Source organism: Stenotrophomonas sp. FR024, assembly GCF_047500745.2.
Classification (GTDB): Bacteria; Pseudomonadota; Gammaproteobacteria; order Xanthomonadales; family Xanthomonadaceae; genus Stenotrophomonas; species Stenotrophomonas maltophilia_A.
Window position 1 is genome coordinate 105805 of record NZ_JAXAXM020000011.1, and the last position, 57287, is coordinate 163091.

At 67.0% G+C, this 57287-nt stretch carries 48 protein-coding genes (1 of these 48 running past the window's edge); 26 read left to right on the forward strand and 22 right to left on the reverse strand.

Going from position 1 to position 57287, the window contains the following annotated elements; genetic code table 11:
- Positions 1-901 (forward strand): Nramp family divalent metal transporter (locus ACMZ91_RS13515; RefSeq protein ID WP_495497666.1); only part of this gene is annotated, 901 nt, incomplete at its 5' end.
- Between the two features lie 124 nt (positions 902-1025).
- On the opposite strand, the gene ACMZ91_RS13520 is transcribed toward ACMZ91_RS13515, so the two are convergent.
- The 4 genes from ACMZ91_RS13520 to ACMZ91_RS13535 form a co-directional block, all read right to left on the reverse strand.
- Positions 1026-1352 carry a thioredoxin family protein gene (locus ACMZ91_RS13520; RefSeq protein WP_049461515.1) on the reverse strand — a complete coding sequence of 109 codons (327 nt, stop codon included), beginning with the start codon at positions 1350-1352 and terminating at the stop codon, positions 1026-1028.
- The gene (locus ACMZ91_RS13525) at positions 1324-1791 is read right to left on the reverse strand and encodes a flavodoxin (RefSeq protein ID WP_080356501.1); all 468 of its coding nucleotides are present in this window, start codon (positions 1789-1791) and stop codon (positions 1324-1326) included. The genes ACMZ91_RS13520 and ACMZ91_RS13525 overlap by 29 nt, the downstream gene beginning before the upstream one ends.
- A gap of 25 nt (positions 1792-1816) precedes the next feature.
- The gene (locus ACMZ91_RS13530) at positions 1817-2857 is read right to left on the reverse strand and encodes a ribonucleotide-diphosphate reductase subunit beta (RefSeq protein ID WP_049461514.1); all 1041 of its coding nucleotides are present in this window, start codon (positions 2855-2857) and stop codon (positions 1817-1819) included.
- A gap of 109 nt (positions 2858-2966) precedes the next feature.
- The gene (locus tag ACMZ91_RS13535) at positions 2967-5330 is read right to left on the reverse strand and encodes a ribonucleoside-diphosphate reductase subunit alpha (RefSeq protein ID WP_049461513.1); all 2364 of its coding nucleotides are present in this window, start codon (positions 5328-5330) and stop codon (positions 2967-2969) included.
- A gap of 433 nt (positions 5331-5763) precedes the next feature.
- On the opposite strand from ACMZ91_RS13535, the gene ACMZ91_RS13540 reads away from it, so the two are divergent.
- Positions 5764-6741 (forward strand): zinc-binding dehydrogenase, encoded by a 978-nt coding sequence (locus ACMZ91_RS13540; RefSeq protein WP_049461512.1) that lies wholly within the window; start codon positions 5764-5766, stop codon positions 6739-6741.
- A 227-nt stretch (positions 6742-6968) separates the two neighbouring features.
- The gene (locus ACMZ91_RS13545; protein ID WP_414577126.1) at positions 6969-9593 is read left to right on the forward strand and encodes a TonB-dependent receptor; all 2625 of its coding nucleotides are present in this window, start codon (positions 6969-6971) and stop codon (positions 9591-9593) included.
- A gap of 98 nt (positions 9594-9691) precedes the next feature.
- Here ACMZ91_RS13545 and betT read toward each other — a convergent pair whose 3' ends face one another.
- Complete coding sequence (gene betT, locus ACMZ91_RS13550; RefSeq protein ID WP_049400600.1) at positions 9692-11671, reverse strand: choline BCCT transporter BetT; 1980 nt, start codon at positions 11669-11671, stop codon at positions 9692-9694.
- Positions 11672-11866: 195 nt separating this feature from the next.
- On the reverse strand, positions 11867-12247 hold the full coding sequence (locus ACMZ91_RS13555; protein ID WP_049461510.1) for a VOC family protein: 381 nt from the start codon (positions 12245-12247) through the stop codon (positions 11867-11869).
- 151 nt (positions 12248-12398) lie between these two features.
- Here ACMZ91_RS13555 and ACMZ91_RS13560 point away from each other — a divergent pair, with 151 nt between their 5' ends.
- From ACMZ91_RS13560 to ACMZ91_RS13570, 3 genes are all read left to right on the forward strand, one after another.
- Complete coding sequence (locus ACMZ91_RS13560) at positions 12399-12917, forward strand: sigma-70 family RNA polymerase sigma factor (protein ID WP_005409975.1); 519 nt, start codon at positions 12399-12401, stop codon at positions 12915-12917.
- Positions 12914-13858, forward strand: coding sequence for a FecR family protein (locus ACMZ91_RS13565; RefSeq protein ID WP_414577128.1), 945 nt, complete (start codon positions 12914-12916; stop codon positions 13856-13858). The genes ACMZ91_RS13560 and ACMZ91_RS13565 overlap by 4 nt, the downstream gene beginning before the upstream one ends.
- A 69-nt stretch (positions 13859-13927) precedes the next feature.
- Positions 13928-16873 carry a TonB-dependent receptor gene (locus ACMZ91_RS13570; protein ID WP_414577130.1) on the forward strand — a complete coding sequence of 982 codons (2946 nt, stop codon included), beginning with the start codon at positions 13928-13930 and terminating at the stop codon, positions 16871-16873.
- A gap of 125 nt (positions 16874-16998) precedes the next feature.
- Here ACMZ91_RS13570 and ACMZ91_RS13575 read toward each other — a convergent pair whose 3' ends face one another.
- Positions 16999-17322, reverse strand: a complete 324-nt coding sequence (locus tag ACMZ91_RS13575) for a DMT family transporter (protein WP_121503503.1) — start codon at positions 17320-17322, stop codon at positions 16999-17001.
- Complete coding sequence (locus ACMZ91_RS13580; protein WP_010485170.1) at positions 17322-17675, reverse strand: SMR family transporter; 354 nt, start codon at positions 17673-17675, stop codon at positions 17322-17324. The genes ACMZ91_RS13575 and ACMZ91_RS13580 overlap by 1 nt, the downstream gene beginning before the upstream one ends.
- Before the next feature lie 160 nt (positions 17676-17835).
- Here ACMZ91_RS13580 and ACMZ91_RS13585 point away from each other — a divergent pair, with 160 nt between their 5' ends.
- Positions 17836-18687, forward strand: a complete 852-nt coding sequence (locus ACMZ91_RS13585) for a LysR family transcriptional regulator (RefSeq protein WP_414577131.1) — start codon at positions 17836-17838, stop codon at positions 18685-18687.
- Between the two features lie 101 nt (positions 18688-18788).
- On the opposite strand, the gene ACMZ91_RS13590 is transcribed toward ACMZ91_RS13585, so the two are convergent.
- Positions 18789-19709, reverse strand: coding sequence for a M14 family metallopeptidase (locus ACMZ91_RS13590; protein ID WP_257471779.1), 921 nt, complete (start codon positions 19707-19709; stop codon positions 18789-18791).
- 131 nt (positions 19710-19840) lie between these two features.
- On the opposite strand from ACMZ91_RS13590, the gene ACMZ91_RS13595 reads away from it, so the two are divergent.
- The 3 genes from ACMZ91_RS13595 to ACMZ91_RS13605 all read left to right on the forward strand — a co-directional run bounded on the left by ACMZ91_RS13595 (position 19841) and on the right by ACMZ91_RS13605 (position 24575).
- A complete protein-coding gene (locus tag ACMZ91_RS13595) occupies positions 19841-21922 on the forward strand; it encodes a TonB-dependent receptor family protein (RefSeq protein ID WP_414577969.1) in 2082 nt (693 codons plus the stop codon).
- Positions 21923-21984: 62 nt separating this feature from the next.
- On the forward strand, positions 21985-23757 hold the full coding sequence (locus ACMZ91_RS13600; RefSeq protein ID WP_049460970.1) for a chloride channel protein: 1773 nt from the start codon (positions 21985-21987) through the stop codon (positions 23755-23757).
- Between the two features lie 101 nt (positions 23758-23858).
- Positions 23859-24575, forward strand: a complete 717-nt coding sequence (locus ACMZ91_RS13605) for an MgtC/SapB family protein (RefSeq protein WP_024957423.1) — start codon at positions 23859-23861, stop codon at positions 24573-24575.
- Positions 24576-24648: 73 nt separating this feature from the next.
- On the opposite strand, the gene ACMZ91_RS13610 is transcribed toward ACMZ91_RS13605, so the two are convergent.
- Positions 24649-25053 (reverse strand): MerR family transcriptional regulator, encoded by a 405-nt coding sequence (locus ACMZ91_RS13610; RefSeq protein ID WP_414577967.1) that lies wholly within the window; start codon positions 25051-25053, stop codon positions 24649-24651.
- 63 nt (positions 25054-25116) lie between these two features.
- Here ACMZ91_RS13610 and ACMZ91_RS13615 point away from each other — a divergent pair, with 63 nt between their 5' ends.
- Positions 25117-25944 (forward strand): class I SAM-dependent methyltransferase, encoded by an 828-nt coding sequence (locus ACMZ91_RS13615; protein ID WP_277778500.1) that lies wholly within the window; start codon positions 25117-25119, stop codon positions 25942-25944.
- Between the two features lie 85 nt (positions 25945-26029).
- On the opposite strand, the gene ACMZ91_RS13620 is transcribed toward ACMZ91_RS13615, so the two are convergent.
- From ACMZ91_RS13620 to ACMZ91_RS13635, 4 genes are all read right to left on the reverse strand, one after another.
- On the reverse strand, positions 26030-26293 hold the full coding sequence (locus tag ACMZ91_RS13620; RefSeq protein WP_006450485.1) for a DUF6959 family protein: 264 nt from the start codon (positions 26291-26293) through the stop codon (positions 26030-26032).
- 148 nt (positions 26294-26441) lie between these two features.
- Entirely contained in the window at positions 26442-27278 is an 837-nt protein-coding gene (locus tag ACMZ91_RS13625) for an OmpA family protein (protein WP_012511335.1), read from the reverse strand.
- A gap of 61 nt (positions 27279-27339) precedes the next feature.
- A complete protein-coding gene (locus ACMZ91_RS13630; protein ID WP_149908550.1) occupies positions 27340-32367 on the reverse strand; it encodes a YadA-like family protein in 5028 nt (1675 codons plus the stop codon).
- A 235-nt stretch (positions 32368-32602) separates the two neighbouring features.
- Entirely contained in the window at positions 32603-33583 is a 981-nt protein-coding gene (locus ACMZ91_RS13635; protein WP_032128070.1) for an AraC family transcriptional regulator, read from the reverse strand.
- Between the two features lie 686 nt (positions 33584-34269).
- Between ACMZ91_RS13635 and ACMZ91_RS13640 the strand changes: the two genes are divergently transcribed.
- The 13 genes from ACMZ91_RS13640 to ACMZ91_RS13700 all read left to right on the forward strand — a co-directional run bounded on the left by ACMZ91_RS13640 (position 34270) and on the right by ACMZ91_RS13700 (position 46863).
- On the forward strand, positions 34270-34461 hold the full coding sequence (locus ACMZ91_RS13640) for a Flp family type IVb pilin (protein ID WP_019337868.1): 192 nt from the start codon (positions 34270-34272) through the stop codon (positions 34459-34461).
- Between the two features lie 66 nt (positions 34462-34527).
- A complete protein-coding gene (locus ACMZ91_RS13645; protein WP_032128071.1) occupies positions 34528-35073 on the forward strand; it encodes an A24 family peptidase in 546 nt (181 codons plus the stop codon).
- The gene (locus ACMZ91_RS13650) at positions 35070-35546 is read left to right on the forward strand and encodes a TadE/TadG family type IV pilus assembly protein (RefSeq protein ID WP_049398481.1); all 477 of its coding nucleotides are present in this window, start codon (positions 35070-35072) and stop codon (positions 35544-35546) included. The genes ACMZ91_RS13645 and ACMZ91_RS13650 overlap by 4 nt, the downstream gene beginning before the upstream one ends.
- Positions 35547-35569: 23 nt before the next feature.
- Positions 35570-36607 carry a Flp pilus assembly protein CpaB gene (gene cpaB, locus ACMZ91_RS13655; protein ID WP_049460959.1) on the forward strand — a complete coding sequence of 346 codons (1038 nt, stop codon included), beginning with the start codon at positions 35570-35572 and terminating at the stop codon, positions 36605-36607.
- A gap of 18 nt (positions 36608-36625) precedes the next feature.
- Positions 36626-37984, forward strand: a complete 1359-nt coding sequence (locus ACMZ91_RS13660; RefSeq protein ID WP_049423074.1) for a type II and III secretion system protein family protein — start codon at positions 36626-36628, stop codon at positions 37982-37984.
- Positions 37985-38011: 27 nt separating this feature from the next.
- On the forward strand, positions 38012-39268 hold the full coding sequence (locus ACMZ91_RS13665) for a CpaE/TadZ family protein (protein WP_032128075.1): 1257 nt from the start codon (positions 38012-38014) through the stop codon (positions 39266-39268).
- Entirely contained in the window at positions 39253-40602 is a 1350-nt protein-coding gene (locus ACMZ91_RS13670; RefSeq protein WP_032128076.1) for a TadA family conjugal transfer-associated ATPase, read from the forward strand. The genes ACMZ91_RS13665 and ACMZ91_RS13670 overlap by 16 nt, the downstream gene beginning before the upstream one ends.
- Positions 40603-40604: 2 nt before the next feature.
- A complete protein-coding gene (locus ACMZ91_RS13675; RefSeq protein WP_032128077.1) occupies positions 40605-41561 on the forward strand; it encodes a type II secretion system F family protein in 957 nt (318 codons plus the stop codon).
- Between the two features lie 28 nt (positions 41562-41589).
- Positions 41590-42525, forward strand: a complete 936-nt coding sequence (locus tag ACMZ91_RS13680) for a type II secretion system F family protein (RefSeq protein ID WP_032128078.1) — start codon at positions 41590-41592, stop codon at positions 42523-42525.
- Entirely contained in the window at positions 42525-43421 is an 897-nt protein-coding gene (locus tag ACMZ91_RS13685) for a tetratricopeptide repeat protein (RefSeq protein WP_049460957.1), read from the forward strand. The genes ACMZ91_RS13680 and ACMZ91_RS13685 overlap by 1 nt, the downstream gene beginning before the upstream one ends.
- Positions 43418-43876: a DUF3613 domain-containing protein gene (locus ACMZ91_RS13690; protein WP_049460955.1), complete on the forward strand. Its 459-nt coding sequence runs from the start codon at positions 43418-43420 to the stop codon at positions 43874-43876. Before ACMZ91_RS13685 ends, ACMZ91_RS13690 begins: the two co-directional genes overlap by 4 nt.
- Before the next feature lie 8 nt (positions 43877-43884).
- Entirely contained in the window at positions 43885-46050 is a 2166-nt protein-coding gene (locus ACMZ91_RS13695; RefSeq protein WP_279912934.1) for a TadG family pilus assembly protein, read from the forward strand.
- Positions 46051-46149: 99 nt separating this feature from the next.
- Positions 46150-46863: a DUF2968 domain-containing protein gene (locus ACMZ91_RS13700; protein ID WP_043402505.1), complete on the forward strand. Its 714-nt coding sequence runs from the start codon at positions 46150-46152 to the stop codon at positions 46861-46863.
- Positions 46864-46932: 69 nt separating this feature from the next.
- Here the strand turns inward: ACMZ91_RS13700 and ACMZ91_RS13705 are convergent, their stop codons facing one another.
- Positions 46933-47319, reverse strand: a complete 387-nt coding sequence (locus ACMZ91_RS13705) for a hypothetical protein (RefSeq protein ID WP_414577964.1) — start codon at positions 47317-47319, stop codon at positions 46933-46935.
- A 186-nt stretch (positions 47320-47505) separates the two neighbouring features.
- Here ACMZ91_RS13705 and ACMZ91_RS13710 point away from each other — a divergent pair, with 186 nt between their 5' ends.
- Positions 47506-48330, forward strand: a complete 825-nt coding sequence (locus ACMZ91_RS13710; protein ID WP_049398471.1) for an alpha/beta fold hydrolase — start codon at positions 47506-47508, stop codon at positions 48328-48330.
- A 123-nt stretch (positions 48331-48453) separates the two neighbouring features.
- On the opposite strand, the gene ACMZ91_RS13715 is transcribed toward ACMZ91_RS13710, so the two are convergent.
- From ACMZ91_RS13715 to ACMZ91_RS13745, 7 genes are all read right to left on the reverse strand, one after another.
- Entirely contained in the window at positions 48454-50103 is a 1650-nt protein-coding gene (locus ACMZ91_RS13715) for an MFS transporter (RefSeq protein WP_277778507.1), read from the reverse strand.
- On the reverse strand, positions 50097-51380 hold the full coding sequence (locus tag ACMZ91_RS13720; RefSeq protein WP_414577962.1) for an alginate export family protein: 1284 nt from the start codon (positions 51378-51380) through the stop codon (positions 50097-50099). The genes ACMZ91_RS13715 and ACMZ91_RS13720 overlap by 7 nt, the downstream gene beginning before the upstream one ends.
- Complete coding sequence (locus ACMZ91_RS13725; protein WP_180837664.1) at positions 51359-53206, reverse strand: amidohydrolase; 1848 nt, start codon at positions 53204-53206, stop codon at positions 51359-51361. Before ACMZ91_RS13725 ends, ACMZ91_RS13720 begins: the two co-directional genes overlap by 22 nt.
- 119 nt (positions 53207-53325) lie before the next feature.
- Positions 53326-53751 carry a DoxX family protein gene (locus tag ACMZ91_RS13730; protein WP_277778509.1) on the reverse strand — a complete coding sequence of 142 codons (426 nt, stop codon included), beginning with the start codon at positions 53749-53751 and terminating at the stop codon, positions 53326-53328.
- Positions 53752-53753: 2 nt separating this feature from the next.
- Positions 53754-54410, reverse strand: a complete 657-nt coding sequence (locus ACMZ91_RS13735; protein WP_049422794.1) for a hydrolase — start codon at positions 54408-54410, stop codon at positions 53754-53756.
- On the reverse strand, positions 54407-54850 hold the full coding sequence (locus ACMZ91_RS13740) for a helix-turn-helix transcriptional regulator (RefSeq protein WP_345782073.1): 444 nt from the start codon (positions 54848-54850) through the stop codon (positions 54407-54409). Before ACMZ91_RS13740 ends, ACMZ91_RS13735 begins: the two co-directional genes overlap by 4 nt.
- A 50-nt stretch (positions 54851-54900) precedes the next feature.
- Positions 54901-55233, reverse strand: a complete 333-nt coding sequence (locus tag ACMZ91_RS13745; protein WP_414577960.1) for a hypothetical protein — start codon at positions 55231-55233, stop codon at positions 54901-54903.
- A gap of 96 nt (positions 55234-55329) precedes the next feature.
- Here ACMZ91_RS13745 and ACMZ91_RS13750 point away from each other — a divergent pair, with 96 nt between their 5' ends.
- Positions 55330-57287, forward strand: partial view of a sensor histidine kinase gene (locus ACMZ91_RS13750; RefSeq protein ID WP_414577958.1) — the 5' portion only. The gene runs 1072 nt beyond the window's last position; 1958 of the gene's 3030 nt are visible here — the first part of the coding sequence; the start codon lies at positions 55330-55332; its stop codon lies beyond the right edge, outside the window.

The following is a 57287-nucleotide window of genomic DNA, read 5'->3' on the forward strand; positions in this document are numbered from 1 at the left end:
GCGGTGGCTGGGGGGCGCGGTGAACCCCGCGCTGGACACGCTGCTGGTGCTGCTGCTGATGAACCGCGGTTTCCGTGCGCTGGAAGCCTTCGTGATCGCATTGCTGATGGTGATCTTCGGCTGCTTCGTGGTGCAGATCGCGCTGGCTGCACCGCCGGTGATGGAAGTGCTGGGCGGCTTCATCCCGCGCGCGCAGGTGGTAACTGATCCGCACGCGCTGTACATCGCCATCGGCATCATTGGTGCCACGGTGATGCCGCACAATCTCTATCTGCACTCGTCCATCGTGCAGACCCGTGCCTACCCGCGCACCGATGAGGGCCGACGCAGCGCGCTGCGCTGGGCGGTGACCGACAGCACCCTTGCACTGACCCTGGCACTGTTCATCAACGCCAGCATCCTGATCCTGGCGGCGGCGGTGTTCCATGCCAATGGCCGATTTGATGTGGAAGACATCGAGCAGGCGCACCAGCTGCTGGCGCCGATGCTCGGCGTAGGCGCGGCGGCGACACTGTTTGCGATTGCCCTGTTGGCCTCGGGCCTGAATTCAACGGTGACCGCCACGCTGGCCGGCCAGATCGTGATGGAAGGCTTCCTGCACCTGCGTCTGCCGCCGTGGCTGCGTCGGCTGATCACGCGGGCGCTGGCGATCATTCCGGTGGTGGTGGTGATCATGCTGTTTGGCGACCAGGGCGCGGTAAAGCTGCTGGTGCTGAGCCAGGTGGTGCTGTCGATGCAGCTGCCGTTCGCGATCATTCCGCTGGTGCGGATCGTGACCGACAAAGTGACGATGGGCGCGCTGGTGGCCCCGCGCTGGCTGGGCGGCATCGCCTGGGTGATCGCGCTGGTGATCGTGGTGCTGAACGTGAAGCTGCTGGTGGATACCTTCAGCGGCGGGTAATGCCAAACGCCGGGCTCGGTCCTGCCCCAAGTAGATCCACGCCATGCGTGGATGCCTTTGTAGAGTCGAGCCATGCTCGACTCATTCCATCACCGCGCGAACAGCAGTCGAGCATCGCTCGACTCTACAGATACAGCGCAATGGCGGCTTCAATCTGCTGCGGCGACTGGAACCCGGCCAGGCGGGTGCGTTCGTCGCCGTCACGGAACAGGGACAGCGTCGGCGTCTGCCGCAACCCCAGTCCCCTGAAGAACGCTTCACCCAGCACTTCCAGCTGCACGCGCAGCAGGGTGATGCCCTGCCCTGCACTGCTGGTCGCCACGCGGTGCAGCGACATCTCCAGCATCCGGCACCCTGGGCACTGGTCCTTGTGGAAATCCACCAGCACCCGCGGATGTTCGGCCAGCAGCTGCTGGAACTGCTCAGGCGTGGTGGCGTCGATGATCTGCATCGGTGTTGCTCCAGTAATGGGCCAGGACCGCGTCGGTCCAGGCCTCGATGGCCGCGGCATGGCGAACGCCATGCGGCATCTGTTCGATCTCCAGCGGCGGGTAGTCGCTGCGGAAGTAGCGGATCAGCCGGTGCACGGCACCGCAGTAGTACTCCTGCCCCCACTGCGTTTCGCCGGTGCCGAACACCGCCAGCTGCCGTGGCCGCTCGCCGCGCTCGGCAATGCCGGCCACCCACGCCTTCATCTCCGCCGGCGTGCGGCCGGCGTTGTCGGTCCAGCAGCCCAGCAGGACCAGATCGGCCTCGCCGGCGGCCAGCGGCGGCGCCTGCCGCAGGTCGTCGGCCTCGTGCCAGTGCACGGCGTGACCTGCAGCGCGGCAGCGCTCGGCGATCTGCCGGCCGAGCTCTCGGGTGTTGCCGCTCAAGGAGGCGACCACCAGCAGAATGCTCAGCGCTTCGCTGGGCTCAGAGGTCGTCGAAGCCGTTGTCGACGTTGGTCTTCTTGTAACTTGCATTGCGCATCTCGAAGAAGTCGGTCTTGGTTTCGGTGAAGTTGTCGGCGTAGGCCTTGATCCACGGCATCACATTGTCGGTGGTGTCGCTGTACAGGCGTTCGATGCCGAGCATGCCGGCCATCTTGTTGGCGCGGTACTTCACGTAGCGCACCATCTCGTCCACGTCGATGCCGTCAATACCGTCCAGCACCTCCGACGACCATTGCGTCTCCAGCTCGATGGCGTGCTCGAACGATTGGTGCACGTAGGCGGTCAGCTCGTTGGTCTGAAGCTCCGGGTTCTCGCCGATGATGGCGCGGATCAACTCGCTGATGAACTTGGTATGCGCCAGCTCGTCGCGGTTGATGAAGCTGATGATCTTGCCGGTGCCGTTCATGCGGTTCTGCCGCACCATGTTGTAGAAGTAGGCGAAACCGGAATAGAAGTTGATGCCTTCCAGGATCGAGGACTGGATCAGCGACTTCAGCAGGGTCTCGGCGGTCTTCTCGCGCATGAAGTCGTCATACGCGCCCATGATAGGTGCGTTGCGCTTGATGATGGTCGGGTGGGTGCGGGCGATCTCGAAGATGCGGTTCTGGTTCGGCAGGTCGGTGATCGAGGCCAGCACGTAGCTGTAGCTCTCGTTGTGGATCACTTCCTGCTGGCCGATGATCGCTGCATTGGCATGCGCGGCGGGATCGGTGATGTACTCGGCCACGTTGTAGATGAAGCGGGTCTGCGGTGAGTCGAGCGTGGCCAGCAGGCCGATGATGGAGTCGTAGGCGTTCTTCTCACGCGCGTTGAGCTCGCCGTACTGGCGGGCATCGAGCTTCATGTCGACCTCGTCGGGAATCCAGAAGTTGGTCGACAGCTCCTTGTAGGCCCGATAGAACGACGGGTAAGGAATGTCGTTCCAGTTGAGGATGCCGCTGGTGCAGCCGTTGATGATGCCGGTGCTGCGGTTGGGATGGCGCGGTTCGAGGATCTTGATGCGGTCGAGGGGGGTTGCCATGGGTTTCTGCCTTCGTTCTCGTTCTATCGTGTTGCCGGCCAGCGGCCGGCACTACCGTGGATCGCGGGGTTGCCGGCCAGCGGCCGGCACTACCGTGGGTCGCCGGCGGTCAGCTGGAGCACCACTCGCATTCGCTGATGTCGATGTCGTTGGAACGCACGTAGTAGGTGGTCTTCAGGCCTTCGCGCCATGCGCTCAGGTGCAGCTCCAGCAGCGTGCTGGCGCGGATCGTGCTAGGCACGTACATGTTGAAGCTGATCGACTGGTCGACGTGGCGCTGGCGGCGCGCGTTCTGGCGCACGCTGGCGAACTGGTCGACCTTGTAGGCACCCTTCTCGTAGTACGGCCAGGTCTCCAGCGACAAACCCGGAGCGGCCACCGGACGCCGGAAATCCTTCTTTTCCTCGTAGTAGAACGCGCTGTAGATCGGGTCGATGGAGGCGGTGGAACCGGCAATCTGCGCGGTGCTCATGTTCGGTGCCACCGCCAGCAGCCAGCCGTTGCGCAGGCCGTGCGTGGCGACCTCGCGGGCCAGGCTGTCCCAGGCCGCGCCGCTGTAGTCGCGGTCACTGAAGTAGCGGCCGTTGTGCCAGTCGCTGCCGGTGAACATCGGGTAGCTGCCTTTCTCCTTCGCCAGCTGCGCGCTGGCCTGGATGGTCAGGAAGTTGATGCGCTCGTAGAGGCGGTCGGCCAGCGCTTCGGCATCCGGCGATTCCCATTGGATCGCCTGCTGCGCCAGCAGATGGTGCCAGCCGAAGGTGCCCAGGCCGATGGCGCGGTATTTGCGGTTGGTGATGGTGGCCTGCGGCACCGGCAGCGCATTGAGGTCGATCACGTTGTCGAGCATGCGCACCTGGATCGGGATCAGGCGCTCCAGCACGTCGGTGGCCAGCAGGTCATCCGGCGCACTGATCGCACGTCCGAGGTTGATCGAGGACAGGTTGCAGACCACGAAGTCACCGGCGCGGCGCGTAGTCACGATCTGGTCGCCGCTGACGATCTCCTGGATCATCCGCGTCGGGCTCATGTTCTGCAGGATCTCGGTGCACAGGTTGCTGGAATAGATCATGCCCGCGTGCTTGTTCGGGTTCCGGCGGTTGACCTCGTCGCGGTAGAACAGGAACGGGTTGCCGGTCTCCAGCTGGCTGAGCATGATCCGCTTGAACAGATCGATGGCCTTCACCGTGCGGCGGCTGATGCGCTCATCGGCCACCAGCTCGGCGTAGCGGTCACGGAAGCTGCCAGAACCACGCTTCTCGTCGTAGAAGTCCTGCAGGTACCAGCCCTTGGCCTGCTTCACCTCGTGCGGGTCGAACAGGTACCAGTCGGCGCGACGTTCGACCGCTTCCATGAACAGGTCGGGCACGCACACCGAGGTGAACACATCGTGCGCGCGCAGGCGCTGGTCGCCGTTGTTGAGGCGCAGGTCCATGAAGGCTTCGATATCGCGGTGCCAGATGTCCAGGTACACCGCCACTGCACCCTTGCGCTGGCCGAGCTGATCAACCGACACCGCCGTGTTGTTGAGCTGCTTGATCCACGGCACCACGCCACCGGAGGAATTGGCCACGCCACGGATCGGCGCGCCGCTGCTGCGCACATAGCCCAGATAGGCACCAACGCCGCCGCCGTGTTTCGAAACACGGGCGATATCGGTGTTGGAGTCATAGATGCCCTGCAGGCTGTCGTCCACCGTGTCGATGAAGCAGCTCGACAACTGCCCGCCCACCTTGCCGGCATTGGCCAGGGTCGGTGTGGCCACCGTCATGTACAGGTTCGACAGCGCCCAGTACGCCTCACCGACCAGCTGCATGCGCCGCTCGCGCGGCTTTTCCTCCTGCATCAGGTACAGCGCGATGGTCAGCCAGCGCTCCTGCGGCAGTTCATAGACCTCGCGGCTGCGGTCGCTGGCCAGGTAGCGCGTGGCCAGCAGGTACAGGCCGTTGTAGGCGAACAGGCGGTCCCGTTCCGGGTCGATCATCTCGCCGGCCTGCTGCAGCTCTTCCTTGGAATAGCAGCGCAGGATGTCGTTGCTGTAGATGCCGCGGTCGGCCAGGCTTTCCTGCAGGCCCACGTAGGAACCGTACTTCAGTCCAACGTCGTAGAAGCGGTTGCGGCTGGCGCGCTTGTACAGGCGGCGCAGGTAGATGCGCGCGGCAAACTGTTCCCACTCCGGCGCGACCAGGTCCACCCGCGACTCGGCCTCGCGGATCAGCAGATCGACCAGGTCATCGGCGCTGATGCTCGGTTTGCGTTCGACCATCGCCTGCACCACGCGGCGGTAGTCGCTCACATCCAGCTGCGGGAACTCGGCATGCACGGCATCGATGCTGCGCTGCAGGCGCTCGGCCTCGAACGGCAGGCGACGGTTGCCGGCCTCCTTGGTGATCCAGGTCGGCACGCGCTCGCCACCGGCGCGCAAGGCGTCGCCGGCGCCGGCCAGATCGGCCACGCGGAAGGTACTGTCGGTCATGGTGGTGAAACTCCAGGCTCGCACGCGCGTTGGCGGTCGATGCCATGGCGGCCCTGCACGCGATACCGGCGCACGGGGCGGTCGGGGTGGGATGCCAAAGCGCGGGAACACCAGATCGTCGGCAACAGCCTGCGCCTGCGGCCGGTATCCGGGCCGTGGGGGCGATCTGGGTCCGCTCGATGGCGGCCGCGTCGACACGGCAAGCCTTCAGGGGCGGGCCGCGGGACGTTTGCTGCATGTCCGGCGGCGGCGGCTGACCGGGAGTGACGGACACAACATAGTGGGGATATTCCAGCCCGTCAACACAAGATGCGGTAATCAACACATGTCGCGACGATCAGTCGCAGGATGCCGTGTTGCACCTGCGGCGCCTTGTCGACAACGCCTGCGTCCCCAGTTCGGTACAACATCAACTTTCCCCGGAACACCGCCCATGCGCGCTGCCCAGTACCCCTCCTTCGGCGACCCGGCCGACGTCCTTGCCATTGCCGATGCCGCCTTGCCCGAGCCCGGCCCCGGCGAGGTGCGCATCCGCACCGTGCTGGCCTCGATCCACAACCACGACCTGCTGACCGTGCGCGGCCTGTATGGCTACAAGCCAACGCTGCCGGCGATCGGTGGCAGTGAAGCACTGGGCGTGGTCGATGCACTCGGCGACGGCGTCGACGGCCTGCAGATCGGCCAGCGGGTGGCCGCCGCATCGGTGCACGGCACCTGGGCCGAGGCCTTCATCGCACCGGAACGCATGGTGATTCCGATGCCGGAGGCGATCCCCGACGAAATGGCCGCACAGTTGATCGCGATGCCGCTGAGCGCGCTGATGCTGCTGGAGTTCCTGCACGTCGAGGCGGGCCAGTGGGTCGTGCAGAACACTGCCAACGGCGCGGTGGGCAAATCGCTGGCGATGCTGGCGCGGGCGCGTGGCGTGCATGTGGCCAACCTGGTGCGCAATGCCGATGCGGTCGCACAGTTGCAGGCGCTGGGCATCGATCATGTGTTCGACACCTCGGTGGACGGCTGGAAGGATCGCGTGCGTGAGGCGACCGGCGAAGCACAGGCCGCGGCCGCGGTGGATTCCATTGGCGGCGACGCCAGCGGCGATCTGGTCGACCTGCTTGGCCACCACGGCACCCTGGTGTCGTTCGGTGTGATGAGCGGCGAACCCATGCGCATTCCCGCCGGCGGCCTGATCTACAAGGAAGCCACGGTGAAGGGTTTCTGGGGCAGCAAGGTCAGCCAGGCGATGGCGGTGGAGGACAAGCGCCGGCTGGTTGGCGAACTGCTGAAGCGCGCGGCGAGCGGCGAACTGACCCTGCCGGTGGAGCAGATCTTCGCACTGGACGACATCGCCCAGGCGGCAAAGGCCGGTGCGGGTTCGGGACGCAACGGCAAGGTGCTGCTGCGGCCTTGATGGCCGGACAACCGGGGTCGGATCCCTTTCCGTTGGAAAGGGATCTGACCCGCAGCAGGAGTGCGGACCAACGGTCCGCACCCACCGAAGCACAGACCGCCCCACCGAGGCCACAGACTTTCGTTAAGAACCTGTGATGTATAACTGAATGCGCTTTCGTCATTGGAAGGCGCACGTGGCTGCGTGCGGTACTGACGGCTCCTCCCCCGTTCGGCGTTGTCGCTTCCATGTACCGCACCACCCTGAACCTGCTTGCCGGCGCGATCGCGCTGGGACTCACCGCCGGCACTGCCGGCGCCGCTGAAACCGCCGACACCGGCAAGGACAGCACCACCCTCGGCACCGTGCTGGTGACCGGCTCCAACATCAAGCGCAGCGATACCGCCGGGCCCAACCCGGTGCAGATCGTGAGCCGCGAACAGATCGAACAGACCGGTCGTTCCACCCTCACCGACGTGCTGCGCAACCTGTCGGCCAATGCCGGCAACAGCTTCGACGAGCAGTACACCGGCAGCTTCGCCGCCGGTTCTGCATCAATCGGCCTGCGCGGCCTGTCACCGAAGAACACGCTGGTGCTGGTCAACGGCTACCGCGTCTCCAACTTCGGCTTCGCGCTCAACACCCAGGACACCTTCGTCGACCTCAATGCGCTGCCGATCAGTGCGGTCGAGCGCATCGAAGTGCTGAAGGACGGTGCCTCGGCGGTGTACGGCTCCGACGCCATCGCCGGCGTCATCAACATCATCCTGCGCAAGAACTTCCAGGGCGTGGAAGTCGGCGGCGGCTTCGGCACCGCCACCCAGGGCGGCCTGAACGAACGCAAGGCCAACCTGCTGGCCGGCTTCGGTGATCTGGAACAGCAGGGCTGGAACGTGCTGTTCGGGCTTGACCTGCTCAAGCGCGACCGCCTTGATGGCGATGACCGCGCCTATACCCGCAGTGGTGACTTCCGCGACAAGCCCGGTGGCCGCCTGGCCGGCTGGTCCACTGCCGGTGGCAACTGGCTGAGCAACCCCCGTGCACCGCAGCCGTTCGCCAACTGCCCCGACGGCAGCCAGCTGCGCCCGTACAGCGACTTCGGCAGCACCCTGCCCGGCCAGGCCTGCGCCTTCAATGCGCAGCCGTTCAAGACCCTGCAGCCCGGCGCCGAGCGCCTGCAGGCGTCGCTGAGTGCGACCTACCGCTTCAATGACAGCGTCGAAGCGTTTGCCGATGTGCTGTACAGCCACAACAAGGCCGACCAGATCTTCAGCGCGCCACTGACCGTCGGGCCGGGCCTGCGTGCCTACAACCCGGCCACCGGCACCCTGATCGATGTGCCGCCGGTGCTGCCGGTCGGCCACCCGAACAACCCGGGCAGCACGCCGCTGCCGTTCGAGTACACCTTCTACGATCTCGGCCCGCGCCTGAAGGACAACACCCAGGTGTTCTACCGTGCCCTGGCCGGGGTGCGTGGCAGTGGCGAGCGCTGGGACTGGGAAGTGGCAGCGCTGACCTCGCAGAGTGCACAGCGCGAGTACGTCGACAACTTCGTCAACCGCTACGCCTTCGAGCAGATCCTGCGCGATGGCAGCTACAACTTCCTCAACCCGTCCAGCACGCCGGGGGCGCTGGATGCACTGCGCCTGCAGACCAAGCGTCCGGGCTGGTACAAGCTGCACTCGTTGAACGTAAAGGCGTCGACCACGCTGTGGGAGCTGCCGGCCGGTGCAGTCGGCTTCGCCTGGGGCGCCGAGTTCCGCAAGGAATCATTGGATGCGCGCACCAGCGCACAGGTGCTGTCGGGTACCGAGCTGCGCCCGGCCATCAACGTGGTCAACGGCGAGCGCCAGGTCAGTGCCGCCTACGCCGAACTGAGCGTCCCGCTGCACCGCACGCTGGAACTGCAGCTGGCCGGTCGCGGCGACCGCTACGATGACTTCGGCAAGGCGTTCTCGCCGAAGGTGGCATTGCGCTGGCAGCCGCTGGACAGCCTGCTGCTGCGCGGCTCGTTCTCGCGTGGCTTCCGTGCGCCGTCGCTGCCGGAGATCGCGCCGGGCCAGACCGTCAGCTACGGCTCGGTGATCGATCCGTTCGACCCACTGCAACCGGGTGGCAGCCGCGGCGTGACCAACATCCGCACCGGCAACCCGGACCTGAAGGCCGAGCGCTCGCGTAACTTCAACGTGGGTGCGGTGTGGTCGCCGGATGGCGATACCAGCATCGGCCTGGACTGGTACCGCATCGAACAGGACAACCTGGTCAAGCCGGACAGTGCGCAGTTCATCGTCGACAACCCGACCCTGTTCCCGGGCCGCGTACAACGCGAGAACGGACGCATCCAATTCATCACCAACCAGTACGCCAACCAGGGCGAACTGACCACCTCGGGGCTGGACCTGGACGCCAGCCGTACCTTCCGCACCGACGGTTGGGGCAACTTCACCGTCGCCGGCAGCTGGACCCACCTGCTCAGCTTCAAGCAGCCGCTGGTGGCCGGCCAGGCGCCCTATGACGGGGCCGGCAACAACCGCCACGGCGCACTGCCGCGCACCCGCGGCACCACCTCGCTGAACTGGGCGGTGGGCGACTGGAGCAGCACGCTGAGCCTGCAGTACGTGAGTGGCTACGACCAGCGCGTGGCGACGGCCACCAGCAACCCGGGGCTGCGTGACCGCATCAAGCCGTATCACCAGCTGGACCTGTACGTGGCGTACGAAGGTATTCCCCACACCACGTTGTCGCTGTCGGTGCTGAACCTGACCGACAAGGACCCGCCGTTCGACCCGGCCGGTGGCTCCAACGGTTTCGACATCAGCCAGTACAACCTGCGCGGGCAGTTCGTCTCGCTGGGGGCGCGCTACCGGTTCTGATGCGATATCGGGGCGGCGGTGATGCGCCGCCCCAATTGTGCTGCCGGCCAGCGGCCGGCACTACCACTGACCGCCGGGGCCAGCCCGGCGGTCGTGCATCAGCGGCTCAGGTGCAGGAACTGCAGGTGCCGTTCGTACTGGCTGATGATGTCGTTGATGATCTGCTTGCGGCTGTAGCCGACCAGGTCGTAGTCCTGGCTGCCTTCGAACAGGTGCACTTCAGCGCGGTAGTAGCGCTGGTTGCGCAGCTGCTGCGCGGCGAACGACGGGGTCAGGTAGCCGCTCAGGATCACCCGGTACAGGAAGTCCTGCTGCTCGCCGTGATTCACCGTCAACTCCATGTCGCCAGCCTCGAAGCGCGTCGCCACGTCCCAGCCCTGCCCGCGCAGCTGTTCGGCCACCGCCTCCATCGCTGGCTTCACGGTGTCGTCCATGAAGCGGTAGACCTGGTCGCGCACCGGGAAGTGCATGGCCTGGCTCAGGCGCTGGCGCCAGCCCTGGTGGTGGCGGTCGTCACCGATCAGCGGCGAGGGACGGTACTGCAGCGCGCGCTTGCGATGCGATTCGTCACTGAAGGCGCGGGTCAGGCCCCACATCATCAGCAACAACACCGCCGAAAACGGCAGCGACGCCAGCACCACCGCCGATTTCAGCGCATCGATGCTGCCGGCCAGCAGCAACCCGGCGGTCAGCACCGCGATCACCGTGCCCCAGAACACACGCAGCCAACGCGGGCCATCATCCTCCGGCGCCCCGCCATGCGAGGACAACGTGGACAGCACCACCGCGCCGGAGTCAGCCGATGTCACGAAGAAAATGAAACTGACGAACACCGTCACCGCGATCACCGCCTTGCTCCACGGATACCCATCCAGCAGGGCATACAGCACGGTGGGTGGATCATCTACCGCCAGTTGCGCCAGTTGCTGCTGGCCATGGTGCAGCACCTGGTCCAGTGCACTGTTGCCGAAGATCGACAGCCACGCCAAGGTGAAGCCGAGCGGGATCAGCAGCACGCCGAACACGAATTCGCGGATGGTGCGGCCACGCGAGATGCGGGCGATGAACAGGCCGACGAACGGCGCCCAGCCGATCCACCAGGCCCAGTAGAACACCGTCCAGCCGCCCAGCCATTCCGGTCGGCCGCCATAGGCGTACACGTCGAAACTCTTGCCGACCACGCTGCCGAGGTAGTCGCCCAGGTTCTGCATCAGCGTGCTGAGCAGATACTGGGTAGGGCCGGCGCACAGCATGAACAGCACCAGCGCGATCGCCAGCAGCATGTTGATGTTGGCCATCCAGCGCACGCCCTTCTCCACGCCTGAAACGGCCACGGCCACCGCCGCGCCCATCATGCTGACCACCAGGATGATCTGCACCAGGTTGGAGTGCGGGATGTTGAACAGGTGCGACAGGCCAGCGTTGAGGTGCAGCACGCCGAAGCCCATGTCGGCGCCGATGCCGAACACGGTGGCGACAATGCCCAGCGCATCCACGGTATAGCCGATCGGGCCATTGATGCGCTTGCCGATCAGCGGGTACAGCGCCGAACGCAGGGCCAGCGGCAGGTTGTGGCGGTAGGCGAAGTAGGCCATCGCCATCGCCGCGAGTGCGAACACGCCCCAGCCATGCAGGCCCCAGTGCAGGAACAGCAGCTGCATGGCCTGGCGCGCGCCGGCCTCGCCGGCCGCCGGATCGCCCTGCGGCGGCTGCAGGTAGTGGGTCAGCGGTTCGGAAACGCAGAAGAAGAACAGGGTGATGCTGATGCCGGCGGCGAACAGCATGCCGGCCCAGGAAAGGTAGCTGAACTCCGGCTCGTCATGGTCGGCGCCGAGCTTGATGCCACCGTACTTGGACAGCGCCACGCCGACCACGAACACCAGGTACAGGGTCATCGCCAGCAGGTAGTACCAGCCGACATTGAGTGCGGCCCAGTCCTGCGCCTTGACCAGAAGGCGGCCCGCACCGAGCGGGAACAGGCTGACAAACAGCGCGAACGCCACGACAACGATCGCCGCGAAGGCGAACACAGGTCGGAGGGTGCGCACCGGGGATTGTTGCGGCTCCAGTACTTCCATGGGGCGGCGTTCTCCGGTAGATCAAAGGGTTAGCCGACCGATTCTGGCTGAACCGCAGTGGACAGAGCATGAAGTTGCGGCCTGCGGTCACAGGCCCGGCCCACCATTCCGTGCTATCACGCGCGCGCCGAAGCGTGCCTGCGAGCGCAGCCGCGCGCGGACCGCGTGCATCGCGGCCACGCGCGTACTGTCCAATCACGACATCACATGCACCGCGCACAGCTTGTTGCCATCCGGGTCGCGCAGGTAGGCCAGGAACAGCTGCCGCCCGGCCATGTTGCGGATGCCGGCCGGGTCTTCGATGGCGGTGCCACCGTGGCTTACGCCCGCATCCTGCCAGCCACGCACCGCCTCGGCGCTGTCGAGGGTGAAACCAATCGTGCCGCCGTTGGCATGGCACGCCGGCTGCCCATCGATCGGTGCGGTGACGATGAACATGCGGCCGTCCTTGAAGTACACCAGCCGCCCCTTGTCATCGAAGACACCCGGACGGGCGCCCAATGCGGTGAACACGGCATCGTAGAAGCGATGCGCGACGTCCATATCGTTCGTTCCGACGGTGATGTGACTGAACATGCGGGCACTCCTTGTGGAAAGACCGCAGTGTCGGCGAGCGCGGCGGGCATCGCAAATGCACGCCTCCGGCCTGCTGCCAAGTGCGCAGGGTTTGTCGTACACCGCTCGATCACCCTATAATGGGAATCATTCTCATTAATGATCGATGCCGATGGCCGTGCCCGCCGCCTCCAGCACCGCGCTGGCGGGGTTCTACCGCGAACACCATGGCTGGCTGCTGGGCTGGCTGCGCCGCCGCACCCACAACGCCGACTGCGCTGCCGACCTGACCCAGGACACCTTCCTGCGCCTGCTCAGCCGTCGCGTCGATCCGTCCGAACTGCGCCTGCCGCGCGCTTACCTCAGCACCATCGCGCACGCCCTGCTGGTCAACCACTGGCAGCGCGCGGATCTGGAGCGCGCCTACCTGACGGCCTTGGCCGCGCAGCCGGAGCCGGTGCATCCATCGGCGGAAGAACGCACGCAGGCGTTGCAGCTGCTGCATGCCATCGCCGACATGCTGTCCGGCCTGGCCGAGCGGCCACGCCGTGCGTTCCTGCTGGCACGACTATCTGGCCTGGGCTATGCGGAGATCGGCCAACAACTGGGCGTGTCCGAGCGCATGGTCAAGAAGTACATGGCGCAGGCGATGCTGCATTGCCTGCGCCTGTCCGGCGACGCGGCGGCATGAGTGCGGCATTGGCTGGCCCGGCCCTGGAGCAGGCGGCAGAGTGGTTCGCGCTGCGCGAGCAGGGCTGGACTGATGACGAGCAGTACCGCTGGCGCGCATGGCTGCAGGCTGATGCCGGCCACGCCGATGCGTGGCGTCGGGTCGAGTCGGTCTGGCAGTCCTTTGCGCCCCTGTCGGCGCCGGCCGCCGCCACCGCGCTGGATGCCGCAGGCCGTCGTCGCCGGCAGGCTCTGCGCAGCCTCGGTGGTGCACTTGGCATCGGCGCGGTTTCACTGCTGGGCCTGCATGGCCTGCAGGCGCAACGCGGCCTGCAGACGCAGCGCACCGTTGCCGGGCGCACCGGGCACTGGAGGCTGATTGATGGCAGCCAGTTGTGGCTCAACGCGGACAGCGAAGTCACCATCGACATCGGCAGCGGCCGCCGCGCCCTGCATCTGCTGCGTGGCGAGCTGCTGCTGCAGACCGGCCATCACCCTGCGTTCGCCGGCCAGCCGTTGACCGTGCATGTGCCGGGCGCACGCCTGCAGCCGATCGGCACCCGCTTCGCGGTCGGTCGTGAGGCGCAGGGCAGCCGGCTGGATGTGTTCGAGGGCGTGGTGCGCTGCCTGCCGATGTTCGGTGCGGCGCTGGATGTGGCTGCCGGAGGCGCGGTGCGGATCGGCCCGATGGGCGGGCTCACAACGGTCGCTGCCGATCCTCTGCGCGGTGACTGGCAGGACGGACGACTGCAGGTACAGGACACGCCTTTGATCCGCGTCATCGATGAGCTGGCCCGCCACCATCAGGGCCATCTTGGCTGTGATCCGGCGCTCGCCGCATTGAAAGTCACGGCAGTACTGCCACGCCTGGACAGCACCCAGGCGCTGCATCTGCTGGCCCGCGCCCTGCCGATCCGTGTCGAGCAGCGCTGGCCGTGGTGGACCGTCGTGCGTCCGCTTTGAAATCGCGGTTCCCTTTCTGCGCGCTCACCGGGCACTACAAGGGAACCCATTGCGGATGTTGCCGCCCCCATGAAACTGCCCTGCCCCTCCCCTCGCCCCCTGGCCATCGCGCTGTGCCTGGTCATGGCCTCCCCGTGCCTGCTGCCGGCCTCGGTCCATGCACAGGAGACCGCCGCGGTCCGCTGGCAGATTGCGCCCGGCCCGCTCGACCAGGCCCTGACCGCGTTCGGCCAGCAATCGGGCCTGTCCATCGCCGCCGACGCACGCCTGACCCGCGGCCGCCACAGCAGCGGCGTGCAGGCCACGCTCGGTACTGACGCCGCATTGGCGCAGCTGCTGGCCGGCACCGGCCTGGCCTTCCAGCGTGATGCCAGCGGTGTGGTGCTGCAGGCGGCACCCACCGCTGAAGCCGGGGTACGCCAGATCGGCACCCTGCGCGTGGCTGGCCAGGCCGGCGAAGGCGCTTCACCGTGGGGGCTGGCCGATGCGGACGCGGTCTACCGTGACAGCGGCTCCCGCGTGCACCTGGACCATCAGCAACTGGAACGCTTCCGCGGCCAGTCGATCGGCGACGTGCTGGCCGGTGCGGTGGGCGTGCACACCGCTGACGTTCGCAACGGCGGTGCGCTGGACGTCAACATCCGCGGCCTGCAGGGCCAGAACCGGGTGCCGGTGATCATCGACGGCGGCCAGCAGGCCATCGACGTGTACCGCGGCTATGCCGGCGTGCAGCAGCGCAGTTATCTCGACCCGGACCTGATCAGCGCGATCAGCATCGAGAAGGGGCCGAGCCTGGCCGCCAACGCCGCCAGCGCGATCGGCGGCGTGGTCTACATGGAGACGCTGAAGGTCGATGACATCCTCGACGATGGCCAGACCTGGGGCCTGCGCGTGCGCGGCGGTGTGGCCGACAACAGCATCGACCGCACCCGCACCTTCAAGCAGATCGCGCGCGGCAGCGACAACCGCAACAGCCTGCGCGACCCGCGCGACTGGAATGGCAGCGTGGCCTTCGCCCAGCGTGGCCAAGACTGGCAGCTGGTCGCGGCCTATGCGCGGCGCCGCCAGGGCAACTTCTTCGCCGGCAGCAACGGCGCGCATCGCTACGACAACCAGCACCTGTCCAGCGGCGGTACCGGCATGTCCAACCAGGCGGTGTCCAAGCTCTTCCATCCGGGCGATGAAGTGCTCAACACGCATACCGACAACGAATCCGCACTGCTTAAATTCACCTGGACGCCCAGTCCGGACCAGCGGTTGGAGCTGAGCCATCGCTACTTCAACTCCAGCTTCGGCGAGATCATGCCGTCGGCGATCGGACGCGTGGGCGAGTCCAACGAATGGGTGACCTACGTGGACAAGGCCAACACCATGTTCCAGTTCGAGCCGGGAAAAATGCGGGTCAACGCCACCTCGCTGCGCCATCGCTACCGGCCCGAGGCGCATCCGTGGCTGGACCTGAGCAGCACGCTGTGGTTCACCACCGCCACCAGCCGCATGTTCAACAGCAACATCGCCAACACGCCGCTGTTCAAGGACGTGCCCAACGACCAGATGCCCGACACGCTGGGCGAGACCTATGGCCCGGGACTGCAGTCGGACGTGAAGACCCAGCGCTGGGGCGTGGACAGCAGCAACACCACGCGCTTCAGCAATGATCTGGGCGACTGGACGCTGCGCTATGGCGCCTCCTTCCAGCACGAGGACACCGCGCCCAACTCACCGGTGCTGCCGGTGGATTTCAACAACAACCGCTACCTGCGCTCGGGCACGCGCCGCGAGGCCAGCGTCGTCGCCTCGCTGCAATGGCAGCCGTGGGACTGGCTGTCGCTGACCGCGGGCAGCCGCTTCACCGACTACCGCACCCGCGACCGCAACCGCGTGGCCTTCGTCAGTGAATCGCGCGACCTGCGCTACACCTTCGCGCGCCTGAGCAAGGGCGGCCAGCTGCTGCCCGGCTGGTACAAGGAGTGGTACCCGGATGCCCAGGGCAATTACACCTATGACTCGCTGCGCGCTACGCCCTATGGCGACAGCACGCTGGGCCAGGCCTACGATTTCGACGGCTTCATTCCCGATCCGCGCGGCGCCAACGGCTTCTATACCAAGCAGATTCCCACTGCCTGGGGCTACAAGCCGGCGATCCGGCGCTCCGGCCACGGCTTCGCGCCCTATGCCGAAGCACGCTTCAACCTCGACGAGGACATGTTCTTCTACGTGAAGTACGCGCAAGGCTGGAAGATGCCCAGCCTGTTCGAGTCGACGCTGGGCAACAGCACCTCGGCACCGGTGGCCGACCTGAAGCCCGAGAAGAACCGCTCGTGGGACATCGGCTTCAGCCTGCTCAAGCAGGACCTGTGGCGCAACGGTGACCGCCTGGCGTTCAAGGTGGCGTGGTTCAAGAACGATATCGACAATGCCATTACCCGCCGCTTCGATTCCAGCAACTGGGCGTTCTACGTCGACAACGTCGACAATTACACCGTGTCCGGCTATGAGCTGCAGTCCGGCTATGACGCCGGCATCGCCTACCTGGACCTGTCGGCCAGCTACTACCAGCGCGCGCGCACCTGCGATGCGGCCACCGCCAAGCGCCTGCGCGAAGACCCCTATGCGAAGTGGAGCAAGCTGGACACCACGCCAGACTGCGTGGACGGCGGCTTCGGCACCTCGTTCGTCAACGCGCAGAACCCACCGAAGTACTCGATTCACAGCACGCTGGGCTTCCGCCTGTTCGACAAGCGGCTGGATACCGGCATCCGCCGCACCTACAACAGCGGCCCCACCCACGAACTGGACAAGCCCTGGAACACCACCGGCTCGACCGGCCTGCAGAACATCTACCTGCCGACCGCGATTTATGACTTCTATGCGCGCTGGCAGTTCACGCCGCGCAGCGAAGTGGAGCTGGTGGTCAGCAACCTGCGCAACACCTACTACATGGACACGCTGGCGATGAGCCTGATGCCGGGCCCAGGGCGCACCACGCGGCTGAACTTCACCGCACGCTTCTGAGTGCTTCAGAAACAGCAACGCCCCGGAGATATCCTCCCCGGGGCGCTTGCCTGCGGCAGCTCACGCGCTGGCAGGTGCCAACCATGGTTCTGGTAGGCGCCAACCTTGGTTGGCGCAACGATGCATCACTTCGCGGTACTCAGCAGCAGCACTGCAACAGTGACCAGCGCAATGCCGACCCAGCCGATCGGACGCAGGCGGTTGCCGAACAACAGGCGGCCGCAGGTGGCGGTACCGATCACGCCGATCGCACCCCACATCGCATAGGCGGTGGCCAGGTCCATGTAACGCACGGCCTGTCCCAGCAGGGCGAAGGCGATCCAGACCATGACGATCGCGGCGACGCCCCAGCGCCAGCGGCGGAAGCCTTCCGACTTGGCCACCATCATGTTGGCGGCGACGTCGATCAGCGCAGAACAGATCACGAAAAACAGAGCGAGGGTATTCATCAGTGCGCCTCCCCGAGGGTGACGCAGACGATGCCGACCACCGCCAGCACCAGGCCGGCCAGTTGCTGCAGCGACAGGCTTTCACCAAAGACGGTGAGGCCGACCACGGTCAGCAGGGTCAGGCCGAGGCCTTCCCAGACCGCATAGGCCACGCCAACGGCGATACGGCGCACCGACTGCGCCAGGAAGAAGTAGGACAGCGCCAGCGCGCCGGCCATGATCAGGTAGCCGGTCCAGCCGCCATCGCGAGCGGCATGGGCCATGAACGAGGTGCCGACCACTTCGGCGACGATCGCCACGGTCAGGCAGGCCCAGGCGACCAGCGCGCCACGGGCGGGAACAGTACGGGACATGTGAAGCTCCTTGCAGGGCGGGGACCACGCCGCCTCATCAATGGATCCACGCCGAGCGTGGAGGGTCCGGAACGCCCCGCAGACGGGGGCGACGGAAGCCAGTATCATCGCCTTTTACGGTGGTATCAAAATGGATTCCATCGACAGGAGCGATGGATCAGTGCCCTACTCCCCTGAATCCCTGCAGGCCTTCGTGGAAGCCGCGGCGCTGGGCTCGTTCTCGGCGGCGGCGCGACGCCTGCGCAAGACCCAATCGACGGTCAGCACCGCCATCGCCCACCTGGAAGCCGACCTGGGCGTGAGCCTGTTCGACCGCAGCGGGCGCTACCCGCAGCTGACCGAAGCCGGGCGCCAGGTAGTTGGGCACGCGCAGGAAATCCTGGCTGCCGATGCCCGCCTGCAGCAGTTGAGCGTGCGCCTGGCCGCACCGGTCGAGCCGCGCTTGACCGTGGCATTCTCCGACGTCTACCAACTGGCCCCGGAACAACGGGTGTTGCAACGCTTCGCCGAGGCATTCCCGGAGATCGAGCTGGAATGGCTGGATGCCGAGGGCGAGGACGTGCTGGAACTGGTGAGCAACGGACGCGCCGCGCTGGGTCTGCTGCCACGGCAGGAGCACTATCCGGACGGACTGGTGGCACGTCCGCTGGCGCACCACAGCGAACTGTCGGTGTATGTGGCGCGCGAGCATCCGCTGGCCAGCGCTGGCCGTCGCGCCGCCGCACAGCTGGCGCGGCATAGACAGGTGCGCCTGAGCGCGGAAGTCGATCAATCCCGCGTGGTCACCGGCCTGGCCTGGACCGCAACCGATTACCTGATGGTGATGGAGATGGCCGAGGACGGCCTCGGCTGGGCCGAGCTACCGCGCGCACTGGTACAGCGCTACGACCGCGGGCGGCTGGTGGAACTGCTGCTGCCCGGCTGGCCACGGCGCATCCACAGCGACCTGCTGTGGCGCCGCGACGCGCCGCCAGGCCCAGCCGCACTCTGGTGGGCCGACGCGTTGGGGTGAACCGAAAAAGGGGACGGAGGGGATTAAGTCGTTTGTGGCACAAACGACTTAATCCCCTCCGTCCCCTTTTTCAGTTGCCGGCCAGCGGCCGGCGCTACCGATCAGCGGTGCGCTAGCGCGTAATCCAGCGCCGAGCACACTGCGGCCACCTGTGCGTCGTTGCACTGCTGCGGGGTCGCGCGCGGGCTGTCCGGGTAGACTTCGGTGGTGGTGGTGTACTTCGCCCCGGTAATGCCCGCGCACAGGCCCAGCTTCACCAGCGGGTACTCAATTACGCCATGGGCCACCACCGGCGAACCGATGATCTCGCCCTTGTCGTCGGCCGGCGCGATGTGAGTAACCTTTTCCACTGCGGCGATCACCGCCTGCTGGAAGGCCGCCTGCGGGGCCTCACTGTCGTCCACCAGGTAGAAACCATCCGGAATCAGGCCCGGCTCGAACGGCTTGCCATCACGCGCGGCCAGCGCCGGGCGGAACTCGCTCTCGTCGCTGTCGGTGGTTTCGTGCAGGTCGATGTGCAGTACGAACTGGTCCTTGATCGGTGCGATCAGTTCGATCAGCGCGGTCGACTCGCGGGCCGGGCCATCGGCGCGGAAGTTGCGGTTCGGGTCAATCGCATCGAAGTTCCAGCGGTTGATGCGCTCGAAGCCCCACGGATTCACGCACGGTGCCACCAGCAGGTTGGCCTTGCCGGCGTAATCGGCAGCGTGCTTTTCGAGAAACTCCAGCGCGCCCATCACGCCGCTGGTCTCGTAGCCATGCACGCCACCGGTGACCAGCGCGGCCGGTAGCGCTGGGTTCCAGTCGCGGCTGCGCAGGGCGAACAGGGTGTAGGTCTCGCCGGCGTAATCGAGCTGGCCATAGGCCACCTTGTCGAAGCGCGATGCCAGGGCTTCGATGCGCGGCAGCACCTCCTCGTCGTAGCGACGCAGGCGCTGCTGGCGGCCACGCCACGCCTCCCGTTCCGCCGCTCCCCACGGCTGGCCAGGGGTTCCGACGGGGTAGAAAGCGGCTTGGGACATGGCAGATCTCAGCGAGTCAGGAAGCAATCACCCACTTTACCACCGGCCCATCAGCATGAACCGGAGACGCATTCCATTGGCGAATGGAATCAGCAATAATTCTCATTTACGCCCTTCCACGACCTGCATCGATGCCCATCCACGCCCCGCAAACGGCCCGCCTGCCACTGGCCGCCGCCCTCGCCCTGTGTCTGCTCCCGGCTGTCAGCGCCTTCGCCCAGGACGGCGCCACCACGCTGGACAGCATCCAGGTCTCCGGCAGCTGGCTGGGCACCGGCCTGCACGACAGCGTGAAGAGCTTCGCTGGCGCGCGCACCGTGGTGGACCGTCAGCGCATCGAAGCCAGCGGCGCGGCCAGCATCGGCGATGCCATGCGCCGCATCCCCGGCGTGCAGGTCACCGACAACTCCGGCACCGCCGGCAGTTCGGTCTCGCTGAACATCGGCGTGCGCGGCCTGACCGGGCGCTACTCGCCGCGCTCGACCGTGCTGCTCGATGGCGTGCCGCTGGCAGTGGCGCCGTATGGCCAGCCGCAGCTGTCGTTCGCGCCGACCAGCCTGTCCAACATCGAATCGATCGACGTGGTGCGCGGTGGCGGCGCGGTGCGCTACGGCCCGCAGAACGTGGGCGGCATCATCAACTTCAGCACCCGCGCCATTCCCACCGAGGCCGGCCTGCACGGCGAAGCCGGTGTGCGCTACACCGCCTACGACCACGGCGGCGGCGACAGCACCCAGTACAGCGCCTTCCTCGGCGGCACCGGCGACAACGGCCTGGGCGCGGCCCTGCTGTACTCCGGCCAGGACGGCCGCGGCTGGCGCCAGGGCAGCGATGACCGCTTCAACGACCTGGCGCTGAAGTTTGCCTATGCCATCGACGAACAGCAGGAACTGCGTGCCAAGTTGTCCTACTACGATGTGCGCTCGCTGACCCCGGGCGGCCTGACCCGCGCCCAGTACGAGGCCGACCCGTTCCTGAACACCCGCCCCACCGACTTCTGGAAGGGCCACCGCACCGGCATCGACCTGGGCTACACCAACACCCTGTCGGCCAACAGCGAGTTCGAGCTGCTGGCCTATTACAACGAAAGCAGCCGTGCCAGCTCGCTGATCAACGCCGCCAATACCCAGCTGACCGTGCAGCCGCGCGACTACCGCGTGCTCGGCATCGAGCCGCGCTACACCCAGCGCCTGCACTGGGGCGCCAGCGTGCACGACATCACCGCCGGCTACCGCTTCCTGCGCGAGCGTGGCAACGACCGCAGCTACACCGTCACCCGCCGCACCGGCGCGGCCAGTGCAACCACCCGCTTCGACAACGCCACCGATGCCCACTCCTTCTACATCGACGACCGCATCGCGATCGGCCAGTGGCGCATCACCCCGGGCGTGCGCATGGAGTGGATCGACATGGACCGCCGCCAGGCGGGTGGCGCGGCGACCTTCAGCAGCCGCAACGACAAGGCGCTGCCCTCGATCAACGTCGCCTACCTGCTGACTCCGCAGCTGACCGTGTTCGGCAACTACACCACCTCGTTCGGGCCGGTGCAGAACATCCAGCTGAACTCACAGACCGCCAGCAACCCGCTGAATCCGGAAATCGCCAAGACCACCGAACTCGGTGCGCGCTGGCAGGACGGTGCACTGCGCGCGGAAGTGACCGTGTTCAAGATGCGCTTCGACAACCAGATCCTGCAGGTGCCGGGCATCACCCCGCCAACCTTCCAGAACATCGGCGCCACCGACCACAAGGGCGTGGAAAGCGCGCTGGAGTACCGCTTCGCCGAAGACAGCGCACTGGCCGGTCTGGAGCTGTACGCCAACTACACCTGGACCAAGGCGATCCAGCAGTCCGGCGACAACCGTGGCCTGGACGTGCCGTTCTACTCGCGCGACACCGACAGCGTCGGCGCACGCTATGCACTGGCCGGCTGGACCTTCAATGTCTCCAGCACCCACCAGAGCGGCCAGTTCTCCGATGCGGCCAACACCTGGGCCGAGAGCGCCGATGCGCGCGTGGGCCGCGTGCCCGGCGTGCGCCTGTGGAATGCCCAGGTGGCCTGGCAGGTGCCGGGACTGGGTGACAGCGAGATCGCGCTGGGCGTCAACAACCTGGCCGACAAGCGCTGGTACACCCGCAACGTCGATGGCAACGCCGGCCGCATGGTGGCTGCGCCGCGCACCTTCTACGTGCAGGGCCGCTACCGCTTCTAAGCCGGTAACCACCCGATGCAGTGACGGCGGCGATCACGGTGGCGGCGTATCATGCCGCCACCATGTCACTGCCTGTTTCGCCATCGCGCCTGCATGCTGCCTTCCAGGGCCTGCGCCTGCGCCTGCGTGGCAGTGACTTGTGGTTCATTGCGCTTGCCCTGCTGGTCGGCCTGATCGCCGGCTACCTGACCCTGCTGCAATCCGGCATCGCACGCTGGCTGCAGGGCACCCTGTACGGGCTGGACGAAGGCATGCGCCTGAGCTCCCTGCCCTCGCTGACCTGGACTGCGCTGCTGGTACTGCCGCTCGGTGGCCTGCTGGTCGGGCTGGTCAGCCTGGCCGCGACCCGGCTCAAGCGGCCCCTGCTGGATGCGGTGGAAGCCAACGCCCTGCATGGCGGCCGCATGTCGATGCGCGACAACCTGATCGTGCTGACCCAGACCCTGGTTTCCAATGGCTGCGGCGCTTCGGTCGGCCTGGAGGCCTCCTATACCCAGATGGGCGCCGGCAGCGGCTCGCAGCTGGGCCGGGTGATGCGCCTGCGTCGCAACGATGTGCGCATCCTGGTCGGCGCCGGTGCCGCCGGTGCCATCGCCGCCGCCTTCGGTGCACCCTTGGCCGGTGCGTTCTACGCCTTCGAGATCGTCATCGGCGCCTATACCCCGGCCGCACTCGCCCCGGTCGCGGTCGCCGCGCTGGCCGGCGCGTTCGTGGCCGACCAGGCCGGCATCGAGGCCTACCTGCTGCCGGCGGCCTCGACGATTGATGTCCGCGCCGCCGACTACGCCATCTACGGTCTGCTCGGCTGCTGCTGCGCGATGGTCGGCATCGCGGTGATGCGGCTGATTGCCTCGATCGAAGGCACGGTCAAGCGCAGTCCGTTGCCGCTGTGGGGACGGCCGGTGGTGGGCGGCCTGCTGCTGATTCCGCTGGCCCTGGCCAGCCCACAGGTGCTGTCGTCCGGCCATGGCGCGCTGCACCTGGACCTGACCACGCATCTGCCACTGATCTGGATCGGCGGCCTGCTGACCCTGAAGTGCCTGGCCTCCGGCATCTCGCTGGGCTTCGGCTTCCGTGGCGGCCTGTTCTTCGCCTCGCTGTTCATGGGCACCCTGGTCGGCGCGTTGTTCGCCGGCCTGCTGGCGATGGCCACCGGCGTGCCGGTGATTGATGCAACTTCGGCCGCACTGGCCGGCATGGCCGCACTGGCCGCCGCCGTGGTCGGCGCACCGATGACCATGGCCATGCTGGTGCTGGAAGGCACGCACGACTTCCTGCTGACCAGCGTGGTGATGAGCGCGGTGCTGGTCTCCAGCACGCTCGTGCGGCAGTGGTTCGGCTACTCGTTCTCGACCTGGCGCATGCACCTGCGCGGCGAGACCATCAAGAGCGCCCGCGACGTCGGCTGGGTGCAGAACCTCAACGCCGGCCGGTTGATGCGCAAGGGCGTGGCCACCGCCCCGGCCGACCTCGATGCCGCCGCCTTCCGCCAGCGCTTCCCGCTGGGCTCGGGCAGCCGCGTGATCCTGATCGACAGCGAAGGCCATTACGCCGGGATCGTGCAGATTCCGCGCGTGTACGGCGACGGCGTGAAGCCCGAAACCATGATCGGCGAACTGGCGGAAAACCGCGACGTGTCACTGTTGCCGAGCGCGGACGTGGTCACCGTGATGCAGCGCTTCGACCACACCCAGGCCGACGAACTGGCCGTGGTCGCTGCCGACGGCCAGGTGCTGGGCGTGGTCTCCGAAGCCTTCGTACGCAAGCGCTACGCCGAGGAACTGGACAAGCGCCAGCGCGAACTGATGGGCGAGCGCGTCGAGGACACCGACTGACCCCGCAAAAAGGGGACGGAGGGGATTAAGTCGTTTCTGGCCGCCTCGAAATCCACGCATGGCGTGGATCTACTGTCACCTCGACCGGGTAGACTCCGGCCATGCGCTTCATTGAAACCTTCCAGGCCGGCCCCTTCGCCGACACCGTGGTCAGCCTGCTGGCCGCTTTCGTGCTGGGCACGCTGATCGGCGCCGAGCGCCAGTACCGGCAACGCACCGCCGGCCTGCGCACCAACGTGCTGGTGGCGGTCGGCGCCGCTGCCTTCGTCGACCTGGGCATGCGCATCGCCGGCAGCGCCGAGGCGGTGCGGGTGATCTCCTACGTGGTCTCCGGCGTCGGCTTCCTCGGCGCCGGCGTGATCATGAAGGAAGGCATGAACGTGCGCGGGCTGAACACCGCCGCCACGTTGTGGTGCTCGGCGGCGGTCGGTAGCTGCACCGGCGCGGACATGTTGGCCGAAGGCGTGCTGCTGACGGTCTTGATCATCGCCGGCAACACCCTGCTGCGGCCGCTGGTGAATGCGATCAACCGCATCCCGATCAACGAGACGGCCACCGAGGCCACCTACGAGGTGCGCCTGAGTGTGGATGCCGAAGCGGTGCCACGTGTACGCGAACGCCTGGTCGATGCGCTGGAAGCGGCGCAGTATCCGGTCGGTGATGTGCAGGTGGTCGAGCATGCCGACGCGCCCACCGATGTGATCGCGGTGCTGGTCAGTACCGCCGTCAGTGCCGATGAGCTGGACGTTGTGCTGGCGCGGATGGAGCACGTGCCGGGCGTGCTGCATGCCACCTGGGAAGTCAGTACCCGCGATTGATTCATCCACGCATGGCGTGGATCTACCGAGGTTGTGGTGCAGTAGATCCACGCCATGCGTGTATGCGCTTCTCTCACCCACCCGCCAGGCGCTGCTGGGCCCTCAACAACTTGCGGAACGAACCGCACTGGCGCGCGTCCTGTGCTTCCGGGCAGGCCGCCGCGCGCTGTAGATGACGGCGCACCCGCTGCAGCTGGGAGATCTGCTGCAGCACATCGGCCTGTGCCAGCAGGGCTTCGCGATCCAGCGTAATGCATCCGTGCTGAGGCGGCAGCGACAACCCGATCTGCTGCAGCGACAACCCGGCCGACTGGCCAAGGCCGATCAACGCCAGGCGCTCCAGCACCTGATCGTCGTACTGCCGGCGCAGGCCGCGACGGCCCAGCGACTGCAACAACCCGAGCTGCTCGTAGTAACGCAGGGTCGAGGCCGGCACGCCGCTGCGCTTCACCACCTCGCCGATATCCAGTTCACGCATGGGCTTGACCTCAAGTCGCCTTCAAGCATCAACCTATGGGCAACTTCCCGGCAGGACAAGGCCATGGCCAGTACATCCCCCGTTGATCAGAATGCGCTCTGGAATGGCCCTGGCGGCCAGATCTGGGTCGCCCAGCAGGCCATCCTCGATGGTCTGTTCCAGCCGATGGCCGACCTGCTGGTGGCCGAGCTTCCGCAAACCGTCACGCAACTGCTCGATATCGGCTGTGGCACCGGGGCCAGCCTGCTGGCCGCGGCCGCTGCGCGCCCGGCGGCACACTGCACCGGCCTGGACATCTCCGCGCCGATGCTGGCGCTGGCCCGCCAGCGCGCCGGAGCGGCAGGACTGGACGCGGACTTCATCGTGGCCGATGCGCAGCAGCATCCGCTGCCCTCCGCGCACTTCGACTGGATCCAGTCGCGGCTGGGCGTGATGTTCTTCGAAGATACCGAGGCCGCCTTCGCCAACCTGCACCACGCCGCAACGCCAGGCGCGGGCCTGCGTTTCATCGCCTGGCGCAGTGCCGACGAGAACCCGTTCATGACCACGGCCGAACGCGCCATTGGTGATGAACTCGAGCTACCACCCCGTGCGCCTGGCGCACCGGGCCAGTTCGCCTTTGCCGATGGCAAGCGCGTGCAGCGCCTGTTGCAGGCCGCCGGCTGGAAGGACGTCGAAGTGGTTGCGGTCGACCTGCCCTGTTCGATCGCCCGCGACGAGCTGCCAACCTATGTCGGCCAACTTGGCCCGCTGGGACTGGCGCTGCGCAATCTGCCCGAAGACCGCGCCACCTCGCTCCGGAACAAGGCTGTGGCGGCATTCACCCCGTTCATCGAGGGCAACCGGGTACGCGTGGATGCGGCGTGCTGGCTGGTCCGCGCCCGCGCCTGATACAAAAAAGGGGACGGAGGGGATTAAGTCGTTTCCGGCACAGCCGGGGCAAGAACGACTTAATCCCCTCCGTCCCCTTTTTCTACTACAGCGCCTCGCCGGCGTCGGCCAGGCGCGATTCAATCAGCGCATACCACTGCTGCAGCACGTCGATCAGCATGTCCAGCTCGGCGTCGGTGCGCTGTGCACGGCCACTGCGCAGGCAGGCCTGGGCCTCCTGCAGCTGGGCCAGGAACCCGGCCACGGTATCGGCCTGCAGGATCAGCCCCGGCAGGCGCCGCCCGGGAATGCGTACCACGGCATGATTGCCGAGCTGGCCGTACACACTCAGTGTGGTTTCCGTCTTCATGGAGAGAGGCAGCAATTGGGCGTTCATCGCGTGCACCATGGAAAACCTGAGCCGCCGGCAGGCGCGGTCAACGGGGGAGACGTAACCACGTCCTGCCGACGGTCAGGGGGGACTCGGGATGCCGGAGCGATGCCCCGGCGCAGGAAACTCAGCGTGGCTGCGCCACCCCGGCGATCTGCACCCGCCGGTTCGGCGCCAGGCAGGCGATCAGCTCGCGACGGTTGCGCTGCTCGCACTGCACGATCGGCTCGGCCGCGCCGCGTCCTTCGGCACTGATGCTGGCTGCAGGCACGCCGCCCTGCACAAGCGCGCTGCGCACGGCCTCGGCACGTCGCTGCGACAGTGCCTGGTTGTAGCTGGCACTGCCGATACGGTCGGTATACCCGGTCACCCGGATTGACTGCACCTGACTGGCCTCGCGCACCTGCGCCAGTACGCCCTGCACGGCCTGCTGGCCTTCGGCACTGAGCACCGCGCTGTCGAAACCGAACAGCGCATCGGCGGACAGGCGCAACGGCTGCTCCGGCAACGGCGCCGGTGCAGGCGGGGCCGGCGGCCGCGGCGGGTCCAGCACCGCCGCACATGATTCAGGCTTCCAGTAGCCGCCCTGGGCAATGCCCTTGCTGTCGAAGCGGACCTGGAACTGGCAGGTGAAGTATTCGGCCCCCTGTGCGGTGCGGAAGTTGAACAGGTAGTTCCACTCGCGCACGCCCCACATGCCTTCATTGAAATGCGGCGTGCCCAGCAGCGTGTACAGCTGGCGCTTGCTCATGCCCGGCGCGAAACGGCGCAGGTCGGCGACGTCGGGATAGATGCCTTCCTTCAACGAGGCCTTCGAGGCCTCCGGGAACTGCACGGCGGTGGTTTCGGCAGGACCCTCGGCGGCCGGCGCATGGCTGCGGCAGGCGGCCAGCAGGCCCATTCCCAGGACCAGGCCCAGCACTGCGGCCATCTGGCCGGTGCGGGCGATGCGATGCTGTTTCATGTCATTCCCCCTTTGGACGTTTCCGCGATGCCGGGCCGCGCGTGCGGCCCGGCGGCGGGGATCACCACTGGATGCCTGCACCGACGGCCACACCGGCCTCGCCACGGCTGTTGGTGGAGCCGCTGAACTTGTAGATCCAGCGCCCTCCTTCGGAGACACCGGAGATACCAACCGCCACGCCCGACTCGCCGTTGTAGCTGCCGGCGGCGACCGAGGCCATGCTGCGGCCCGCTTCGCTGGGCTGCGGCAGTGCTGCGGTGGCCATTGCCGAGGCGATACCGGCCGAGGCGCGGTTGTCGGTCTTGCGCAGGTCGCGCTCGAAGCCACCCATGCGCTCGTCGGTGTAGGCCTTCGACCAGTCCAGGGTCTGCGCCATGCCCGACTTCAGCTGGTCGACGTTGACTGCGTCGGTACCGGCGGTGCCGGCGGCGACGTTACGCACCGTGGTCGGGCCGCTGTTGGTGCTGCCCAGCGTGACACTGTTGTAGTTGGTCGCGCCGTTCACCGTGGTGTCGTAACGGATCGTGCCCTGCTGCGAGGCCTGCAGCTGGCGTACGTTGACCGCGTCGGTAGCCTGCGAACCGTCGGCCACGTTGACCACCTGGCGTTCGGCACCGGCGGCACCCACTGAGACCGTGTTGGCCCGGTTCGCCACCGAACCCGCACCCAGCGCCACCGAGTTGTCGGCCTGCGCCTGCGAGCCATTGCCCAGCGCGGTCGAGTTGGCACCGGCGGCGGTGGAGCCAGCGCCACCTGCGGCCGAATTGGCACCGCTGGCGGACGGATCGGCCAGGTTGTTGGTGTTGTTGGCGCGGAAGCTGCCGGCCACGTTGGTGATGTTCTGGATCTTCTGGTCGGTGTACTTCTTCGATTCGTCGATGGCGTAGTTCACGCCGTTCTTCAGCTGGCCGACGTTGGTTGCGTCGTACGTATCGGAACCGTCGGCGACATGGGTGATCTTGCGCTCGCTGCCGGTGCTGCCGACCGAAACCTCACCGGCCGAGTTGCTGGCGCCGGTCTGGCCATAGGCGCCGGTGTAGCCGCTCTGCGCACCGACGCTGGCCACCGACCCGGCACCCAGGGCGACGCTGTTGCCGGCACTGGCGCTGGCGCCGTTGCCGACCGCCACGCTGTTGGCACCGGCCGCACTGGCCTGCGGGCCGACCGCCACCGCTTCCGCACCGGCAGCCGTTGCAGGCGCTGCGGTCGAGTTCACTGCCAGGTAGGCACTGCCACCGCTGTTGTTGGTGATGCGTTGGTTGAGGACCTTCAGCGAGCCGTCCACCGCAGTGAAGGCGGCGGTGACATTGTTGTAGTCGCCGCTGGTGAAGGTGCCGTCGGTGGCGATGCTGGAGATGCTGAACTTCGGCGCGGTCCACACGTTGGTGGTGCCGTTGTACGCGGTGGTGCCACCGAAGTAGTTGGCGATGGTGCTGTTCGTGCTGAACAGCTGGTCGCCGGTGATGGCATCACTGCTGCCGGCCAGGATGCTGCCGGCGGCGACGTTGGTGATCTTCACCGCGCCGGTGCCGGTACCCGTCAGCGTCACGCTGTTGAGCACGTTGCCACTGCCATCGACGTCGTACTTCACGGCCAGCTTGTCGATCTCATCGGTTTGGTCGGCAACGTTGGCCAGCGAGTTGCTGACCGCATCGAAGGCGGTACCGACGTCGTTGTAGCTGCCCTTGGTCACGGTGCCGTTGGCGGCGACGTTGTTGATCGAGTAGGTCGGTGCGGTCAGCACGCCGCTGGCGTTGACCGCCGCGCCACCACCGAGGTGGGTGGCCACGGCCTGGTTGGCCGCAAACAGCTGGGCACCGTTGATGGCCTCGCTGCTGGTGGCACTGACCTGACCCGGGCCGAGATTACGCAGCGTGGTGGCCGTGCCGGTCTGGCCGAGCGTGGCACTGGCGTAGTTGACGCTGCCATCGCCATTGAGGTCATAGCGCAGTGCCCCCTGTTCCGACGCCTGCAGCTGGCCGACATTGACCGCATCGGTGGCGGCGGTACCCGCAGCCAGGTTGGTGACCTGACGCTCGGCACCGGCGGCACCGATGGACACGCTGTTGGCACGGTCAGCCAGGCTGCCGGCACCCACCGCGATGCTGTTGGCGGCGGTGGCGCGGGCGTTGGTACCGACCGCGATCGAGTCGGCGCCGCTGGCCAGTGCCTCGGTACCGGTCGAGTTCACCCGCAGATACTTGGTGCCACCGTTGCGGATGTCGGTGATCTGCGTGTTGAGATTGACCAGCGAACCATCGACCGCGGCGAAGGCATCGGTGGCGTTCTCATACAGACCCTTGGCGATCGCACCGCCGGTGGAGATGGTGCTGATCTCGAACAGTGGTGCGGTGAATGCACCGCTGGCCGGATCGAAGGCTGCGCGACCGCCGAAGAAGCTGGCGATGGCCGCATTGGTCGCCGCCAACTGGCCGCCATTGACCGCTTCCAGGCTGCCGGCGGTGACCGCACCGCCGGCCAGGTTGCCGATGGTGGTAGTGCCGGTGCCCGCACCGAGCGTGACGCGGCGATAGTTCGGATTGCCGGCACCGTCCAGATCGTAGGTCACCGCAGCAGCCGCCACATCATCGATCAGGCTGATGGCACCCTTCAGCTGGGCCACGTTGACCGCATCGGTATTGACACTACCGGCGGCCACGTTGGTGATCTGGCGCTCGCCGCCACCGGCGGTACCCACCGACACTTCACCGGCCGAGACCTGCGGCGCAGTGAGGCCATAGGCGCTGTAGCTGGCCTGGGCACCGCGCAGCGCGGCCGAACGGTAGCCCAGTGCGACCGAATTGGCCTGGTTAGAGGTCGCCTCGGCACCGAGCAGGGTCTGCCCGTTGGCCGTACCCACCGCGCTGTCGCCGACGATCACCGAATGGCCCATGCGTGCGGCGTAGTCCGCGGTCGGCACGCCGGTCGGGTTGCTCGGGTCATTGGTGCCTGCACCCGGGAAGGCCACGTTGGCATCGACCTTCGGCAGTTCGTGGCGGGCATTGGCGCCGATCACCACTTCCTTAGAACCGTTGGCAAAGGCGCCGTCACCCATCAGCACCTGGTAGTCCTGCGCCGCATTGACTGCCCAGCAGGAGATGTCGGCGAGGACAATATCCAGGCACTTGGCCGCCCATGCCGGCGAATCCTTCGGCAGCAGCAGCCCGAGCAGGCCGCCCGGATTGCCGTTGTTGATGTTGTAGATGTAGCTGTCGGAGGTGACACCGCCGATCAGGGTCAGGTGCGAGCTGCCGCCGGTGACGGCGCCGCCCAGGCCATTGAGGGTGCTGCCGACCGGCGACAGGTTGACCACCGGCAGGCCCAGCACATTGACCGTCGAGTAGGTCTGCATCACGTTGGCGTTGCTGAGCTTGAGGTTGCCGTTGCTCAGGTAGCCGTTGCCGCCGAACAGGCTGGTGGTGGTCGGGCCGATCAGCTGCCCGACATTGCCGACCAGGCCACCGGTGCCGATGATCAGGCCCGCGTTCGGATCGGCCGGAGCCGGCGCCTTCGGGCTGGTCGGCGGAATCGCCGAGGGCTTGGTCAGGCCGAGGCCGCTCAGCGTGCCACCGACCAGGCCACCCACGGCACTGCCGAGATTGCCGATGGTGCCGTTGAGGTTGCCATTGAGCAGGTTGCCGACGGCGCCGCCGACATTGCCAAGCGTATCGCCCAGCAGGCCCCCCAGGCCGCCGGTACTGCCACCTGTAGCGCCATTGAGTACACCGCCGACGGTGCTGCCCACCGCACCCACTGTATTGTTGAGCGTGCCGCCCACGGTGCCGCCGACTGCACCCACCGTGCCAACTGCACCGTTGAGTGCCCCGCCGACGGCGCTGCCGACCGAGCCGACCGTGCCGTTGAGTGCACCACCCACAGTGCCGCCGACTGCACCCACCGTGCCAACCGCTCCGTTGAGTGCGCCGCCGACGGTGCTGCCGACCGAACCGACCGTGCCGTTGAGTGCACCACCCACAGTGCCGCCGACTGCACCAACCGTGCCAACGGCGCCATTGAGCGTGCTGTCCACTGCTCCGCCCACCGCACCAACCGTGTTGCCTACGGTGCCATCAAGCACGCCACCCACGGCGCCACCTGCCGCGCCGACAACGCCGCCCACCAGGCCACCCACGCCCAGTGCGCTGTTCTGCGCTGCCACAGTCCCTTGGCCGGCCAGCTTCAGATTGCGGTCGGCCACGACTTCCTGGCCATCGGGCGCCTGCACGCGCACTTTGCCGGCAACACCGGTATCGAAAGCTGCGGTGATCGCACGATCATGGGTCTCGCCCGGCAGCTCCTCCTTTGCCGGCAACGTGACCGCCGCCGTCGCCTTGACCTGCCCCTGACCATCGATCTGGTGGCCCGCCAGCTTCAGCTGCGAATCCACCTTGCCGTCAACGGACGCCTTGAGGCCGGACAGCGAGCCAGCGGATGCGCCAGCAACAGCGGCGGCCGCCTTGGCACCGGTATCGATCGAGGCCACCTGGGCACCGGCGATGCCAACCCTGGCCTTCGCCTGCGCATCCGCAGCCACACCGAGCGGCGCATGCGCGGACGGCGCAACGTTGGCCGCCAGCGAGGCATCCATCTTCGCCACATTGGACGCTGCGTGCCCCAGCCCGACATTGGCGCGAACATCGGCGGCCAGTGCAGGAACCGCGACCTGCTTCGGCGCGGCGTTCGCCGCCAGCTTCACCTGTACGGTAGCCGGCAGCACGTCGCGCACGATCGGCAGCGAGGTCGTACTCAGCTGCAGGCCCACACGCGCGTCTGCGCTGATCGCCGGACTGCTCTGCGCCTGGCGCGATGCCGCGGCCAGCGCGACTTCTGCGTCGACCTTGACCGGCATCGGCTGCGCGTACTTCGCGGCCAGTGCCTGCAGATCACGCAGCGACTGATTGGATTCGGATGCTCCTGCATGCCCGCTGGCCAGCGCACACAGCAGGGCCAGGGCCAGTGCGGTCGGCATCAGCAGGACACTGCGCGGATCGCGGGCAGCGCTGCCGCCGCTATCGCCGGTGGCCAGTTCCGAGGCCACAACCAGAGCATTGAGCTGGCGGTTCCATACACGCCGGTAGATGCGGTTCATGAGCATTTCCCCCGTAGGCGAACAACTGGAATGTCAGTGGACTTGCCGTTAGGCAGGTGACTGACATTTCAGCGTTTGCAACGGCGGCTGCGCACTTCATTCCGGCACGGCAATCGCGCATTCCGGCAAATCCACGGTCGGAATCGGCAGCCGGTTATGCAGAAGCGGCAACCATATCGGCAAGCGGATATGCAATTCCGGCAGGAACCGCCGGGAAACCCTTATGGGGCCTGGATCAGGCGGGCTGGCCGATCTGCGCGGGTGCGCGCATCAGCGTGTCACGCGGCAGTTCACCGAAGACCTTGCGGTAGTTGTCGGCGAAACGCGACAGGTCCCACAGGCCACAACTGAGGGCGATGGCCTTGACCGAACGGCGGCTGGAATCGGCCATCGACAGGCTGCGGCAGGCTGCGCACAGGCGCAGCATCGACAGGTAACGATTGGGCGACGTACCGAACAGGTCCTCGAACGCGTAGCGCAGCCCACGCTCACTGACACCGGCAGCGTCGCAGATCTCATTCATGTAGATATTGCGGCGCAGGTTGAGGCGCATGAAGTTTTCCGCCCGCTGTGCGATCAGATAATGCGTGCGCCGCGCACGGCTGCAACCCGGGCGTTCGGCGGAACCCGCACCCAGCAGTGCCTGCACGTGTTCGTGCAGCAGCCGCTCGGTTTCTTCCGGCTGCAGGCCCGTGCCCTGGCCCAGCTGCAGGTGCAGCTGCTGGTAATGCTGTGCCAGCGGGGCGGCCTCGCTGGCGAGATTGAACAGTGAAAGCGCCTGTCCGGCCGGCGGCGTGCTGCGCAGGCTCAGTTCGGTCAGCTTGCGTTGCACCCGTGCCACCGGCACCAGCATCAGGGTCATGTGCGTGCCCGGGCTCAGGGTGAACTCGCTGATGCCCTCGGGCATCACGGTCAGCGCCATCCCAGGGGCAAGCGGTACGCCATGGCACCAGCTCAGGGTTTCATCGGTCGCATGCAGATACCCCAGCATCGCCCAGTCCGGCGGCAGCATGAAACGTCCACGGCAATGGAATCCACAGCTGATGCTGCAGAACAACGCCTCCTCGTGCACGCGTGACGCGAAGGCCGCCCGCGGCCCATTGCCATCGAGCAGAAGCAGTTCGACATCACATACACGAAGCACGCCGCTCAGCGTCGCCAGGTCGATCGACCGCAGGCCGCTGTCGTCGCTGTCTCCTACCCCACCATCGACCATGACAGTGTCGTCCCCCCGATTATCCGCCGTGCGGTACGGCCCCCACTGCCTGACAGGGCGCGCACCTCTCATGGAATCTCTTCCATCACCGGGATGCGCGCCGCCAAGGTGCGCACCCCAAAAGAAACGCGAGTACTTGAATGCGAGTATGCCCGATAATTCAACGGGGTAAACATCTGCACCGCGTTGAATAAGATGGATACAGAGGTGAAAATCAGAATGTCGCGTTTGGCACAGTTTTCGCATGCGACCTGAAGCCTGCCTCACATTATCTGCACGTCGATGAATCGTTGTGCGGGCGAACGGATTTCCGTCACATAACCCGGCTTTGAAATTAAGGACCAATGGGATTCTGCCGAATTTGCATATAGGTTCCGGTTGCAGCCGGCCGCCATTCAGGCAAAGTCGATAACACGGTGATCCGGTCTTTGATAATGACCGCACCCAGGGGGACAGCATGACCATGCACGTATCGCTCGACACGTCGACCACCGGCCCCGCGCCGCGCGGTCGCGGTTGCGCGAACGGCGTCCCGCCTGGAAACGATCACCCTGCTTGAGCACAGCGGGTCCATCCCGCCGTGCCTCCTCCGCCAGGACGTGCGGAGGTCCACGGACGATCCCGGCGGAGCCGGGCCACCGCCCAACAGGTGTCCTGTAGCAGACAGGTAGAGGGAGACAAACGTCATGAACGCATCGATCCGCAAGTTCCTGAAGGAAGAAGATGGCGTCACTGCACTCGAGTACGGCCTGCTGGCGGCTGTGATTGCGGGTGTCCTGATCGCACTGGGCAGCACGCAGATCAAGGATTTCTTCGAAACGCTCTTTGAGAATCTCACCAAGCTTGCCGACAAGGCATCGGGCAACACGCCGGCCTGAGCCGCGTCCCAGGCTGATCAGGGACAGCAACTGCTGAGCGTCCACTGACGGACAATGGAGGGTGCGATGACACTGCTGGGATTGCTGGCCATCGGTGTGTGCCTGCGGATCGCGATCAGCGATCTGTACGCCCGTCGGGTGCCCAACGCCTGGCTGCTGTCCGCATGCGCGATCACCGTTGTCGTGCTCATCGCCGGACAGTTCAACGCGCCGCGCCTGCCGTGGGCTTCCCACGTTGCCGGCGCGGCGCTCGGCCTGGTCGCATTGCTGCCTTTCCATGCAGTGCGCTGGATGGGCGCCGGTGATGTCAAATTCTTTTCGGTACTGGGATTGATGCTGGGCTGGCAGGCACTGCTGCCGATCTGGATCGCGGCCAGCCTGGCAGCGGGCGCACATGCCGCACTGGTGCTGGTATCGCGACGGTTGGGCCCAGTACTGCCCATCGGCCTTCAAGCCCATATGCATCGGGCAAGTTCGCAATGGCATTCGCACCCGGCGCTGCGCGGGATGCAGAGCGCCCGCCAGGGACGCCAAGGCATTCCCTACGCCGCCTACCTGGCGGTATCCGCCATCGCCTGGGTCCTCATCAGCACGTACGGAGGCGTGGCATGAACATCCACAACCGACGCCGGCAACGTGGCGCGGCCAGCATCGAGTTCGCGCTGATGTTGATGCTGGGCCTGCTGCCGCTGCTGCTGTTCACGTTCTCCGGCGTAATGATCATGGCGGCCCAGCAGACGTTGGCAACCGCCTCGGCCGAGGGTGCACGTGCATCGCTGCGCTATGGCAGCGCCAACGAACGCCGTACTGCCGCCTGCGTTGCAGCGCGTAGTTCGATGCAGTGGCTGCTGAACTTCTCGGGTCAGCCGGTCGACTGCAGCAATGGCGGAAACAACGCCATTCTGGTTTCCGCGCAGGCCCCCTGCGCCGGACTGGCCAGCGCCCAGTGCATGACCGTAACGGTCAGCTACGACTACGCAAGCCATCCCTTCCTGCCCGGCACCGCCACGCTTTACAAGTGGGTGATGCGGGCTCCCATCCGCAGCGTCGCGGTCGCTCAGCTCGACCTCGGCAGCGGCAACTGACGTTCGGTACAGGAGACGGTTCCATGCTCAAGTTGACCCGCATTGCTGCCGTCGCCCTGATCGGGCTGGCTGTGCTGCTGGCGGTGATCGCCTTGATGATCGGGCGCAAGCAGGCCGCACCGGCAACGGTTGCCCCGATGACGCAGAGCGAAGCCCAGGCGATCACCGTGGTGGAAGCGGTGGCGCGACTGCCGGCCGGCGAACCGATCTCTGCCAACGGACTGCGTCTCGCACAGCGCAGCGCCCCGGTTGCCGGTGCCGCCACCAGCATTTCCGCCGTGGTCGGAAAGGTGCCGGTGCAGGACATCGCCGAAGGCACGGCGATCAGCAGCAACGCACTCGCGCAGGGATTCTCGCTGCAGCTGCGCCCCGGGGAACGCGCACTGGCGGTCCCGGTCGACGAGCTGGTGGGGGCCGGCAACCGCATCCTGCCCGGTGATTTCGTCGACGTGTTCCTCAACCTGCGCACTGCCCAATCCAACCCCAGCGGCCCGGCCGACGCAGCACAGACGCGCCTGCTGCTGTCGCGCCTGCGCGTGCTCAGCTATGGCCAGCAGGACATCGCCCCGGCCAACCATGACGCTGTTGCCAGCAACGAGGCCGATGGCCGCAACGATCCACGCGCCGCCGACATCACCGGAAGCAGCAGCACCCAGAGCACGGGCAGCGGGACCGCCCAGCCGGCACGCAGCGCGGTACTGGCGGTGCCGGTGGCCGATGCCAACCGACTGCTGCTGGGTGCGCAGCAGGGCAAGCTGTTCCTCGCCCTGCGCAACCCTGCCGATTCCGGCCAGCCCGATCTGGCGCTGTTCCCGCAGGCACGCGGGGTGATTGATCCCCTGCGTGGCCTGGATGCGGAACAGCAGCTTGCGCTGCAGCGGCCAGAGAATCACGCCTTCGCCGGCATCGACGGCGATGCATTGGCCGGCCGCAGCAACGCAACCGCGCGCAGCACCCAGGATGCCCCGGCACGCGTGCCCGCACCACGGCGCAGCGCCCCACGCGCATCGGGCATCGAAATCATCCGAGGTGACAGCTCCGCCCCCCGTGGTTCCCTTTGACCTGCATCGAGCGCATCCATGACCGAACGTCGCCGCAGTCCACGCCCTTCCCCCCGCCAGCGCTGGCTGGCCCTGCTGCTGGTGCTGCTGGCACCGGCGACAAGCGTGGCCGCCGACGACCTGGTGCTGCAGGCGCGTGAGCAGCGCCCCTGGACCCTGCCGGGTGATCTGGAGCGGGTCGCCATTGCCGATCCGGGCGTGGCCGATATCGTGATGCTGCGCGGCCAGCGCCAGGCCCTGCTGGTCGGCAAGGCGCCGGGCACCACCACGCTCCTGCTCTGGCACCGCAAGCAGACCGAACCACAGCGCCTGCAGGTGCGGGTACAAAGTGCGGTGCAGGGTGCGGCCGACGCCGGCGCGAACGGGCTGGTATTCACCCAGCAGGACAATCAGGGCCTGCTGCAGGGAAGCACCGAGAGCGTGCTGTCGCACATGCAGGAGCAGAAGGCTGCCGCCATGGCCCTGGGCAAGGATGGCCTGCTTGCCGACGCATCCACGGTGAGCAGCGGCGGCGTGGTCCAGGTCGAGGTCAAGGTGGTCGAGTTCAACAAGACCGCACTGAAGCAGATCGGCATCAGCTTCCAGAACCGCAATGGCAACTTCGCCTACGGCTTCGCCCGCCCGGGCGGCCAGCTGCCGGGCAATACCGGCATCCTGCCCGGCATGAAGGAAGGCAACTCCGGCAACGAAGCCGAATCGCCCATTTCTTCGGCCTTCCGCCTGGTGTTCGGCTCGACCAAGGGCCTGTGGAATGCCGACGTCGACCTGCTGCAGAGCAATGGCATGGCGCGTGTGCTGGCCGAACCGACACTGGTCGCGCTGTCCGGGCAGAGCGCCAGTTTCCTGGCCGGCGGCGAGCTGCCGATCCTGGAACCGCAGGGGCTGGGCACCACAACCATCACCTACAAGCCCTTCGGCATCGGCCTGACCGTGACACCGACGGTACTGGCACCGAACCGCATCGCCCTGAAAGTCGCACCGGAAGCCAGCGACCTGGACTACAGCAACGCCATCGCGCTCAACGGCGTGCAGATTCCCTCCATCACCACCCGCCGCGCCGACACCACGGTCGAACTGGGCGATGGCGAGAGCTTCGTGATCGGTGGCCTGGTCAGTTCCAACGTGGTTTCCAGCGTCGGCAAGATCCCGCTGCTGGGTGACCTGCCGATCATCGGCTCGTTCTTCCGCAACTTCGACTACAAGCGCCAGGACAAGGAACTGGTGATCATCGTCACGCCACGCCTGGTGAAGCCGTTGGCACGCAACACCGAGCTGCCGCTGCCCGGCGACCGCGAGGCCAAGCCGCACATGCCCGAATGGGGCGCCTGGCTGTTGGGTCCTATCAGCCAGGACCCGGTGCCCGGCTTCTCACGCTGATTCCATGATGCCTGCGATACCACGCCCATGCCCTACGCCACTGCCCAGCCGCTGCATCCGCAAGGACCGCCGATGAACCTGGTCCTGTACGGAATGGATCGCGAACTGCTGCCCCGGCTGGCGGCGAAACTGCCGCCAACCACCACCCTGCACTGGCAGGACAGCAGCACGCCGACCTCCGCCCAGGACCTGCAACGCGGGCCGCAGAGCCTTGTGCTGCTCGACTTCCGCCCGGAACATGCGGCCGCCTCCAGCGTGCTGGCGCAGCAACTGCAGCAGACCGAGCCGGATCTGGCATTGGTTGCAGTCGGTGCCACCAGTGCCGGCCAGGTGGAAGGCGTTGTCATCGCATTGCGGGCGGGCCTGCGTGATGTGCTGGACCTGGACAGCGACAACGTCGGCATCGAGGCCGCGCTGCGTCGCGCCCTGTCACCACGACCGGCTGCCGCCGCGCAGCAGGCGCACAAGGCCCGCCTGATCGTCCTGCTGGGCGTGCGCGCCGGGGTCGGCACCAGTACGCTGGCCGCGCATCTTTCGGTGCTGGCACAGCAGACCCGTGCACTGGCACAGGGCGAGGCACTGCAGCAGGATGGCCTGCTGATGGAGCTGGCCCAGCCTTCGGGCGACCTCGCCCTGTACCTCAACCTGGACAGCCGCTTCCACTACGAAGACGCGCTGCGCAACGCCAGTCGCATCGACGCCACCCTCGCCCGTACGGCCATGGCCCGTCACGATTCCGGACTGGTGCTGCTGGACCGCGCCAGCGGCAGCGATGCGGTACCGCCGTCCGATCCGGGTGCGCTGCTGCAGCGCCTGCGCACCGTGTTCGCCAGCGTGCTGTGTGATGCCGGTGGCTGCCCGCTGCGTCAGCTGCCGCCGCTGCTGCTGGACCAGGCCGACGAGATCTGGCTGGTCACCGATGCCTCCATTGCCACGCTGGTGTCGCTCGACCAGGCACTGAAGCATCTTGCCGGCCAGCGCGAACGCGAGAAGCGCCTGCAGCTGGTGATCAACCGCCACGATGACAGCAGCGGCATGAGCCCGGAGCAGATCGCGCGCCGCTTCGAGGTTCCCCTGCTGGCCACGCTTCCCGAACGACCGCGCGTGCGCCTGGCTGCCAGCCAGGGCCACCTGCTGCTGCAGGATGCGCCGCGCGACCCCTACCTGCGTGCCCTCGCCCCGCTGGTTTCGCGCCTGGATCCGGCTGCCTGCCCGGTCCAGGCGCAGGGCCTGCGGGAAAGACTCTCCCTTGCCCTGGGTGGATCGCAATGGAAGACAAGGTAACCCCGTTCCCGCATGCCGTTGCCCGGCCGGTGCTGCCCGAAAGCTCGCCGGGCCATCAGCCATTCGCGCAGACCGAGCAGTACCAGAAGGTGCTGTCGGCCGCGCATGAGCACCTGCTCAACAGCATCGAGGACGAGCGCATCGACATCGATTCCTGGGCCCCCGACACCATCGCCCGCTGGGTGCAGGTGCAGACGGTGAGCTTCATCCAGGAATGGCGCATCCCGATCAACGAAGAGGAGATGCAGGTGGTTGCCGACGGCCTGGTCAAGGAGCTGACCGGCTTCGGCCCGCTGGACGACCTGCTGCACGACCCGTCCATCGAAGACATCCTGATCAACGGTTTCAAGGATGTGCACGTGTCCCAGGGCGGCCAGCTCAAGCGGGCCACCCAGCGCTTCACCGACGATACGCATCTGCTGCGCATCCTGCGCCGCATCCTCGCCCCGCTTGGGCGCCGCCTGGATGACTCCAATCCGATGGTCGATGCGCGCCTGCCCAACGGCGGCCGTCTCAACGCGATCATCTCGCCGCTGGCGGTGGATGGACCGATGGTGTCCATCCGCAAGTTCCGCAAGGACCCGTTCACCCCCGATGAACTGCTGGCCAAGGGCACCTTCGATGCGCCGATGCAGGCCTTGCTGAAGGCGATGGTACTGGGTCGCTGCAACATCCTGGTGTCCGGCGGCACCAGCTCGGGCAAGACCTCGCTGCTGAACGCCCTGGCCAGCTACGTCCCCGCGAACGAGCGCGTGATCACCGTCGAAGACACCGCCGAGCTCTCGCTCAACCACCCGCATGTAGTTCGCCTGGAAAGCCGTATCGGCGGCGCCGAAGGGCACGGTGCGGTCAGCATCCGCGATCTGGTCCGCAACAGCCTGCGCATGCGCCCCGACCGCATCGTCGTCGGCGAAGTGCGCGGTGCCGAGGTGCTGGAAATGCTGCAGGCGATGAACACCGGCCACGACGGCTCGATGGCCACCATCCACGCCAATTCGCCCCGCGACTGCCTGTACCGGATCGAGATGCTGGCCGGTTTTGCCGGCTTCCAGGGCAGCGAGGACAGCCTGCGCCGGCAGATCGCCAGTGCCATCGACTTCATCGTGCAGATCTCGCGCCTGGGCAGCGGCCGCCGCGTGCTGGTCTCGATCACCGAGATCACCGGTGTCAGCGACAACCTGATCACCACCCAGGAAATGTTCCGCCACGAGCTGCAGATCGACGGCAACGGCAAAGAGATCGATCGCTGGGTCGGGCTGGGCTTCCATCCGCACTCGCACAAGCTGGAGCCGTTCCGCCAGCAGCTGCGCGAATCGCTCTACGGAGACTTCTGAGCATGGGAACCGGCGCGCTGCTGGGCATGCTGAGCATCATCGCGGTGCTGCTGGCGCTGGCAGCCTGGCTGTGGGGCACGGCCAGCAGCCGTGAGCAACGCCAGGTTTCAATGCGGCACGCCGAGCAGCAGCTTTCGCGCGGAAGCGCCACGGGCGGAGCACCCGCCGGGCCGTCCGTCACCGCTGCCAACGACCCGGCGCGGCCCGCCAGCGCCGGGCGCCGCGTGCTGCCGCTGGATGGCCTGCTGCAGCGCGCAGGGCTGCAGACCGGCTGGAAAATTCCCATCATGCTGCTGGTACCGGGGCTGGTACTGTCGGTGGTGGCGATGCTGCGGCTGGGCACCGCATGGATGTTTCCGCTGACCCTGCTGCTGTACCTGCTTGGCTGCTGGCTGTGGGTGATGCGGCGGACCACGAAGCTGCGTGCGCAACTGCTGCATCAGCTGCCGGACTTCCTCGACAACCTGGTGCGGCTGACCGCACTGGGCAACAGCCTGCAGGCCGCGTTCCAGGTTGCGTCGATGCAGACGAGCGCGCCGTTGCGCGGGCTGCTGGATACCACGGTGCGCTTTGCACGCAGCGGCATGGAGCTGGACCGTGCACTCGCACAGGCCTCGCATCCCTATCGCATGGATGTGCTGAAGGTGTTGTCGGTGGTGATCGGTGTCAGCGTGCGCATCGGCGGGCGCTCCGACCAGATCCTGCAGCGCATGGGCGATTTCATGCGCGATCTGGAACAGGCCCAGCAGGAGCTTGCAGCGACCACCTCGGAGACGCGGATGTCAGCGTGGGTGCTGGGCCTGTTGCCACCGGCCTGCGCGGTATTGATGGCGATCACCAGCCCGGACTTCTTCCAGCCGGTGCTGCACGATCCGCTCGGCCACAAGATCCTGCTGCTTGCACTGGGCATGGAACTTGTCGGTGGCTTCCTGCTGTATCGCCTGGCCAAGTCGCTATGAACCCCCTTCGCCCCGCCGGAGACAACCGATGAGCGCCAGCGCCTGGTTCGCCCTCTCCCTGCTCGTGCTGGCCGCCGGTATCGCCCTGCTCGGTATCGGCGGCTGGGTACGCAGCCATCGTGAGCAACGTACAACGGCCACCTTGAAGACCGCCCTGCAGCCGCGCGAGGCGTCCCGTGACACCGAGCCTGCGCGGCACGATTCGCTGGGCTGGCTGGAACGCTTCGGCCGTGCCCTCAGCGGCGGCCGGCTGGAAACGGCGTTGCTGGCCAATGAAGACCGGCTGCTGTTGGATCTGGCCGGGTGGAACACCCGCCGCGGTACGGCCATCTACCTCGGCCTGCGCCTGCTGCTGGCCGTGCTGGTGCTGGTACTGGTGCTGACATTCAGCAGCGTCACCGGGCTGGCCAGGATCATGGTGATCATCGGCGCCCTCGCCGCCGGCCTGCTGCTGCCCAAGTTCGTTCTCTCCTCCTGGGTGAAACGGCGCCGACGAGCGGTCGACAACGAGCTGCCGCTGCTGATCGACCTGCTGCGTCTGCTGCAAGGCGTGGGCTTCAGCATGGACCAGAGCCTGCAGACGCTAGGCGACAAGCTGCGCGATGCATTGCCGGTCCTCGGCGGCGAGCTGCAGGAGGCCAACATCGCCTATACCCACGGCCGCACGCGCGCACAATCCCTGCGCCGGCTGAGCGAGGTCTATGCCGACGATGACCTGACCAGCCTGATGCAGCTGATCCTGCAGGTGCACGCCCATGGCGGCGCGGTGCAGGAGCCCCTGCGGCAGTTCAGCATCCGCCTGCGCGAACAGCGTCGCAACACGCTGAAGGAAAAGGTCGGCAAGCTCTCGGTGAAGATGACCGTGGTGATGATGCTGACCCTGCTGCCAGCGTTGATGCTGGTCCTTGCCGGTCCGGCGCTGGTCGCGCTGGCCACCACCATGTCCAAGATGGGGTCCCCCTGATGCCTGCCCTGCGCACTTCCTGCCTCATTGTTGCCCTGGCTGCCGTTGCCGGCGCCAGCGGCTGTGCATCGACCACGCCGAAGTACCTGCGCGCGCCCAGCCTGGCCGCGCCCGAACCGGCACCGCAGGACAGCCGCAATGCCTACCTGGAGCTGATCGAGCGCATGCAGCAGCAAGGCGCATGGTATGCCTCGCTCGCCCACGTCGACGCCTTCCGCCAGCGCTACGGCGATCCGCCGGCGTTGCGCCTGCTGCAGGCCGACGCGCTGCGCGAGACCGGCCAGGCCGATGCCGCGGTCACCCTGTACCGCGATCTTTCCAGTGGCCCCCAGGCCGCTGCGGCCGCCCATGGTCTGGGCCTGATTGCCGCGCGCCGCGACGACGACACCGGCAGTGAGCAGGCGTTGGCGCGGGCGACCGAACTGCAGCCATTGAATACAAGTTATCTCGGCGACCTGGGCTATGCGCGGCTGCGCGCCGGGCAGTTCGAGCGCGCGCGCGAACCCCTGGCCAAGGCGCTGGAGCTGTCGCCGGGCAATGCCAAGGCCACCGCCAACCTCGCCCTCTGGGCGGTGCTGCGGGGCGACACCGCCACCGCCGAACGCCTCGCCCAGCAAGCGAACCTCAACGACGAGACCCGGCTCAGCATCCAGCAACAGGCGGCGCAGATCCGTGCCCGCCTGCAGCAGCGCCAGGCCGCAGCGGCAGCCGCCGCAGTCGTGCCGGCCACTGCCCGTGCTCTCGCCAGCGATGCCGCCGGCAACCCGCCCGGCGCCACGCGACTGGCGGCGGAACCGCGCCGCGACAGCCGCGATGAACGCGATCCGCAGCGCCTGCCGCCCTCGATGCTGGAACGCTTCAGCGCCTCCGACCACCCGAACGGGAACACACCATGACCGCGACGCCCCTGACCCGACGCCTGCTGCCCGTTCTGATCTGCCTGCTGCCAGCCGCCGCCGTGCAGGCGCAGCAACAGCCGCTGACCGGGCAGATGCTTGGCGGCAGCACGCCGGCTGCGTCGGCTTCGCAGCCGCTGCAGTCCGAGTCACTGCCCACCGTGGACCTGGCGGCCCCGCCAGCACCGGTGCCGCAGGCGGCGCCTGCAGCAGTGGCCATCACCGACGGCAGCACTGCAGCCCCGCGGCCCGGCCGCAGCCAGATCGGCGATACCACGCGCAACCTGTTCCGCCTGCAGGCATCGGGGCAACAGGCCGGACAGCACCTGCCGATCCTCGGCGACCAGGCGACGCTGAGCTACGCCCGCTACATGAAGAGTTTCGAACACGAGATCCCGGACTTCTTTGAAGCCGATGTCGCCAAGTCCAAGGGATCATCCTCATCCGGACGCTGAGGTAGGCCATGAAACGCCCACGCCAGTTCAGTTTCAGCCGCCCACGGGGCGGCATGTCGATCACCATGATGCTGGTCATGCTGGCACTGCTGGCGATGCTGGGCCTGATCGAGATCGGTTACCTGTTCTGGGCCAAGCGCGATGCACAGAAAGTCGCTGATCTGGCCGCACTGGCCGGAGCGCAGCGACTGGAACTGTGCACCTCGGACAACAGCGACAACAGTGCTGCGCGGCAGAGCGCACTCACCCAGAACACCTTCGCAGGAAGCCTGGAAATCCGCTGCGGAAACTGGAACGTGACCCGCGCCACCGAAGGGCACTTCAGCCCGGTCGTCGATGCAGCGAATCAACGCAATGCTGTCCGTGTCATCACCCGCCGCGCGGTGCTTCCCTTCTTCGGGCAGAACAGCAGCCTGCCGACCGTGACCGCACAGGCGGTGGCGCGCCGTGCAGAACCCACGGCGGTTTTCAGTGTCGGCTCGCAACTGCTGCGCATCAATGGCAACACGCCACTGGGAAATGTCCTGAAACTGGTGGGCGCCGACCTCGACAAGACCACCCTGCTCGGCTACGACGGCCTTGCACAGGCGCATATCACCCCGAATGGACTGCTGCAGGCACTGGGCATTCCGATCGACGTCAACATGGGCGTGGCGGAGTTCAACAATCTGCTGGCCGGCCGCAAGGTCAAGCTGGGCAAGATCCTTCAGGCGACCGTTGACCTGCTCACCCAGCAGGGCGTTGCCCACGTGGACCTGAGTGCACTGGAGAATGCCCTGGTCGTGAAGGGCATCGACCTCAAGCAGCTGGAGGTGAAACTCGGTACCGATGACAGCGGTGGCGGCCTGTTCGCACGCGTGGTCGCGCCGGATGGAACGATTTCCAGCGCGCTGCAGGCCGATGTCAATGTGCTGGACCTGATCGGCACCAGCATCAGCATCGCCAATGGCGGCCGTGCGGTCTCGGTCGATGAACTCAACCTGCTGGGCCTGGTCAATGCCAAAGCCGCTGTGGTGGAACCGCCGTCCATCGCCATCGGTGGCGTTGGCTCGCGCGCTTACAACGCGCAGATCCGTGTCTTCCTCGACATCGACACCAACAACATTCCCGTTGCAGGCGGCGTGCTTTCACTGCTGGGCATCCGCCTGAAGCTGCCGGTCCATGCGGACGTGACCAACGCAATGGCGACCCTCACCAGCCTGCAATGTGGCAGCACGCCTCCCACGGCGACGATCAAGGTCGAGTCTTCCGTGCTGCGCGCCTGCGTCGGCAAGGTGGCCGACAGCGAGCGGTTCTCCAAGCAGAATGTCTGTGGCGACACCCTGCAGAAGGAACAGATGCTCACACTGCTCGGCGCCCCGTTGATCAATGACAGCATCAAGGTCAATACGCTGACCGACACGCAAAGCCTCACCCTCCCCGCCGGCGCGACCGGTTCAACCCAGGTCAACTCCCTGGAGGTGGGCACCGCCGTGTCCGAGCTGGTCAGCGAACTGCTGCGCGTACTGTCCGGCATGCTCGATCCGCGCGACGATGGCATGAGCCAGGGCTCGACCGCAGCGCAGTTGGCCGATCGCTACCTGAAAGCAGCCAACGTTGGTCGCAATCGCTACGACGTCGATGCGTCCATCAAGCTGCTTGAACTTGGCGACCAGACGCGGGGGTTGAAGCCTTTGGGCGCGTGGGATGTACCCAAGGGTGTTCCAAAACCCTGCCTGGTGGGCCTGCTCACATGCTGGGAGGATGGCTCGGTCTGGAAAGGCTATCGCACGGCTGTGACTGGCGAAGGGCTGGGAGTGCTGCCGGCACTGCTGGGTAGCCTGCTCGGCGGACTGACCGTCAACCGGTGTGCAAGCCTGCTGATTTCCTTGAGCGACCAGGCCTACAACAACTGCATGACGCAGAACCTCGCGTCTTACCTGCAGACCGCCCACGACGGCTTCCTGGACCAGTTCGCCGGCGACGGCGTCACCGCCCCCGGCAATGGCCCGGTCAGTTGTTCGGGCCTGCTGTGCTTCCTGCTGAAGCCCGCCCTGGACGTCCTGAAGCCGCTGCTCAACAGCGTCGGCTCCCTGCTGCGCTCGCTGCTGGCGCAGGTGCTGGGCCTGGAACTGGGCCGTACGGATGTGCATGTCCAGTCCATCCAGTGCACGCCCGCACAGCTGGTCTACTGACCCGTGACGGGCGCCCTTGGCGGCGCCCGCGCACATGCTAGACTCCCGGCGGGGAACCACCTTCATCTCAACCCACACTCATCCGTGGATGGTCTAGACATGCGAGAAACTTCAGGGGGCGCGGTCTTCGCCCGGCACGCGCGCGGCGCGGCACTGCTGGCCGTGGCCATGATGCTGGTGGCACCGGCGGCGATGGCTGCCCGTGGCGACCGCGAAGCAGCCGCAGAGCCGGCCGCACGTACCGCACCGGTGGTGCGCAACACCGTTGACGAGCTCAAGCAGCTGATGGATGCCCGCCAGCTGACCGAGCTGCGCACCACCTACAACGGCAACTACGGCGCCAGCCTGCTGTTCAATGCCAACACCCTGACCTACTACGTCGCCCTGTTCCAGGAGAAGAACTTCTGGCGGGTGATCAAGACCGATGCCGTCGACAACGCCGAGCGTGTCTACCGCACCTTCGCGCAGCAGTCAGAGCAGCTGGCCCAGGTCTACATCGACACCACCCGACTGGAAGCCGGCAAGCGCTATACCGAGCGCCTGGTGGCCTACAACGAGGAGCGCCTGCGCACCCTGCAGCAGGAAATGGAACAGCAGCAGGCACAGTCGGCCCAGGTCAGCGCTGCCCTGCAGCAGGCCCAGCAGCAGGCGGTCAGCCTGAGCAGCGACGTGCAGAGCACCAACAGCCAGCTGGATTCCCTGCAGCGCCGCATCCAGATCCTGCAGGCCGAACAGGGCAACCCGGAGCTGAGCCTGCCCAAGCCGGACAGCGTGCCCTCGCCGGCACCGGCGGCCGCCAGCGACGGTCGCTGAGGTCCAGCGCCTGGCGTGCCGTCCAACGGCGCCTACGGGCGCCGTTGTCGTTTCCGGCACCATTCCATTTCAACGGCACGCGTCATGCACGGCATCGTCCAGTTGCCGGCGCTGCACGAAATCCATGCGCTTGCCATTGGCCAGCACCTTCCCACGATGCTGCCGCGCGCGCTCACAGGCGGCGGGATCCGCGCTGATCGGTATCACTGCAGCCCGCGCACGCCGCTGCTGCACCACACGCGGACGCATTGAAGCTGGGCTCGCTGCCTTGGCCGCGCTCGTACCTGTCGAGGGCGGCTCCGCCGGCACCTCCCAGCGCCATTCCGCGCGCCCCTGGCACGGCGTCTGCTGGTAGACCGGATGCGGCCCGTCCACACATTTGTAGACGTTGGTCTGAGCATGCGCCCCCGTGGCCAGCAGCAGGTACAACAGCGGGCTCCAACACGCGTTCGACATTGCAGGCTCCTCGTCAGGGCTGCCGCCATCCTCGATGCCGGCACGGCTTCGTGCCAGAGCGATACACGTCACATCCGGCGTAATCCAGCACAGCCGTGCAAGTCGTCGGTCTGGCGCTGCGCTGTACTGCCGAAGGCACCGGCATCCACGCCAGCGCCTTCCCTCCCTTCCGTCAAGGAAACCACAATGAGCAACTTCGTCACCGTCGCCGACGGCGCGCGCATCTTCTACAAGGATTGGGGTACCGGCCAGCCGATCGTGTTCGCGCACGGCTGGCCGCTGTCGTCCGATGCCTGGGACCCGCAGATGCTGTTCATGGGCCAGAACGGCTTCCGCGTGATCGCTCACGACCGTCGCAGCCACGGCCGCTCCAGCCAGACCTGGGACGGCAACAACATGGACACCTACGCCGACGACCTGGCCGCCGTGCTCGAGGCGCTGGACCTGAAGGACGCGATCCTGGTCGGCCACTCCACCGGTGGCGGCGAAGTGGCCCATTACATCGGGCGCCACGGCAGCAAGCGCGTGGCCAAGGTGGTGCTGGTCGGCGCCGTGCCGCCGCTGATGCTGAAGACCGATGCCAATCCGGCCGGTACCCCGCTGGAGGTCTTCGACGGCATCCGCAAGGGCACCGGCGGTGACCGCTCGCAGTTCTTCAAGGACCTGACCACGCCGTTCTTCGGCGCCAACCGCGACGGCAACAGCGTTACCCAGGGCATGCGTGATTCGTTCTGGCTGCAGGGCATGCTCGGTGGCGTCAAGGGCCAGTACGACTGCGTGCACGAATTCTCGGAAGTGGATTACACCGAAGACCTGAAGAAGATCGATGTGCCAGCGCTGGTGGTGCATGGCGATGACGACCAGATCGTGCCATTCGATGCCTCGGCCAAGCTGTCCTCGCAGATCATCAAGGACGCCGAGTTGAAGGTGTACGCAGGTGCGCCGCACGGCCTGACCGTCACCCACGCCGACCGGTTCAACGCCGACCTGCTGGCGTTCGCACGCAAGTGATGTCCCGCGGCGGCGCCGTAATGGCGCCGCCGTCCCTTCGGTAGTGCCGGCCGCTGGCCGGCAATCCGATCATCCATCGCGATCCAGCGCAGCCGGCCAGCGGCCGGCTCTACCACGAGAACGTCAGATATCGCTGTGGTGGTGCGGGACCCCGGTCTTCGGCAGCGGGTCATGCCCACCCACGAAGTGGCGTACCACCGGTGCACGCTCACCGCGATGCAGCCCGCGCAGCACTTCCTGGATCGCCTTGTCATCGGCGGTGATGCGTTCGTGCTGGCGCAGATGCTCCAGCCACGACGGGGTCACGAAATACTCAAGGTGGATGCCCGGGCTGGCCACATCCTCCACCACGCCCCAGACCACCGCGCCATCGCGGCGGCGGATCGTGCCCAGCGCGCGCATCTGCGCCTGGAACGCGGCGCGGTCAGCCTCGTCGATGCGGTACTCCAGGGTGACCAGTACCGGGCCGCGATCGTTGGATACCGGCACCGACAGTTCCGGTGCCGGCCAGTGTCCCGCCGGGCGCAGGTTCAGGTCTTCAGTACCGGCAATGCGCACGCGCCACACCAGCAATCCGCCGATCACCGCACCCGCGGCAGCCACCAGCAAGGCCAGCTCCGGCGAGGTGCGCTGCGCCAGTGCACCCCAGCTCAGGCCACCAGCCGCCATGCCAGCGGAAAACACCATGATGTACAGCGCCAGTGCACGCGCCCGTACCCACGCTGGCACTGCGGTCTGTGCGGCAATCTGCAGCGACGACAGCACGGTGATCCAGGCAAAGCCATTGATCAGCATCACCAAGGGCAGCACGTACCAGCTGCGGGTCAGCGCCAGCCCGACCAGGCTGAGCGCCAGCAACAGCGTGGCCAGCAGCACCAGCAGGTCGCGATCCATCTGCGCGCGCAGCTTCGGCAGCAACAACGCACCACCCACGGCACCGATCCCGATGCAGCCGAGCAGCATGCCGTACTGCCCCGCCCCACCCTGCATCTGGCCGCGTACCACCACCGGCAGCAGTGCATTCATTGCTGCAGCAAAGAAGAAGAAGCCGACCGACTTGATCAACACCGCCTGCAGGCGCCCGGCGCGGCTGGCATAGCGCAGGCCCGCCTTCAGGCCGGCACCGAAGCCTTCCGGCGGCAGGCTGGACTGTTTCGGGTCGCGCTTCCAGCCCCACACCACGAACAGCATCGCGGCAAAGGTGATGGCGTTGAAACCGAAGGCCCAGACCGCACCGAGCTGGGCGACGATCACACCACCGATGGCCGGGCCGATCGAGCGCGCGATGTTGATGCCGATCGAGTTCAGCGCCACCGCCGAGGCCAGCATCGGCTGCGGCACCAGTTCGGATACGATCGCGGCCTGTGCCGGCATCGCCATCGCCGCACCGCAGCCCATGCAGAAGGTCAGCAGCACCAGCAGCTGCGGCGTCAGCATGTCCATCGCGGTCAGGGCCGCCATCACCGCGGCGACCAGCAGCATCCAGCCCTGGGTGGCCAGCAGGTACCTGCGGCGATCGACGATGTCGGCCAGGGTGCCGGCGGCCAGCGCCAGCAGCACGATCGGCACCGTGGTGGCTGATTGCACCAGCGCCACCATCAGTGGTGAGCCGGTGCGCTCGGCCATTACCCAGGCGGCGGCCACATCGTTGACCCAGGTGCCGATGTTGCTGGCCAGGATCGCCAGCCAGATCGAGCGGAACATCCGGATCTTCAGCGGGGACCAGGCGCCTGCGGCCTGTGCGGAAGGTTGCGACGCGGTTGCGTTCACCATTGCCATGCTCCAACGATCGAGGCGAACAGCGTGTCCTGGCCTCCGGCCTGCTTCAGTGCAGGACCGGCATCGCCCCAGGCCAGCTGAAGCTGCCATTGCCAGTGTTCGCTGGCCTGCCAGCGTGTTTCGGATTTGTATTGATTGCCAATGCGGCGCGCGCCACCGGCGCTGCCTGGCAACGCCACCAGCGGTGCCGGCGTGGTGTAGACCGCATCGGCACGACGATGCTTCCAGGCCATCTGTACGCCCAGTTCCGTCGTCACCGCGTCGTGCAGGCGCAGGGTCAGGGTCGGCTGGAGGTCCATCAGGTTGGCCGGGGCCAGCAGGCTGGCCTCGCTGAAATAGGCCGACTTCGGGAACAAAGCGTTGAAGGTTCCCAGGCGGCCGTCATGCAGGTTGCCATCGCCACTGGCGATGTCTGCCTTCAACCCCAGCCGCGGCTGCAGCGGCAGGTTCGTCCAGCGCCACCCCGTATCGGTCGCCAGCGTCCAGGCGCGGATATCGAGGGTGCCGGCGGTCGTCCGAAGCTCACCGCCCTGCGCCACCAGCTCATTGTTCCAGTCCAGCGCCCCGGCCTGGCCGAACCAGCGCGCGCCCACGGTCTGCCGACGTTCGGTACCCACACCGCCAGCGAAGCGCGCCCCCTCACGGCGGTAGTCCAGAAGATACAGATCCCACTGGCCCGCCCGCTGCCCGCGCGCCGTCGTGGCATACGCGCCAAAGAGATGGGCGCCGTGTTCGCCGCGATCATCGAAGGCACCCGGTCGGTTTTCCACTGGCCGCAATGCCATCAGATCAAGCGTACCCTGGCGGCCTTTCCAACCCACACGCGCACCGTCGAACGCCAGGCGAATGTTCGGCCCGTCGCGCACCGACAGCAGCCGTGAACTGCCATAGCCGGCTTCCTGCCGGCCGAGTTGCAGATGGAAGCCATCGCGCTGCCAGCGCCAGTACGCCTGCTGCACATCCAGCGCGCTGCGGTCGGTGCGACCCGGGCCGCCGGCCTTGCCACTCTCACCATGCACACCCAGCTGCAGCTTCGCCTGCCAGGTGTCTTCCACATAGGTGGCCGATGCCAAGGCACGCAGCAGGCCATAGCCATCCTCGCTGCCGCCAATGCCGAACCGGGTCGGGTCGTAGTACAGCCCACGCACACGCAGCGACGCATCCCATTGCAGTTGGCCGTCACCGGCGTCGCTGCAGCGGCCCCCCTCGCAGGCAAGCGCCAGCGATGGCACGGCCAGCAGTGCCAGGCTCAGAATGCGAAGCACGAGCATCCCATCGCACCCCAGAACGCGGTCAGGTCATCGGTGGGCGCCGCGTGCCGTGCAGCATGACCATGAGCACCGTGAGTGCTGCAGGCTACGCCGTGATGGTGACGATGGGCGGCGGCCAACCCGGTGGCGGTACCGCCGACGTGGTAGCCACCGAACCGGTTGACCGGCGACCAGTTGGGCATCGCCGGCGGCAGCTGCGGCGCAAGCCCTGCATAGTCGGCGTCGGCATGCACGATGCGGCCACCGACCACGGTCAACACGCTGGTGATGTCGGCGATCTGCGCATCATCCACGCGGAAGAAATCGGCCGAGAGCAGGATGAAATCGGCCAACTGGCCGACCTTCAACGTACCCTTCACTGCTTCGTCGCCGGAGAACCAGGCACTGCCCTGGGTCCACAGGCGCAGTGCCTGCTCACGTTCGAGCAGGTTCTCATCGCCATACAGGGCCAGCCCGCCGACGGTGCGCCCGGTCACCAGCCAGGACAACGCCACCCATGGGTTGTAGCTGGCCACACGGGTGGCATCGGTTCCAGCACCGACCGGCACGCCTTCGGCCAGCATGCGCTTGACCGGCGGCGTATGCCGCGCGGCCTGCACGCCGTAGCGCTCGACGAAGGCTTCGCCCTGATAGGCCATGCGATGCTGCACGGCGATGCCGCCACCCAGCGCACGGATGCGCTCGATGTTGCGCGGGGTGATGGTTTCGGCGTGATCGATGAACCAGTGCAGGCCATCGAACGGCACCTCGCGGTTGACCTGTTCGTACACATCGAGGATGCGGGTGATGCTCTCGTCGTACGTCGCATGGATGCGGAACGGCCAACGCTTCTCGACCAGCAGCTTCACCACATCGTGCAGTTCCGGTTCCAGCTCCGGCGGCAGTTCCGGGCGCGGCTCGTTGAACAACTCGAAGTCGGCCGCCGAGAACACCAGCATCTCGCCGGCACCGTTGTGGCGCAGCAGGTCATCACCCTGCCGCGGCTGCAGCATCTCGCTCCAGCCGCGGAAGTCATCCACTTCCTTGCCCTTGTTCTGGGTGAACAGGTTGTAGGCGATGCGCACGGTCAGCTGGTCATCGCGGTGCAGCTGCTCGATGACCTGGTAGTCCTCGGGGTAGTTCTGGAAACCACCGCCAGCGTCGATCACCGAGGTGATGCCGAGACGGTTCAACTCACGCATGAAATGACGGGTGGAATTGGCCTGGTACTCGATCGGCAGCTTCGGACCCTTGGCCAGGGTCGCGTACAGGATCAGCGCGTTGGGCTTGGCCAGCAGCAGCCCGGTCGGGTTGCCGAGCGAATCACGCACGATCTGCCCGCCCGGCGGATCCGGGGTGTCCTTGGTATAGCCGCAGGCGCGCAACGCGGCACGGTTGAGCAGCGCCCGGTCGTACAGGTGCAGCAGGAACACCGGCGTGTCCGGCGCGATGTCGTTGAGCTCCTGCAGCGTGGGCAGGCGCTTCTCGTTGAACTGGGTGGCGGTGAAACCACCGACCACGCGCACCCACTGCGGTGCAGGCGTGCGATCGACCTGCGCCTTCAGCATGTCCAAGGCATCGCCCAGCGAACGCAGGCCGTCCCAGCGCAGTTCCAGGTTGTAGTTCAGGCCACCACGTATCAGGTGGGTATGGCTGTCGTTGAGGCCGGGCAGCAGGCGCCGGCCTTGGGCGTCGATCAGGGTCGCTTCATTGCCCCAGCCACGCATGATCTCCTCGTCGCTGCCGACGGCGACGATGCGCCCTTCCTGCACGGCCAGTGCCTGTGCATGCGGCTGCTGTGGGTCAAGGGTGGTGATGCGGGCATTGCGGATGACCAGCGTGCTCATGCGACGCTCCTTGGAAGTGGAATCGAGTGCGGCACCGGCACGGCCGGCCAGGCCCAGCGCCACCGCGGCGCTGCCGGCCAGCACCACGTTGCGGCGGCCGTGATCGAGTGGATCGTGACTCATGCGAGATCTCCCGGAAGGCGTTGGCCGTCCAGTGCCCAGGCGCCGGGCCCGGTCAGCGCGAGGGCCAGCAGTACCGTGGTCCACATCAACGGGTACTCACTGCCACCGCGCATCCAGAACCAGCCCTTGGGCAGGGCCAACAGAACGGTGAAGCCGATGAAGGCCGCCGCTGCAATCGCGGCGACGCGGGTCTGCCAGCCCAGCAGCACGGCCAGCCCTGACAGCACCTGCAGCAGGGCCAGCAGCAGCGGCAGCGGTGCCACCGCTGGCAGGCCGAAGCCGCGCAGTTCGGTGGCGAAGCCGGCCAGCCCAGGACCGCCGAACCAACCGAACAGCTTGCCCAGCGCGTGGGGCAGCAGAAAGCCTCCTGCCGCCACGCGCAGCATCAACAGGGCCAGGTCGAGGCCATGGCCAGCCAGCATGCTCAGTGCCCGCCTTCCTGTGCGCCGAACATGCGCTTGGCGTACTGGATGCCGATGCCGTAGCCGCCGGCGTGGTCGCGGGCGATGCCGGTGGTCAGCTCGTAGGTCTCGCCACGCGCCCAGTCACGCTGCAGCTCCAGCAGGTACTGCACGCTGGTCATCGGCACCGCACCGGCCTGCACCATGCGGGTGATCGCACGCTCGTGGGCTTCTTCGCTGACATCGCCGCAGGCATCGGTGATCACATACACCTCGAAGCCCTGTGCCAGCGCCGACAGCGCCGGTCCCACGATGCAGACGCTGGTCCACAGGCCGGCAACAACCAGGCGACGCTTGCCGATGCGGTTGATCTCGTCGATCACCGGCTGGTCTTCCCAGGTGTTCATCGAGGTGCGGTCGAACACCGTCTGGCCCGGGAAGATCTCCGGCAGTTCCGGGAACATCGGGCCGGAGAACGACGCTTCGGCGACGGTGGTCAGCAGCACCGGCACGTTGAAGCCCTTGGCGCCCTTGCTGATCAACGACACGTTGTTGCGCAGCGCGGAGATGTCGATGGTGTGGGTGGCAAATGCCATCTGCGACTGGAAGTCGATCAGCACCAGGGCATGGTCGGTGGGCGACAACAGGGCCGGGGCGGGCGTGGCGGTGGCAAGGCTCATGGTTGGACTCCGTTGGAAACACGATCAGGGGGAAGCGACAGGGCCGCATCGCCGGCCAGGTACTGGCCGGGGCTGCAGCCGGTCTCGGCGCGGAAGCTGCGGACGAAATGACTCTGGTCGAAGAAGCCCAGCTGCTGCGCCAGGCAGGACATCGGCAGCTGCGCGACCGGCAACAACTGGCGCGCACGTTCGATGCGGCGACGGCGCACGTAGCGCAGCGGGCTGGCGCCGGTACCGGTCCGGAACAGGCGCACCAGATGGAAGCGGCTGACGCAGGCGGCTGCGGCCAGCTCGGTCACCCGCAGCGGCTGCGACAGGTGCTCATCGACATAGCGCAGGGCGCGCTGCAATGCGGCGGCCTGCTGCGGTGCCAGCGCCACGGCGGGCGGATCGGGCGAAAAGACGGTGGCCATGCGGGACGCCGCGAGGGGGTGCCCCATGGTGCGTGGCCGCCGCACGATGCCCTACCCCCGTCGGTCGAGGCCAGCACCTACCCGAATGGGGGAGGCCGACGCCCGAGCAGGCGACGACCGAACAAGCGCGCATCCAGTGAATAGGCGCCAGGGCCCAACATCAACAGCGCCAAGGGCAGCACCACATGTGACCACGGCGCCTGCTGCGCGAACAGGCCCACGGCCGCCATCAGCACGGCCAGTGGCGTCAACACACCCAGCGTGAGCATCGGCACTGCCAGCAGGCACAGCGCCGACCACCCGCCCGCATGCGTGCCGGGCGTGCACAGTGCCGCGGACAGGCACAGCCGCAGCCACAGCAGGCCGATGCCCGGCCCGCGGTCGGGGAACATCACGAACAGGCGCTGCATGGCCGGGCTCCACAGGGCATGCCGGCGTGATAACCGACCGCGGCGGCGACCGCCTACCCCGTTCGGGTCACCCCGGACTGCCCCGCACCTGCCAGAATGCGCGCCATGCGTGGCCGCCCCTTCCCGTTCCTGCGTCGCCTGCCGACGCTGCTGACGTGCCTGCTGCTGTGGACCGCCCTGCCCGCTTTTGCCGTGCAGCGCCCGCCGGTGAGCGGCGGGCTGCCCGGTTACGAGCACACCGCGTGGCGGGTCGGCCAGGGTGCACCCGGCGATATCTGGGACATCACCCAGGACCGCGACGGCCTGCTGTGGCTGGCCACCGGCTCGGGCCTGTACCGCTTTGATGGCCGTCGCTTCGAACGGCAGGCAGCGCCCGTCGGCAGCCAGTTCCCGTCCACCAACATGGTCACGCTGGCGCATGCAGCCGACGGTGCCCTGTGGATCGGCTACTTCCAGGCCGGCATCAGCCGGTTCGCACAGGGGAGGCTGCACAACTACGGCCGCGAGCAGGGGGTGCCGGTCGGCGTGGTCCCACGCTTCAGCCAGGATCGCCAGGGCCAGCTGTGGGCGGCGGTCAATGGCGGGCTGCGCCGCTTTGATGGACAGCGCTGGCAGCCACTGCCGGCCGCAGCCGGCCTGCCCGAGCGCCGTGTGCAGTGGGTGCTGCACGACAGCCGGGGCAGGTTCTGGGTGCTGGCCGACCTGAAGATCTGGATGCGTGCGGCCGGCCAGACCACGTTCGAGGACACCGGCATCGCGGTCTCGCAGATGGCAACGCTGGCCGAAAGCCCGCAGGGTGAAGTGTGGTTGGCCGACCGGGTGCGCGGCACCTCACCCCTGGCCAACGCGCAGGGCCTGTTGGCGGCCAGCGAACGTGAAGCGCGGCGTCTTCCGGAACTGGTTGCTGCACGCCTGCAGTTCACTGCCGATGGCGCGCTGTGGGCCACGATGAGCCCGCACGGCGGCGTCGCCCGCATCACCTTCGACGGCAGCCGCGCCGTGCGCATGGAGCGATTCGATTCGCCGCACGGGCTGACCGCCACCTCCGCGGTGCCGATCATCGTCGATCGCGAAGGCAATCTCTGGGTCGGCACCAACCTCGGCCTCAACCGCTTCCGCGCACGCAGCGTGCACACCCTGGCAGTGGGCCCGAGTGATCCCTACCGCTCGCTGGTGCGGGCCAGCGATGGCCGCGTGTATGGCTATGGCGAAGACCTCAAACCCTACGATCTGCGGCGCACTCTGCTGGATGGCAGTGCCCCGCAGCTGCAGGCCGCCGCGCGCCAGGCACCCACGCCGATCTGGCAGTTCGACTGGGTCAATCTTGCGCGCACGGTCGCCGGCCACACCTCGTTGATCCCGCTGCCGGCCCCGTTCACCGGGCAACCGCTGCACGCCCTGCTGTTCCCCGACGACGCGCAGGCATGGGTGTGCACGGGTGAACGCGGCGTCCTGCACTACCTGCATGGCCAATGGCAGCGCGAGGTCCGCCTGCCCGAGCAGGCCTGCTCATCGCTGGCGCTGGATGCCCATGGCCAGCTGCTGCTCGGCTATGCCGACGGCCGCCTGCGCCGGATGAGCGCGGGCCACATCGAGAGCTTCGATGCCAGCCAGGGCCTGTCGGTCGGGCCGATCACCGCAATGCTGCATCACCAGGACCTGCTGCTGGTCGCCGGCGAAGCCGGTCTGGCTGCGCGCGTTGGCAACGGTCGTTTCGTTCCGGTGCGTACCGACATGGCCGGCGTACTGGAAGGCATCACCGGCATGGTGGCCGATCCGAACGGACACCTCTGGTTCAATGGCAGCCGTGGCCTGGTCCGGCTGGGGAGCGATCAGCTGCGACGGACGCTGCGCACCGGGCTGCCGGTGACGCCACGCCTGTTCGATGCGGTGGATGGCATGCCGGGCATCGCCCTGCAGAGCGGACCGATCGCCACCGCCACGCTGGCCGATGACGGACTGCTGTGGCTGGCCACCAACCAGGGCCTGGCCTGGCTGGACACCACCCGCTCGCACGTCAACACCATGGCGCCCAGCGTGCGCATCGGCGAAGT

Coding starts and splice junctions, on each gene's coding strand:
- ACMZ91_RS13520 (WP_049461515.1), bottom strand. CDS start 1,352: ATGCAGATCATCGACGCCACCACGCCTGAGCAGTTCCAGCAGCTGCTG.
- ACMZ91_RS13530 (WP_049461514.1), bottom strand. CDS start 2,857: ATGGCAACCCCCCTCGACCGCATCAAGATCCTCGAACCGCGCCATCCC.
- ACMZ91_RS13535 (WP_049461513.1), bottom strand. CDS start 5,330: ATGACCGACAGTACCTTCCGCGTGGCCGATCTGGCCGGCGCCGGCGAC.
- ACMZ91_RS13540 (WP_049461512.1), top strand. CDS start 5,764: ATGCGCGCTGCCCAGTACCCCTCCTTCGGCGACCCGGCCGACGTCCTT.
- ACMZ91_RS13545 (WP_414577126.1), top strand. CDS start 6,969: ATGTACCGCACCACCCTGAACCTGCTTGCCGGCGCGATCGCGCTGGGA.
- betT (WP_049400600.1), bottom strand. CDS start 11,671: ATGGAAGTACTGGAGCCGCAACAATCCCCGGTGCGCACCCTCCGACCT.
- ACMZ91_RS13555 (WP_049461510.1), bottom strand. CDS start 12,247: ATGTTCAGTCACATCACCGTCGGAACGAACGATATGGACGTCGCGCAT.
- ACMZ91_RS13560 (WP_005409975.1), top strand. CDS start 12,399: ATGGCCGTGCCCGCCGCCTCCAGCACCGCGCTGGCGGGGTTCTACCGC.
- ACMZ91_RS13565 (WP_414577128.1), top strand. CDS start 12,914: ATGAGTGCGGCATTGGCTGGCCCGGCCCTGGAGCAGGCGGCAGAGTGG.
- ACMZ91_RS13570 (WP_414577130.1), top strand. CDS start 13,928: ATGAAACTGCCCTGCCCCTCCCCTCGCCCCCTGGCCATCGCGCTGTGC.
- ACMZ91_RS13575 (WP_121503503.1), bottom strand. CDS start 17,322: ATGAATACCCTCGCTCTGTTTTTCGTGATCTGTTCTGCGCTGATCGAC.
- ACMZ91_RS13580 (WP_010485170.1), bottom strand. CDS start 17,675: ATGTCCCGTACTGTTCCCGCCCGTGGCGCGCTGGTCGCCTGGGCCTGC.
- ACMZ91_RS13590 (WP_257471779.1), bottom strand. CDS start 19,709: ATGTCCCAAGCCGCTTTCTACCCCGTCGGAACCCCTGGCCAGCCGTGG.
- ACMZ91_RS13595 (WP_414577969.1), top strand. CDS start 19,841: ATGCCCATCCACGCCCCGCAAACGGCCCGCCTGCCACTGGCCGCCGCC.
- ACMZ91_RS13600 (WP_049460970.1), top strand. CDS start 21,985: ATGTCACTGCCTGTTTCGCCATCGCGCCTGCATGCTGCCTTCCAGGGC.
- ACMZ91_RS13605 (WP_024957423.1), top strand. CDS start 23,859: ATGCGCTTCATTGAAACCTTCCAGGCCGGCCCCTTCGCCGACACCGTG.
- ACMZ91_RS13610 (WP_414577967.1), bottom strand. CDS start 25,053: ATGCGTGAACTGGATATCGGCGAGGTGGTGAAGCGCAGCGGCGTGCCG.
- ACMZ91_RS13615 (WP_277778500.1), top strand. CDS start 25,117: ATGGCCAGTACATCCCCCGTTGATCAGAATGCGCTCTGGAATGGCCCT.
- ACMZ91_RS13620 (WP_006450485.1), bottom strand. CDS start 26,293: ATGAAGACGGAAACCACACTGAGTGTGTACGGCCAGCTCGGCAATCAT.
- ACMZ91_RS13625 (WP_012511335.1), bottom strand. CDS start 27,278: ATGAAACAGCATCGCATCGCCCGCACCGGCCAGATGGCCGCAGTGCTG.
- ACMZ91_RS13630 (WP_149908550.1), bottom strand. CDS start 32,367: ATGAACCGCATCTACCGGCGTGTATGGAACCGCCAGCTCAATGCTCTG.
- ACMZ91_RS13635 (WP_032128070.1), bottom strand. CDS start 33,583: ATGGTCGATGGTGGGGTAGGAGACAGCGACGACAGCGGCCTGCGGTCG.
- ACMZ91_RS13640 (WP_019337868.1), top strand. CDS start 34,270: ATGAACGCATCGATCCGCAAGTTCCTGAAGGAAGAAGATGGCGTCACT.
- ACMZ91_RS13645 (WP_032128071.1), top strand. CDS start 34,528: ATGACACTGCTGGGATTGCTGGCCATCGGTGTGTGCCTGCGGATCGCG.
- ACMZ91_RS13650 (WP_049398481.1), top strand. CDS start 35,070: ATGAACATCCACAACCGACGCCGGCAACGTGGCGCGGCCAGCATCGAG.
- cpaB (WP_049460959.1), top strand. CDS start 35,570: ATGCTCAAGTTGACCCGCATTGCTGCCGTCGCCCTGATCGGGCTGGCT.
- ACMZ91_RS13660 (WP_049423074.1), top strand. CDS start 36,626: ATGACCGAACGTCGCCGCAGTCCACGCCCTTCCCCCCGCCAGCGCTGG.
- ACMZ91_RS13665 (WP_032128075.1), top strand. CDS start 38,012: ATGCCCTACGCCACTGCCCAGCCGCTGCATCCGCAAGGACCGCCGATG.
- ACMZ91_RS13670 (WP_032128076.1), top strand. CDS start 39,253: ATGGAAGACAAGGTAACCCCGTTCCCGCATGCCGTTGCCCGGCCGGTG.
- ACMZ91_RS13675 (WP_032128077.1), top strand. CDS start 40,605: ATGGGAACCGGCGCGCTGCTGGGCATGCTGAGCATCATCGCGGTGCTG.
- ACMZ91_RS13680 (WP_032128078.1), top strand. CDS start 41,590: ATGAGCGCCAGCGCCTGGTTCGCCCTCTCCCTGCTCGTGCTGGCCGCC.
- ACMZ91_RS13685 (WP_049460957.1), top strand. CDS start 42,525: ATGCCTGCCCTGCGCACTTCCTGCCTCATTGTTGCCCTGGCTGCCGTT.
- ACMZ91_RS13690 (WP_049460955.1), top strand. CDS start 43,418: ATGACCGCGACGCCCCTGACCCGACGCCTGCTGCCCGTTCTGATCTGC.
- ACMZ91_RS13695 (WP_279912934.1), top strand. CDS start 43,885: ATGAAACGCCCACGCCAGTTCAGTTTCAGCCGCCCACGGGGCGGCATG.
- ACMZ91_RS13700 (WP_043402505.1), top strand. CDS start 46,150: ATGCGAGAAACTTCAGGGGGCGCGGTCTTCGCCCGGCACGCGCGCGGC.
- ACMZ91_RS13705 (WP_414577964.1), bottom strand. CDS start 47,319: ATGTCGAACGCGTGTTGGAGCCCGCTGTTGTACCTGCTGCTGGCCACG.
- ACMZ91_RS13710 (WP_049398471.1), top strand. CDS start 47,506: ATGAGCAACTTCGTCACCGTCGCCGACGGCGCGCGCATCTTCTACAAG.
- ACMZ91_RS13715 (WP_277778507.1), bottom strand. CDS start 50,103: ATGGTGAACGCAACCGCGTCGCAACCTTCCGCACAGGCCGCAGGCGCC.
- ACMZ91_RS13720 (WP_414577962.1), bottom strand. CDS start 51,380: ATGCTCGTGCTTCGCATTCTGAGCCTGGCACTGCTGGCCGTGCCATCG.
- ACMZ91_RS13725 (WP_180837664.1), bottom strand. CDS start 53,206: ATGAGCACGCTGGTCATCCGCAATGCCCGCATCACCACCCTTGACCCA.
- ACMZ91_RS13730 (WP_277778509.1), bottom strand. CDS start 53,751: ATGCTGGCTGGCCATGGCCTCGACCTGGCCCTGTTGATGCTGCGCGTG.
- ACMZ91_RS13735 (WP_049422794.1), bottom strand. CDS start 54,410: ATGAGCCTTGCCACCGCCACGCCCGCCCCGGCCCTGTTGTCGCCCACC.
- ACMZ91_RS13740 (WP_345782073.1), bottom strand. CDS start 54,850: ATGGGGCACCCCCTCGCGGCGTCCCGCATGGCCACCGTCTTTTCGCCC.
- ACMZ91_RS13745 (WP_414577960.1), bottom strand. CDS start 55,233: ATGCAGCGCCTGTTCGTGATGTTCCCCGACCGCGGGCCGGGCATCGGC.